Here is a 51,579-nt window from a genome sequence, read left to right on the forward strand (position 1 = left end):
CACCGGCCCGGTGGCCACCGGAGCGGCCCGGTGACCACCGACCCGCCCGCCGTCGTCGTCCCCTCCCTCCCGGCCCCCCGCGGCGCCACCGGCGAGGACCCGCCCGCCGAGCCCCACCCGGCCCCCCGGCGCGGCTTCCTCGCCAAGGCCTTCGGCATCACCGCCGTCCTCAGCGCCGCCGGCTCCGGCCTCGGCCTGCTGCGCGACCTCCTGCTGGCCCGCTACTTCGGCGCCAACCAGGGCACCGACGCCTTCCTGGTCGCCTGGACCGTCCCCGAGACCGCCGCACCGCTGCTGATCGAGGACGCCATGTCCTTCCTCATGGTGCCCGCCTTCGCCCTTGCCCTGGTGCTGCGCGAGGAGGACCCGGACGCCCCCGACCCGGTCCGCCAGCTGGTCCGCGCCACCCTGCCCTGGCTGCTGATCGCGCTCGGCGGCCTCGCCCTGGCCGTCGTCCTGGGCGCCCCGGAACTGGTCGACCTGCTCGCCCCCGGCCTCACCGACCCCGCCCTGGCCGTCACCTGCACCCGGATCACCGCGATCACCGTGCTGCCCTTCGGCGTGGCCGGCTACCTGGCCGCCGCGCTGCGCGCCCACCACCGCTTCCCCGCCCCGGCCGGCATCTACGTCGCCTACAACCTCGGCATCCTCGCCGTCCTGCTCTGCCTCCACGCCTACCTCGGGGTGCGCTCCGCCGCCCTCGGCGTCGCGGCCGGCAGCCTGCTGATGGCCGGTCTGCTGGTCGGCCCCTTCCTGCGCCGGCTGCGCCAGGGCCCGCCCGACACCGGCCGCGGCCGCCGCTCGCGCCGGGCCCTGGTGCTGATGCCGCTGGCCCTGCTGCCGGTGGCCGCCTTCACCCTCACCCGCCAGTCGCAGGTCTTCGTCGAGCGCTACCTCGGCTCGGCGCTGCCGCCCGGCACCATCTCGCACCTCAACTACGCGGCCAAGGTCTCCCAGCTCGCCATGACGGCGGGTCTCCTGATCTGCACCGTCACCTTCCCGCTGGTCGCCCGGGCGCTCGCCGCCGGGGACCTCACCGCCGCCCGCGACCGGGTGGAGAAGGACCTCGGCCAGGCGACGGCCGTCGTCCTGCTCGGCACCGCCTTCCTGATGGCGTGCGCCCCCTCGGTGGTCTCGCTGCTGTTCGAACGCGGCGCCTTCGGCCCGCACGACACCGCCGCCACCGCCGACGTCATCCGGGTGTACAGCTTCGGCCTGCCCGCCCAGGCACTGACCGGCGTGATGATCCGCCCCTACTTCTCGCTGCGCCCGGTGGTCCGCCGGGCCGACGACCCGGGCAGCGAGGACGGCCGCCGCCGGCTGCTGGACTGGTACCCGGCCGCCGCGATGGTGCTCGGCCTCGGCGTCACCGTCGCCACCGGCCTGCTCGCCACGCCCCGCTACGGCGCCCTGGGGCTGGCCGCCGGCAACGCGGCCGGCATCACCGCCGCCGCCGCCCTGCTGCTGCACGGCCTGGTGCTGCGGGGCATCCCGCTGCGGCTGCGCCGGGTGCTCGGCGGCCACGGCCGGCTGGTGGCCGCCGCCGCCGGGGCCGCCGTGCTCGGCGCCGCCGTCGCCGGACCGACCGCCGACCCCCTGCTCTCGACCCTCCTCGGGGGCCTCACCGTCGTGCTGGCCTTCGCGGCCCTCGGCACCGGGCTCGGCGCCCGCGAGGTGCGCGGCCCGGTCCTCGCCGTCGCCCGGGCGCTGGGGCCCGTCCGGAACCCGCCAACCGCCGCCGAAGAAGGGAAGCGTCCCGATGGACAATGAACGGGGCACCGTCCGTTCGGCCCGGGCGAGCGTCAGCAGCGCACCGCCGCACCGGGCACGACTGCCCAGGAGCCGCCACCCGGTCGGTGAACCGCCGATCCCCGGCTCCGCCTCGCCGTGGATCCTGATGTACCACTCGGTGGCGGTCGAGACGGAGGACCCCTACCGGCTCACCGTCAGCCCCGAGCGGTTCGCCGAACAGATCGCCTGGCTGCACCGGCGCGGCCGGCGCGGCGTCTCCGTCCGCGAGCTGATGCGGGCCCGCGCCCTCGGCCGGGACGACAGGCTGGTCGGCCTCACCTTCGACGACGGCTACGCCGACTTCGCCCGGTACGCGGTGCCGATCCTCCGGGCGTACGGCTTCACCGCCACCGCGTACGTGGTCGCCGACCTGCTCGGCCGGGACAACGACTGGGACACCGAGGGCCCGCGCAAGAAGCTGCTCACCGTCCAGGAGGTCACCGAACTCGCCGCCGCGGGCTGGGAGATCGGCTCGCACGGCCTCGGCCACCGGGCGCTGCCCGGCCTGCCCGCCGAGGCCCTCACCGTCCAGGCCCGGGAGAGCCGGCGCCTGCTGGAGGAGGCCGTCGGCGGCCCGGTCACCGGGTTCTGCTACCCGTACGGCGCCGTCGACCTGCCCGCCGCCCTGGCGGTGCGCGACGCCGGGTACGACCACGCCTGCGCCATCGCGCACTCCCCGCTCACCGGCCGCTTCGCCCTGCCCCGCTGCTACGTCGGCGACCGCGACGGCGCCTGGCGGCTGCGGGCCAAGCAGGGCCGGCACCGGCTGCGCGACGCCGTCACCGAGCTGCGCCACGCCCGCCGGGAGCCGCGGCCATGAGGGTGCTGCACATCGTCACCGGACTGGCCGCCGGCGGCGCCGAGCGCCAGCTCCACCTGCTGCTGCGACACCTGCCGGCGCACCAGCAGTGCGAGGTGCTCGCCCTGACCAACCCGGGCGCGGTCGCCGCCGCGCTGCGCTCCGACGGCGTCACCGTCCACCACCTCGACATGCGCGGCAACCGGGACCTCGGCGCGCTGCCCCGGCTGGTCCGGCTGGTCCGGGCCGGCCGCTACGACCTGGTGCACACCCACCTCTACCGGGCGCAGCTGTACGGCCGGCTGGCCGCCCGGCTGGCCGGGGTGCGCGCGGTGGTCTCCACCGAGCACTCGCTGCACGCCGGGGTGATCGAGGGCCGCCCCGTCACCCGGGGCGTCAAGGGCCTCTACCTGGCGGCCGAACGGCTCGGCAGCACCACTGTCGCGGTCTCCCGGCAGGTCGCCCAGACACTGCGTTCCTGGGGCGTCCCGCCGGCCCGGATCGAGCTGATCCCGAACGGCATCGACACCTCCCGCTACCGCCTCCCGCCCGCCGAACGGGCCGCCACCCGCGGTCGGGTGCGGGCAGAAATCGGCCTGCCGCAGGGGAGTTGGGCGGTCGGCGGGGTGGGCCGGCTGGTGCCCGGCAAGCGCTTCGAGGTGCTGGTCGAGGCGCTCCCCGGGCTCGACCCGGCCACCCGGCTGGTGCTGGTCGGCGAGGGCCCGGAACGCGCCGCGCTGGAGCGCCGGGCCGAGGAACTCGGCGTGCGGGAGCGACTGGTGCTCACCGGCGAGCGCGACGACGTGCCCGAACTGCTGGCCGCCCTGGACGTGCTGGCCGCCCCCTCCACCGCGGAGACCTTCGGCCTCGGCGTCCTGGAAGGCCTCGCGGCCGGACTGCCGGTGCGCCACAGCTCCTGTCCGGCGCTCGACGAACTACCGCCCAGCGCCGCCCCGCAGGCCCGCCGCATCCCCTCCGAGCCGGCCGCCTACACCGCCGCGCTGCGCGACCTGCGGCCGCTCAGCGGGCACATCGCCGACCCGCTGCCGCACCCCCCGGCCGTCGGCCACTACGACATCGCCCGGGTCGCCGCCGACCTGGGCGCCCTCTACGACCGGCTGGCCCGCGTCTGACCGCCCGCCACCGCCGGAACCGCCGTACCAGACCCAAGGAGCAAGACCCATGACCACACCGCGCCGAAGCGCCCGTCGCCTGGTCCGCCGCTGGTGGCCGGTGGTGCTGGCGGTACCGCTGGGCGCCGCGGCCGGCGCCGGGTACGCCGTCGTCTCGCCGCCGTCGTACGCCGCCAACGCCTACGTCCTCGTGGTCGCGCAGAACCCCGGGGAAGCCGCGATCGCGACCAACTTCGCCCAGGCGTACGGCCGGCTGGCCGGTCAGCCGCAGGTGCTCGCGGTCGCGGCCGCGGAGACCGGCCACACCCGGTCCGAGCTGGAGTCCCTGGTGCACGGGACGACCTCGCCGGACGCCCCGATGATCGAGCTCACCGGCACCGGTCGGCGCCCCCAGGAGGCCGCCCGGACCGCCGACGCGGTGGCCCGCTCGCTGGTCGCCTTCGCCAACACCAGCAGCAAGGACACCAACGTCCGGCTGGTGACGCTGTCCCCGGCCGCCGCGCCGGACAGGCCGACCACGCCCTCCGGGAAGCTGGACGTCGCGGTCGGCGGCGCGGCCGGGCTGCTGCTGGGCGCCCTGGTGATGATGAACCGCCGCCGGGGCGGCGCGGGGACGCCGGAGGCCGCCGGGAGTCCCGAGATGCCGCGGGTGCTGCGGGCCGCGCGGGCAACGCAGGCGGCGCAGGCCGCACAGGCCGCGCAGGCGGCGCAGCCCGCGCAGGAATCGGAGGCCCCCGCCGCCTCCGCGCCGGTGGCGGTCCCGACGACGCCGCGCCCGCGCCGAGAGGAGCCGGCCAAGGCCAGGACCGAGTCCGGTGGCGACTCCGCGCCCGGTGCCGAGGCCGGTGCCGAGGCCGAAGGGGCGAAGGCCGGGAGCGTGAAGGCCGAGAGCGTGACGGTCGGGAACGTGACGGTCGGGAACGTGAAGGCCGAGAGCGTGAAGAAGGGGAGTGCGAAGGCCGAGAAGAAGACCGTCGGGAAGCCCGGCAGGAAGCCCGGCGCCGGGGCCGCGGCGGCGGAGCAGCCCCCGGCCGAGGACCGGACCCCCGCGGTGGAGGAACAGCCCTCCGCCGTCGAGGAGCAGGCCCCCGCCGTCGAGGACCGGCCCGCCACCCAGGCCAAGGCGCCCGCCGGGAGCGCGCGATGAGCACCGAGACCCGCAGAAGCAGCCTGCCCGCCCAGGCGACGGCGCCGGCCTGGACCACCGAGCTCCACGGCGAGGACGACGCCCTGGACGTCCTCGCCGAGGAGTGGGACGACCTGGCCGGCCGCTGCCGGACCGCCACCTTCTTCCAGGCCGCCGACTGGCAGCGCTCCTGGTGGCGCCACTACGGCCGCCCGGGCAGCCTGCTCGTGGTACTGGTCCGCCGGGACGGCCGGCTGGTCGGCGCGGGCGCCTTCGTGCGCCGCGGCGGACCGTTCGGCGGCCTGACCGGCCTCGGCGGCGGACTGGTCGACTACACCGACGTCCTGCTCGACGACGAGTGCGCCGACCGGGCCGCCGCCGAGTTCGCCGCCGCGCTCCCGCTCACCCGCCCCTGGCACTGGCTGGAACTGCGCGAGGTGCACCCCGAGGCGGCGGTGCAGCGGGTGTACGCGCACTGGAGCGGCAGCCGCCGCCGCTACCGGGACTCGCTCTGCCAGTACCTGCCGGCCGTCCCGATGGACCGGCTGCTCAAGCGGGTGCCCGGCAAGACCGCCCAGCGCAGCCGGGTGAAGCTCCGCAAGATCGCCGAGGCCGGGGTGACGGTCCGCTCCACCCCGGCGGCCGAGGTCCCGCAGGCGCTGGACGGGCTGCTGCGGCTGCACTTCCTGCAGTGGCAGGCGCGCGGCGTCACGCCCGAGCACCGCACCGAGCGTTTCGCGAGCCACCTGACCGAGTCCACCACCGGACTGGTCGGCTCCGGCAGGGCCACCGTCCACCAGTTCCACCTGGACGGCCAGCTGGTCGCGGTGAACCTGCTGCTGCTCTGCCCGTCCTTCGGCGGCCTGTACATGTACGGGGCGCACCCGGTGCTGCGCGAGCGGCTGGACATCGCCGGGCTGCTGTTCAGCGCGGCGTTGGACGAGACGGTCGGCGCGGGCGTCCCGGTGCTCGGCCTGCTGCGCGGCCAGGAGCCGTACAAGCAGCGCTGGCGGCCGGACCAGCTGTCCAACCACCGGCTGCTGCTCGGTCCGGCGGGGGCGGCGCCGGCGGCGGCCGTCCGCGCCGGGGCGGTGCGGGCCCGGCAGGCGGCGGCGCACCAGCTGCGCACCCGCTTCCCCCGGCTCAAGGAAGCGCTGCTGGCCCGCCGCCGCAGCTGAGCGCTCAGTGCCGGGCGTGCGGCGCGCCCGTCGGCCGGCCCGTCGACTTGCCCTTCGCCGGACGGGCCGACGGGCTCGCCGTCCTGCTCGGCGCGGTGCTGCCCCCGGGCACGGCGGGCACGTCCGTCGCCGGGGTGGCCGTCGGCGCCGGTGCCTCCGTCGGTGCCGGCGTCGGCGCCCCCTTCGAACCGGACATCAGCTGCTTGAACATCGCCGCCGAGCGCGGATTGCGCTCGCACTGGAAGAAGCCGTGCGGACAGTAGTCGGTGACGGTCTGGTAGGCGGTGTCGTGGGTGCGGATCCAGTCGACCATCCGCTGCACGAACTCGGGGTTGTCGCCGTTGCGGAACAGCCCCCACTCCGGGTACGAGACCGGCTTGCCGCGCTTGGCGGCGAACTCCACCTGGTCCTGGAGGCCGTACGGCTCGCGCACGTAGTCGTCGAAGGTGCCGCCCGCCGGCTGGTCGTAGTTGTCCATGCCGATGATGTCGACCACGTCGTCACCGGGGTAGCACTTGGTCCACGGGACGGCGTCCAGGCCCCGGCTGGGGGCGAAGTCGAAGCGGAACCGCTGCCCGGGCACCGAGCGCATCACCCCGACGATCCGCCGCCAGTACGTCTTCCACGCGGCCGGGTCGGGCTTGCAGCGGTGGGTGTAGGTGGTGCCGTTCATCTCCCAGCCGAGCGTGAGCACGGTGTCCGCGCCGCCCAGCGCGACCAGCCGGCGCGCGAGCTTGAGGAAGTGCCCGTCGAAGTCCCCGCGCGCCCCCTGGGCCAGCAGGTCGGCGACCTCGCCGTCCGGCACCTTCGCCTCGCTGGGCACCAGCATGGGCACCCCGAGCACCAGCAGCCGGGACGGATCGGCCTGCCGCCACTGCGACCACAGGCCGAGCACCATCGGCTCGCCCTCGATGTCGCTCCAGCCGTTGCCCGCCAGATAGGTGTGGCCGACCTGCATGTTCGCGTCGCCCAGCCACTGCGCGTACCGGCCGATCTGCGGGATGTAGTCGTCCCAGGAACCGACGAAGGCACCGAACGGCGGCTCGTGGTTCGGCCGCTGGACCGGCGGGCGGGGGGCCGCGCCGCGGGGCTCGATGGCGTCCGAGGAGAGGGTGTGCCGTTCGGTCTGGCTGAACGGCGTCCCGGCCGGGACGCTGGCCGTGGCCATCAGCAGCAGGGTGGCGGCGGCCAGCGTCAGGCGGCCGATTCGCATGGTGCTCTCCTCCGGACGTCGCGTGGGCGGGGCGCACGGTCTCGGCGTGGACGGACCGTGGCGCCCCGCTCGCCGACAGTAGGCCCGAAGGGGGACGAAAAAGCCGAATGTCACCCTAAAGTGGGCGCCGATCGAACGCCGTCTGCCGCAAAGGCCGGCGACCCGCGGTCATGTATCAGCTTGGTAACGGTCCTGTCGGGCCCCCGTGGCCCGCTCCGCAACGCCCGGCGCGGCGGCCGGAACGCCGACGGCGCAGGTGGGCGGGTGGACGTGCGGGAAGGGCGCGCGGGGCTCGGCGGACGCCCGGCGGGACACGGCGACGGCGGAACCGGGCTGACTCGCGTGCCCGGTGAAAGGTACGCTCCGGCCGTGTCCTGGAAGCCGCTGCGTGTACTGACCCCCCGCTCGATCCTGCCTGCCTCGGCGGTGATGCTGGTCCTTGCGGCCGGAGCGGCGGCGCACGCGAACAAGCCGGTGCCGTTCGGCGACCGGGTCGCGGGACCGGGCGACGCCGGGGCGACACCGGTGAACTCCGAGTCGCTCAGCTCGGCCGACCTCGACCTGCGGGTCGGCCCCGGCCTGGAGGCCTTCCACAAGCGGACCGGCGAGCAGGCCTGGTCCTACCGCCGCGAGGGCGCCGAGGCGCTCTACCTCGCGATGGCCGGCGACAATGCGATCGTGGTCTGGGACGACGGCATGGTCACCTCGGTGCGCCCCGGCGACCACGAGGTGCGCTGGCACCGCGCGGTGCCGGGCCTGGCCGACTGGCTGCACGGCGACGGCGAGCCCGGCGCCGACAAGCGGACCGACGCCCAGCGCAAGGCGCTCGCCAAGCAGCGGGCCGCGGCCGCGCTGCACACCGTCCAGCGGGACGGCTCGCCCTGGCTGGCCCTGGTCACCCCGAACCTGACCATGGGCCTGCGCGACGCCGACGGCGACCTGCGCTACAACGACAAGCCCTCCGGCAGCTGCGTCTACGACCCGCTGCGCGCCGTCCACACCGACTACGCCGTGCTCATCCCGCGCACCTGCGGCAACAGCAGCGGGCAGGCCGTCTCCGGCGGCATCACCGGCTACCGGCTGGACAGCAACGGCTGGGCGATGAACACCGGTCCGACCGCCACGGTCAAGGTGCTGGACCGCAGCCGGGTGGAGATCACGGACGGCCCGATCGTCCCGCCCAAGGTGTTCGACACCAAGGCGGCCGCGCCCGAGACGGCCTGCGGCAGCGTGGACGCGCCGTTCGCGGCGGTCCGCCCGCAGGGCGGCTGCGCGGCGGACCCGTCGGTGAACCCGGCCGTGGGCGACCCGGCGGCCACCGGTACCGCGCCGGACGCCCCGGTGGGTACCGGCACCCTGCCGGACGCCCAGGCAGCCACCGGAGCGCCCGCGGGGGACCGGTCGGGCGCGCAGCCGCAGTAGCGGGGACGACCCGCGGACGACGGCCTTCGGCCCCGGAACCGGCGGGCGGCAGGCCGCCGGATACCCCGGGCCGGTACGCCTCCGAGGGTGACACGGGGCCCGGTAGACTTGCCGCCATGGCTATTTTCTCCGGGCAATAGCGGGCGGCGGCGCCAGGAGGGCCGCGCCGACCGCCGATGAAGTCCCCCTCACGCCAACCCGGCCCCGGGTCAGTCCTGCCCGGCCGCCCGCCCACGTCCCAGGAGCAGCTCCCAGCCATGATTTCCGCCAACGCCCTCGAACTGCGTGCCGGTGCCCGGATCCTGATCGAGTCCGCGAACTTCAAGGTCGCCGCCGGCGACCGGATCGGTCTGGTCGGCCGCAACGGCGCCGGCAAGACCACGCTCACCAAGGTGCTGGCGGGCGAGGGCCTGCCCGCCGCCGGTACCGTCACCCGTTCGGGCGAGGTCGGCTACCTCCCGCAGGACCCGCGCACCGGTGACCTGGAGGTCCTCGCCAAGGACCGCATCCTCTCCGCCCGCGGCCTCGACACCGTGCTGAAGAAGATGCGCGAGAACGAGGAGCGGATGGCCAACGGCAAGGGCGCCACCCGGGACAACGCGATGAAGAAGTACGCCCGGCTGGAGACCGAGTTCCTCACCAAGGGCGGGTACGCCGCCGAGGCCGAGGCCGCCACCATCGCCGCCGCGCTGGGCCTGCCGGACCGCATCCTCGGCCAGCCGCTGCACACCCTCTCCGGCGGTCAGCGCCGCCGGGTCGAGCTGGCCCGGATCCTCTTCTCGGACTCCGACGTGCTGCTCCTCGACGAGCCCACCAACCACCTGGACGCGGACTCGATCGTCTGGCTGCGGGACTTCCTGAAGACCTACAAGGGCGGCTTCATCGTCATCTCGCACGACGTCGACCTGGTCGAGACGGTCGTCAACAAGGTCTTCTACCTGGACGCCAACCGCTCCTGCATCGACGTCTACAACATGGGCTGGAAGCAGTACCAGCAGCAGCGCGAGGACGACGAGAAGCGCCGCAAGCGCGAGCGGGCCAACGCCGAGAAGAAGGCCGCGACCCTCAACGCCCAGGCCGACAAGATGCGGGCCAAGGCGACCAAGACGGTGGCCGCGCAGAACATGGCCCGCCGCGCCGACAAGCTGCTCTCCGGCCTGGAGCAGGTCCGGGTGAACGACAAGGTCGCCAAGCTGCGCTTCCCGGAGCCGGCCCCCTGCGGCAAGACCCCGCTGACCGCCAGCGGCCTGTCCAAGTCCTACGGCTCGCTGGAGATCTTCACCGACGTCGACCTGGCGATCGACCGCGGTTCGCGGGTCGTCGTGCTGGGCTTCAACGGCGCCGGCAAGACCACCCTGCTGCGGATGCTGGCCGGGGTGGAGCAGCCGGACACCGGCGAGGTGATCCCGGGCCACGGCCTGAAGATCGGCTACTACGCCCAGGAGCACGAGACGCTCGACCCGGACCGCAGCGTGCTGGAGAACATGCGCTCGGCCGCGCCCGACACCGACCTGGTGCAGATCCGCAAGATCCTCGGTTCCTTCCTGTTCTCCGGCGACGACGTCGACAAGCCGGCCGGGGTGCTCTCCGGTGGTGAGAAGACCCGTCTGGCGCTGGCCACCCTGGTGGTCTCCTCCGCCAACGTGCTGCTGCTCGACGAGCCCACCAACAACCTCGACCCGGCCAGCCGCGAGGAGATCCTGGGCGCGCTCCGCGAGTTCTCCGGCGCGGTCGTGCTGGTCACCCACGACGAGGGCGCGGTCGAGGCGCTCGACCCGGAGCGGATCATCCTTCTGCCGGACGGCGTGGAGGACCTCTGGAACCCGTCCTACGCCGATCTGGTCTCCTTGGCCTGACCGGAAGTAGACGCGAGATCCGCTTTTCGGATGAGAATATCTAGTCCTTTCGGCGTGTCCGGGAATGAAGTAGACCCGGATTCCGTTTAAGGACTTTCCGTCGGCCCGCCACTCGATCGTGGTCGGGCCGACGTTGCTGATCAGCCCTTTCTCGGCGAACGGCCGGATCCGCCAGGGGGCGTGCACTCTGCGTGAGCGCCCTGATGCGCTCGGATCACCACCGAAGGACCACGCATTTCCGACATCGACCTTGTCGAATGGGTGGCCAGGACGCGGTGGATGGGTGATCATGGGAATCTGACCGAGCAACGCTACGAGGAGGCACGGGTGGCCGAGACTCTGAAAAAGGGCAGCCGGGTGACCGGTGCCGCGCGTGAGAAGCTCGCGGCCGATCTCAAGAAGAAGTACGACTCCGGGGCGAGCATTCGCGCTCTCGCGGAGGAGACCGGTCGTTCGTACGGCTTTGTGCACCGGATGCTGAGCGAGTCCGGAGTGATTCTCCGGGGCCGCGGCGGTGCCACGCGGGGCAAGAACAAGGCGACTGCCGGGGCCGGTTCCTGACGGTTCGTCAGCCAGTGGCTGGATGACGCGGCGGCAGGGTGCCGGCCGAGGAGACGACAGCTGACCGTCAGCTGGGCGTCCGCCCTCGAGCCGTGCGGGCCGGCCGCCGATCGTCATGTCCGGGGTGAGGTCCTTCCCCCATTCTTCAATACCGTTCATTTCCCTTTCGCTCTTCGCCTCGCCGCGCATTCGCGCCTCGCGGGGCGTCGTGGAGTGCCGCAGGCCCCGTCGATCTCTCCGGGTCGGGAGCCCTGCCCAGGCGCGTCGAGTTTTGTTACTCTCCGGTAGCCAAGTCCCTCGCCACCGGAGGTCCCCGCATGACCGCTCCCGCCATCGACCCGCAGGCCCCGAGCTGGGAGCGGGACGGCGTCCGCCTGGAGATCGAGGGCGAACTCGCCGTCGTCACCCTGTGCCGACCCAAGCGGCGCAACGCCCAGTCGCCCGCGCTCTGGCGCGCCCTCACCGACGCCGGCCGCGAGCTGCCCGGCAGCGTCCGGGTGGTGCTGCTGCGCGCGGAGGGGGTCTCCTTCTCCGCCGGGCTGGACCGGGCCATGTTCACCCCCGAGGGCATCCCGGGCGAGCCCACCTTCCTCCAGCTGGCCGCCTCCACCGACCGGGAGCTGGACGACGCCATCGCCTCGTACCAGGAGGCCTTCACCTGGTGGCGCCGTCCGGACCTGATCTCCATCGCGGCGGTCCAGGGCCACGCCGTCGGCGCGGGCTTCCAGCTGGCCCTCGGCTGCGACCTGCGGGTGGTCGCCGAGGACGTCCAGTTCGCGATGAAGGAGACCTCGCTGGGCCTCGTTCCGGACCTGGCCGGCACCAAGCCGCTCACCGAGCTCGTCGGCTACGCGCGGGCACTGGAGATCTGCGCGACCGGCCGCTGGGTGGGTGCCGAGGAGGCCGCCGCGATCGGGCTGGCCAACCTCGCCGTGTCGGGCGAGGACCTGGAGGCGGCCGCCCGCGACCTCGCGGCGGCCCTGCTGGCCGCTCCGCGCGGGGCGGTGATCGAGACCAAGGCCCTGCTGCAGGGGGCCGCCGGGCGTTCCTTCGACGAGCAGCGTTCGGCCGAACGGGTGGCGCAGGCCCGCCGGCTGCGGGAGCTCGCCGGGATCGGCGACTGACCGCACGGCGACGACGCAGGGCCCGGCCCCGGGGGGACTTCCCCGGGGCCGGGCCCTTTTCTCCTGTGCGGGGTCTTTCGCGCGGGTCACCCGGGTGGGTCTCCCGGTGGGCCTCCCGCGTGGGGGACGGAATCTCTCGCGCAGGGGCGGGCGTCGGGGTGGGCTGCCGACGCTCGGGGGGCGGGGATCGTGGCGAAATGCCAGAGTTGGGGAGGTTTGCGATATAGCTGGTGCCGTACGACGGGAGAAGCGCCCATGCCTGACACTCCGACGCCCGCGACCATGCACAAGCACACCGGTGGTGGCAGCGCCCCGCCCTCCGGTCCGCCGGGTGCCGGCGGCGGTGCCAAGCCGGTGGGGGAGCGCGGCCGTACCGCGCTGGCCGTCGGCGTGGTGGAGAAGATCGCCGGCGTGGCGGCCCGCGAGGTCGCCGGAATCCACGCGCTCGGGTCCGGCCTCGCCCGTACCTTCGGCGCGATGCGGGACCGGGTGCCCGGCGGCAAGCCCAGCGTCGGGCGGGGCATCAAGGCCGAGGTCGGCGAGAAGCAGACCGCGATCGACATCGCCCTGGTGGTCGAGTACGGCGTGGTCATTCCCGAACTCGCCCGCCAGGTGCGGGAGAACATCGTCAACGCGGTCGAACGGATGACCGGCCTGGAGGTCGTCGAGGTCAACATCGCGGTCAACGACGTCCACCTCCCGGACGAACCGGAGTTCGAGGAGGAAGAGGAACCGGTGGCGCCGTCCGGGCAGCGGCCGAAGCTCAAGTAGCGCGTTCGGCGGCAGGTCGGGGCGTCAGGCCCGACGGAGTAGCGGGAAACGAGGGAGTAGCGGATGAACCTGGCCATCGTCGGCCTGGTGGTGGGCATGGCCCTCGGCTTCGCCGGGTACTTCGGCGGGTTCGCGGCCTTCCTGCTGGTGGCCGTGCTCGGGCTGGTCGGCTTCGTGATCGGACGCCTGCTGGAGGGCGACATCGAGCTGGGCGACCTCGGGGACCTGCTCCGCGGCCGCGACCGGCGCCGCTGATGACGGGCCCCGTGTCGGTTCCGGTCGTGGTCTCCCGTTCCGGGTCGGGTTCGGGGCCCGGTCACGGTTCGGGTTCGGGTTCGGGTTCTGTTTCGGGGTCGGGGTCGGGGTCGGGGTCGGCTTCGGGGGCCGGGTCCGTGCCGGGGCGTCGGGGGCGGCTTCGGATCGCCGACCGGGTGTACGCCGGGATCGCGGCTCGGGCCGCCCGGGAGGTGCTGGCCGAGGCCTGGCCCGCCGGGCGGGCGAAGGGCGCGCCGCCGCACGTCTCGGTGACCGTACCGGGGAGCACGGTGCGGGTCCGGGTGGCTCTTGAGCTGCCGTTCCCCTCGGACGTCGCGACGCTGGCCGGGGCGGTGCGGGCGCGGATCGCCGAGCGGGTGGCGGGGCTGACCGGGGTCAGGGTCTCGGAAGTGGTCGTCGTGGTCGAGAAGTTAATGACGGGGGGCGCTTCGTGAGCGCGCAGGCCCCTGAGGCGGAGGGGGCGCAGGGGCCGGAGGGGGCGCAGGGGTCGGCATCGGAGCTTCGGGCGGACAAGGTGCGACGGCCGCGGGCGCCCCGTACGGCTGCGGCGGCGTTGGTGGCGACGGCGGTGCTGGTGGTGGCGGGGGCGCTGCTGTACGACGTGATCGCCGTGCGGGTCGGGCAGCCGGCCCGGCGGTGGCGGGCGCAGATCGCGGACGAGCTGGCGACGCGGCACCTCGACGACCTGGCGGTCCTGGTGGGGGCCGGAGCGGCGACGCTGCTCGGCGGGTGGCTGCTGTGGCTGGCCGTCGCGCCCGGATTGCGGCGCTGGCTCGTGCTGCGGCCGTACGGGGGGACGAGCGCGGCCATCGACCGGGCCGGGGTCGGGCACCTGCTGACGGACCGGGCGGCCGGACTGGACGGGATCGACCACCTGCGGATCCGGGTCGGGCGGCGGCGGATCCGGATCTCGTTGGCGGGGACGGCGGAGCCGGCGTTGGTGCAGCGGCAGCTGCGGGACGAGCTGGGACGGGTGGGGCTGGGACGGCCGATGCGGCTGGACGTGCGGGCGGCGCGGGGGACCGCGCGTGTGGTGGGGGAGGAACCGGCGGGAGGGCCGGACCCGGGTGCCGGTGACCCGGGTGCCGGTACGGGGGCCGGGACGGCCGGCGGTGCGGGGGTGGCGGGGTGAGGCGGACGGTCGTCAACCGGGTGCTGCTGGGGGTGGTGGGGGCGGTGCTGCTGGGGGTCGGGGTGCTGGTGCTGGCGGGCGGGCTCGACCTGTACCGGAGGCTGGGCGTGCATCCACCGGACCGGTGGCCGCTCACCTCGCCCGATCAGCCGGTGGTCAGCGCGCGTTCGCGGGGGCAGTGGGTGGCGTCGGCGTGGTGGTGGCCGACGGTGATCGGCGGACTGACCGTGCTGGTGGCGGGGATGGTGTGGTGGCTGGTGGCGCAGCTGAGGCGCACCGGGCTGTCGAGCATCGAGGTGCCGACGCCGGGGGCGGGCGGGCTTCGACTGCGGGTCGGTGCGCGGGCGCTGGAGGAGGCGTTGGAGAACCGGACGGTGGTGCTGCCGCAGGTCGAGCGGGCCGGGGTGCGGTTGGTGCGGGCGCCGAGGCATCCGCAGCTGCGCGGTGCGGTGCGGTTGCGGCCGGGCGGGGATCCGGCCGCGCTGGTGGAGCACTTCGAGGACGGGCCTCGGGCGGATGCCTGCGGGAGCCTGCGGCTGGCGGCGCTGCCGGCCGATCTGCGGATCAGGGTCCTGCAGGCGGCCCCCGCCGAGCCGCGGCACGGACGGGGTCGGCGGGGGCGGCGGGGGCGGCGCCAGTCGCGGGTGGAGTAGTCCAGGAACGGTCAGGGTCGAGCAATCGAGAGTGGAGGCGGGAGTCAGAGGGTGCGGAGGGCGCCGCCGTCGACGGGGACCATGACGCCGGTCAGGTAGGACGCGGCGGGGGAGAGCAGGAACGCGGCGACCTTGCCGAACTCCTCGGGGGTGCCGTAGCGGCCCAGCGGGATGGCGGCGCTGGCCCGGGCGCGGGCGGCGTCGGGGTCGGCGGCGAGGCCGTCGAGCTCACGGACCCGGTCGGTGTCGATCCGGGCCGGGAGCAGACCGAGCACGCGGATGCCGCGGGGGCCGAGCTCGTCGGCGAGGGCCTTGGCGGCCATGGCGAGACCCGGACGCAGGCCGTTGGAGATGCCCAGACCGGGAATCGGCTGGCGGACCGAGCTGGAGAGCACGAAGGCGATCACACCGCCGTCGGTGAGCGCGGCGGCGGTGGCGCGGGCGAGCCGGAGGGCACCGAGGAAGACGGACTCGAAGGCGTCGCGCCACGCGTCCTCGGGGGTGGTCTCGACGGGGCCGGCCTGGGGGCCGCCGACGCTGATCAGGATGCCGTCGAGACGACCGAAGTGGTGCCGGGCCTCGGCGATGAGGCGCTCGGGGGTGTCGGGGGAGGCGTTGTCGGCGACGAGGCCCCGGGCGGTTCCGAGAGTCTCGAGTTCGGCGACGGCGTTGTCGACGGCTTGCCGGGTGCGGCCGCTGATGAGCACGCGGGCGCCGTCGGCGGCGAGTTCGCGGGCGCCGGCGAGGCCGAGGCCTCGGGTTGCGCCGGTGACGATGTAGGCCTTGTCTTTCAGTCCGAGATCCATGGGGGACATCTTGCCCGGTCGGGGAGTGGGGGCGGGTTGGGGCTGGCGTTGACGCCCGGGGGAAGGTTTACGGTCGTTGCCGGAAGTGCGGGAGGAGTGGTTCGGCGTGCGGATCGGGGAGTTGGCGGAGCGGGCGGGGACGACCACGCGGGCGTTGCGGTACTACGAGCAGTTGGGGTTGTTGCCGGCCCGGCGGGCGGGCAACGGGTACCGGGCGTACGACGAGGGGGATCTGCGGTTGCTGCGGGAGATCCGGATGTTGCAGGACTTCGGGTTCGGGCTGGAGGAGACCAGGCCGTTCGTGGAGTGCCTGCGGGCGGGGCACCCGGAGGGGGACTCCTGCCCGGCCTCTCTGGAGGTGTACCGGCGGAAGTTGGGGGAGCTGGACGAGTGCATCGCCCGGCTCCAGGACGTGCGGGCCCAGGTGGCGGGGCAGTTCGATCGGGCCGTGAGGGCGCGGGACGAGCTGGCCGCCGTTCAGGAGCCGCCTGTTTGCGAACTGGTGAAGGAGTAGACGGTGGAGATCACGGGTGTGCCGGCGGTGACGGACGAGACGTTCGCCGCTGAGGTGCTGGGGGCCGAGGGGCCGGTGCTGGTGGACTTCACGGCGGACTGGTGCCCGCCGTGCCGGATGATGGCGCCGGTGCTGGCGGACATCGCGCGGGAGGAGGGGCACCGGCTGCGGGTGGTGAGCGTGGACGTGGACCACAATCCGCGGACGCAGGCGGCGTACGGGGTGCTGTCGATGCCGACGCTGATGGTGTTCCGGGGCGGGCAGCCGGTGCGGTCGGTGGTGGGGGCGCGGGCGAAGGCGCGGCTGCTGCGGGAGCTGGACGACGTGCTCTAGGCGACGTGCTCTGGGCGATGTGCGCCAGGCGACGTGCTCTAGGCGGGGACGGCGTCGAGCGGGACCTCGGCTTCGGCGGCCTGCTTGGCGCGGTCCTTGGCCTCGCGGCGGGCGAGGACCCAGACGCCGACCGGGATCATCGCGGTGAACAGCCACCACTGGATGGCGTAGGCCATGTGCGGGCCGATGTCGGAGTGGTTGGGCTCGGGGATCAGCTGGGGCTGGTCGGCCGGGGCGGGGGCGGTACCGGTGAGTTCGAGGTAGCCGCCGAGGAGCGGGGCGCCGGTCCGCTTGGCCTGCTCGTCGGTGTTGATCAGGTTGAACTGGCGGTCGGGCAGGCCGGTGCGGTCCTTGATGCCGCTGGCGCCGTACGTCTCCTCGGCGCGCAGGCGGCCGGTGAGGGAGACCTCGCCGGCGGGGGCGGCCGGGACGGGCGGGTACTCGGTGGCGCCGTCGCCGGAGGCGACCCAGCCGCGGTTGACCAGGACGGTGCCCTTGCCGTCGGCGAGCCGGAACGGGGTCACCACGAAGTAGCCGATGCTGCCGTTGGAGTCGGTCCGCTTGCGGACCACGAACTCGTGTGCCGGGTCGTACTGTCCGGTGGCCGTCGCCGCGCGCCAGGTGAGGTCCTTGGGGACCGCGAAGCCGGGGGCCGGCGACAGGGTGTCGAAGGGGACCGGCGCGGCGGTGAGGGCCTGACCGATCAGCTCGTTCCGGGCCACCCGTGCCTCGTGGCGGTGCAGCTGCCAGAAGCCCAGCTTGATCGTCGCGGGGATCAGCAGCAGCGCGACCAGCATGGTGATCAGCCACTGTCGGGTCAGCAGAAAACGGTACACATGGGAACGGTACGCCGACCTCACAAACGGCTCACGCACCGGGGTGCGGGGCGACCTCGCGCAGCAGCTGGAGGAAGGCGTCCTCGCCGACGACGGGGGTGCCGAGCTCGCGGGCCCGGCGGGCCTTGCCGCTCCAGCTGTCCGGCTCGTTGGTGACCAGCAGGCTGGTGAGGCGGCTCACCGAGGTGGCGATGTGCAGGCCGGCCTCGACCGCGCGGTCCTCCAGGACCTCGCGGTCGGTGGCGGTGTCGCCGGTGACGGCCACCCGCATGCCCTGGACCAGGGGCTTGCCGTCCTCCCAGCGCCCCGGGTTGGGGTACGGGCAGGGCGGGCGCTTCTTGGCCTGGCGGTACGTGGCGCCGGTCCAGGTGCTGCGGCCCGGGGCGGCCGGCTCCTCCTCGCCGAGGTCGGTGACCGCGACGCAGTTCTGGAGCGGCAGCGGCACGCCGCCGTCGCGGGCGAGGCGCAGGCTGGGGCGGAAGGCCTCGGCGAGCACCCGGGCGTCGTCCAGGGCGTTGTGGGCGTGGCGCTGCTGGACGCCGAAGTGGGCGGCGAGCGAGGACAGCTTGCCGTTGGGCAGCGGCAGGCGCAGGTCGCGGGAGAGGACCATGGTGCACAGCCGCTGCTCGACCGGGGCGCGCAGGCCGGCCCGGGAGAACTCGCGGGAGATCATGTTCCAGTCGAAGAGCGCGTTGTGCGCGACCAGGACGCGGTCCTGCAGACGGGTGGCGAACTCGTCGGCGATCTGCGGGAAGGTCGGGGCGGTGGCGAGCAGCTCGGCGGTGAGGCCGTGGATCCAGACCGGGCCCGGGTCCCGCTGGGGGTTGACCAGGGTGTACCAGTGGTCGACGACGTCGCCGTCCGCGTCCAGCTGGTAGACGCCCGCCGAGATGACGCGGTCCGAGCGGCCGAGACCGGTGGTCTCGACGTCGACGACCGCGAAGCCCCCGGTGGGGACGGCGGAGCGCTGCGCGGGGACCTGCGCGGTCCGCGGCACTCCGTAGGTCTCGGGCTGGATCGGTTGCATGGTCCAACAGGATAAGGGGCGGGGCGGGGGGCTCCGGCCGGAATGTTGCGACCGACCGGCCGGAATAGAGTGGTCGACGGGGGTGTCGTACACCTGGTCGAGATCTTTCAGCTAAGGAACAGCGCATGCGTGCCACCGTGATTCACGGCCCCAACGACATCCGGATCGAAGAGGTCCCGGACCCGGTGATCCAGCATCCGACGGACGTGGTGCTCCGGGTGGTGAACGCCTGCATCTGCGGCAGCGACCTGTGGGCCTACCGCGGCGTGGCGCAGCGGGTGGCCGGGCAGCGGATCGGGCACGAGTTCCTGGGCGTGGTCGAGGAGGTCGGCGCCGAGGTGCGCGGCTTCGCCAGGGGCGACTTGGTGGTGGCGCCGTTCGTCTGGTCGGACGGGACGTGTGACTTCTGTCTCGAAGGGCTGCAGACCTCCTGTCCGCACGGCGGGTTCTGGGGGCAGGTCGGTTCGGACGGCGGCCAGGGCGAGGCGGTGCGGGTGCCGTTCGCGGACGGGACGCTGGTGAAGCTGCCGAAGGAGGCGGCGGGTGACGAGAAGCTGCTGCCCGGGCTGCTGGCGCTGTCCGACGTGATGTCGACCGGGCACCACGCGGCGGTCTCCGCGCGGGTGCGGCCGGGTGCGACGGTCGCGGTGGTCGGCGACGGCGCGGTGGGCCTGTGCGGGGTGCTGGCGGCGCACCGGCTGGGCGCGGGCCGGATCATCGCGCTGGGCCGGCACGCGGCCCGTACCGAGCTGGCCCGTCGCTTCGGTGCGACGGACGTGGTGGCGGAGCGCGGTGAGGCCGCGGTCGAGGCGGTGAAGGAGCTGACCGGCGGCCAGGGCGCGCACGCGGTGCTGGAGGCGGTCGGTACCGAGGAGTCGATGCGGACGGCCATCTCGATCACCCGGGACGGCGGCGCGGTGGGCTACGTCGGAGTGCCGCACGGCGGCAGCGCGGGCGTCGACATCGGTCAGATGTTCGGCCGAAACGTCTCGTTGAACGGCGGCGTCGCCCCGGCCCGCGCGTACATCCCCGAGCTGTTGCCGGACGTGCTCTCGGGCGCCATCGAGCCGGGCCTGGTCTTCGACCGCACCGTCGGCCTGGACGGCGTTCCGGACGGCTACCGCGCGATGGACGACCGCTCGGCCCTGAAGGTGCGGATCGCGTTCTGAGACCTCGGCCTCCCGGCATCCGGCCCGTGCCACCCCCTTCGGGGTGCGGCACGGGCCGGTGTCGTTCCCGGTGCCGTTCCCGAGGGAGGGCGCGGGCGGCGGCCGGGGGCCGGGAGTCGGCCCGGAGCGGCGGAGTCGCTGAGATGGACTGCTTTTCGGCCAATCGGATGGTGCGAGGGGGTGAACGCTCGACTGATCGCGGTCAACCCCTTCCGGGGCGGGCAGGACGCTCCTAGCATTGCGCGGCGCCAGACATGTGACGCCCCTCACGTTCGATCGTTCCCCCCGTGTGACAAATACGCCGAAGGAGTGAGGAGACAGCGTGGATTCGCCGCCGCTCACCACCGCCGCCACGGAAGCCCAACTCATCGACGACAGCGAGGAGTTCCGAACCCTGCGGCGCTCCTTCCGGAGCTTCGCCTTCCCGGTCACCATCGGTTTCGTGCTCTGGTACCTGCTCTACGTCCTGCTCTCCTGCTACGCGCCGGGACTGATGCGCACCAAGGTCCTCGGGCACGTCAACGTGGCCCTGGTGCTCGGGCTGCTGCAGTTCGTGACCACCTTCGCGATCGCCGCCTGGTACGCCCGCTACGCGGACCGGCGGATCGACCCGTCCGCCGCGGCGATCCGCGAGGCGCACGGCGCCGTCGTCCACGCACCCCGGGAGCCCGCCGAATGACTTCGCTCGCCAGCTCCGCCACCGAGCACCGCGGTCTGACGATGGCCCTGTTCGGCGTCTTCGTCCTGGCCACCCTCGGCATCACCGTCTGGGCCGGGCGGCAGACCAGGAGCGCCTCCGACTTCTACGCCGGCGGCCGCGGCTTCACCGGCTTCCAGAACGGCCTGGCCATCTCCGGCGACTACATGTCCGCCGCGTCCTTCCTCGGCATCGCCGGGACCATCGCGCTCACCGGCTACGACGGCTTCCTCTACTCGATCGGCTTCCTGGTCGCCTGGCTGGTCGCGCTGCTGCTGATCGCCGAACCGCTGCGCAACTCCGGCCGCTTCACGATGGCGGACGTCCTCGCGTTCCGGATGCGCCAGCGCCCGGTGCGCACCGCGGCGGGCGTCTCCACCATCGTGGTGTCGATCTTCTACCTGCTCGCCCAGATGGTCGGCGCCGGCACCCTGGTCGCGCTGCTGCTGGGCGCGGAGGGGAATGCCGCCAAGCGCTGGACCATCGTCGGGGTCGGCGCGCTGATGATCATCTATGTGGTGATCGGAGGGATGAAGGGCACCACCTGGGTGCAGATCGTCAAGGCGGTGCTGCTGATCGCCGGCGCCGCGCTGATGACCGTCCTGGTACTGGCCAAGTACCACTTCAACCCCTCGGAGCTGCTCGGCGCGGCGGCGAGCGCGAGCGGCAAGGGCGAGGCCTTCCTCCAACCCGGACAGAAGTACGGCAGCGGCACCGCCAAGCTCGACTTCATCAGCCTGGGCATCGCGCTGGTCCTCGGCACCGCCGGCCTGCCGCACATCCTGGTCCGCTTCTACACCGTGCCCACCGCCAAGGCGGCCCGGAAGTCGGTGCTCTGGGCGATCGGCATCATCGGCGTCTTCTACCTGATGACCCTGGCGCTCGGCTTCGGCGCCGCCGCGCTGGTCGGCTCCAAGGCGATCAAGGCGGCGAACGCGGCGGGCAACACCGCGGCGCCCCAACTGGCCGAGGCGCTCGGCGGAGGCGCCGGGACCACCGGCGGCGCGATCCTGCTCGCGGTGATCTCGGCGGTCGCCTTCGCCACCATCCTGGCCGTGGTCGCCGGGCTCACGCTCGCCTCCTCGGCCTCCTTCGCGCACGACCTCTACGCCAACGTGATCCGGCGCGGGAAGGCGAGCGAGAAGGAGGAGGTGCGCTCGGCGAAGTGGGCCGCGGTCGCGATCGGGGCCGTCGCGATCGTGCTCAGCCTCTTCGCGGACAAGCTCAACACCGCCGGCCTGGTCGCTCTGGCCTTCGCGGTCGCCGCCTCGGCGAACCTGCCCACCCTGCTCTACTCGCTGTTCTGGAAGCGCTTCACCACCGTCGGCGCGGTCAGCTCGGTCTACGCCGGACTGATCACCTCGGTGACGCTGGTGGTCTTCTCCCCGGTGGTCTCCGGCGCGAAGACCTCGCTCTTCCCGCACTCCGACTTCCACTGGTTCCCGCTGGAGAACCCCGGCCTGGTCTCCATCCCGGTCGGCTTCCTGGCCGGCTGGCTCGGCACGCTGCTGTCCAGGGAACAGCCCGACCCGGCGAAGTACGCTGAACTGGAGGTGCGCTCGCTGACCGGGCTGGGCGCCCACTGATCGTCCCACGATGACTATGCTGGCCCGGCCCGCCGTGACGGTGGCCGGGCCGGCCGCATCTCGGGGAAGGACGCACGTGCTGCTCGACACCTTCGGACGACAGGCCGTCGACCTGCGGGTCTCCCTCACGGACCGGTGCAACCTGCGCTGCACCTACTGCATGCCGGAGGAGGGCCTGCAGTGGCTCGCCAAGCCGGACCTGCTCACCGACGAGGAGATCGTGCGGCTCGTCACCGTCGCCGTGCGCGACCTGGGCGTGCGCGAGGTCCGCTTCACCGGCGGCGAGCCGCTGCTGCGCCCCGGACTGGTCGCCGTCGTCGCCGCCTGCTCGGAGCTGGAACCGCGCCCGGAACTCTCACTGACCACCAACGGCATCGGGCTGGCCCGCACCGCGACGGCGCTGCGCGAGGCCGGCCTCGACCGGGTCAACGTCTCGCTGGACACCCTCGACCCCGAGGTCTTCCACACCCTCACCCGCCGCCACCGCCACCAGGACGTGCTGGACGGGCTGGCCGCCGCCGAGGCCGCCGGGCTCGCGCCGGTGAAGCTGAACGCGGTACTGATGCGCGGGGTCAACGACCACGAGGCGGCCGACCTGCTGGCCTGGTGCCTGGAGCGGGGCTACGAGCTGCGCTTCATCGAGCAGATGCCGCTGGACGCCCAGCACGGCTGGGACCGCGCGTCGATGGTCACCGCGACGGAGATCCTCGACCTGCTGCGGGCCCGCTTCGCGCTCACCCCGGAGCCGTCCGAGCGCCGGGGCGCGGCACCCGCCGAGCGCTGGCTGGTGGACGGCGGCCCCGGCCGGGTGGGCGTGATCGCCTCGGTCACCCGTCCGTTCTGCCGGGCCTGCGACCGCACCCGGCTGACCGCCGACGGCCAGGTGCGCAACTGCCTGTTCGCGACCGGCGAGACCGACCTGCGCACCGCGCTGCGCTCGGGCGCGGACGACGCCGAACTGGCCGCGCTGTGGCGGGCGGCGATGTGGGGCAAGAAGGCCGGGGCCGGGATCGACGACCCGGAGTTCCTCCAGCCCGAGCGGCCGATGTCCGCGATCGGCGGCTAGGCGGTCCCTCGGCGGCCGACCGGTTCCCGGACCGGTCCGCCCTTCCGGGCCGACTCGCCGGAACCCCGGACGGGTTGCTAGGCAGCCCCGCCGGAACTCTCGACGGTCTCGGGGGTCCAGTCGGCGAAGGCGACGACCTCCTTGAGGAAGCCGCGCACCCCGAGGAACTGGGAGAGGTGCTCGCGGTGCTCGTCGCAGGCGAGCCAGGTCTTGCGGCGGTCCGGGGTGTGCAGCTTGGGGTTGTTCCACACCAGCACCCAGCCGGCGCCCGTCCGGCAGCCCTTGGCGGAGCAGATCGGCGTCTGCGGGGTGTCCATCGGGCCGTCCTCAACGATTGGCGGGTGACGTCTGCACCGCCAGTCTGTCACGCCCCGCTCGGGCCGACCGGATCCGGGCATGGCGACGCCGGGCAGCCACGGGGGGAGCCGCCCGGCGTCGGTCCGTCGCTCCGACGGGGGATGCGGAGCGCGTACGCAGTATGTCACGCCACCACCCTCGGATGGGGAGGTCTTGCATGATTAATCTGAGCTTCTTTTGAGCTTTCGACGAGCTGAACGAGGGCGAAGCGGCGTGAAACGGACGGTCAGTCCACGTCCTGTGAAGGATCGGTGGGAACGGCCTTTGCCTCACCTGTACCGGCCTTCGCACCAGCCCCACCCGTCCCACCGGGGCCGAGCATCAGCGGGGTGTCGAGCGGGAAGTCGAAGGTGCTCGGCAGTCCCGGGGCCCGCTCCCGGCCCGCGTTGGCGATCAGCACCGCGAAGTACGGCAGCAGGACGGCCCCCGCCAGGGCGGCGAACGCCAGCACCCGCTGGACGTCCCACAGCACCACGGCGAGCAGCACGCAGGCCGTGCGGACCAGCATCGAGATGACGTAGCGGCGCTGGCGTCCCCGGACGTCCTCGGTGAGGCTGCTGCGCGCCCCCGTGATCCGGAAGACCCGCCCGTCGTCGGCGCTCTTGCCCATGTGTCCTACCGCCCTCGTCGCGCACCCGCGCGCCTGGCCGCGCGGCCTCCTCACGGTACGCCCGGGCACGGGTGGCGACGAGACCGGGTGGGCCGGACCCACCCGGTCGGGTACGCGAAGGGCCTGTCCGGCGGAGCGGACAGGCCCAACGGTGGCGGGCGCCGGCGCGGGGCGCGGCCCGGCGGGCTACGAGCGCCGGGAGAGGTACTGCGGGGGCACGGCGTCGGTGAGCCAGACGCCGTTCTCGCTGAGCCGGAACTCGTGGCCGGCCGCCGTCATCGCCGCCGCGTTCACGGTCAGCACCACCGGACGGCCGTGCCGGGCGCCGACCCCGGTCGCCGTCCCGGTGTCCGCCGAGAGGTGGACGTCCTGGCGGGCCATCGGGCGCAGGCCCTCGCGGAAGATCGCCGCCAGGTGCCGGTCGGCGGTGCCGTGGTAGAGCACCGGCGGTGGTACGGCGGCGGCCAGACCGAGGTCGACCGCCACCGTGTGGCCCTGATTGGCGCGGATCGAGAGACCGTCCGGCGAGTAGCCGAAGCGGCGCTTGTTGTTGGTCGCCACGACGTGGTCCAGCTCGGCCCGCGTGAGCGGCCTGCCCCGGGCGGCGAGCGCGTCGAGCAGCTCGTCGACCCGGACCCAGCCGGCCCCGTCCAGCGTGACCCCCACCAGCCCGGGCTCGTGCCGCAGGATGCGCGACAGCATCTTGCTCGATCTGACCATGCGCTTCTCGTCCATCATGTCTCTCGTATCCCCCGTTGGTCGGCGGCTAGGAGGCCCGGCTGACCGAGCTCATGTTGAAGTCCGTGACACGCACGGGTGGCATCGCGGTGCGGGTGACGTTGTCGCTCCATTCGCGGGGCAGGCAGCGTTCGGTGCGGCCCACCTCGGTGATCCGGTTCAGCAGGTCCACCGGGGACTCGTTGAACCGGAAGTTGTTGACCTCGCCGACGACCTCGCCGTTCTCCACCAGGTAGACGCCGTCCCGGGTGAGCCCGGTGAGCAGCAGCGTCGCCGGGTCCACCTCGCGGATGTACCAGAGGCAGGTGAGCAGCAGGCCGCGCTCGGTGCGGGCGATCATCTCGTCCAGGGTCGGCGCCGACTCCTGGTCGGCCGTCTCCAGGACGAGGTTGTCGATCGCCGGGCGCAGCGGCAGGCCGGTGAGGGCCGCCGCGTGACGGCTGGTGATCAGGTCGTTCAGCACGCCGTCGCGGATCCACTCGGTGGCGGCGACCGGCTGGCCGTTGTCGAAGACCGAGTAGTCCCCGCCGGTGGAGTGGGTGAGCACGAACGGCGCGGCCTCCAGGTGGGGCTCGTGCGGGTCGGAGCGCAGCGTCAGCGGCAGGCCGCTGAGCTTGTCGCCGATCCGGGTGCCCCCGCCGGGCTTGGAGAAGACCGTCCGGCCCTCCTGGGCGTCCCGGCCGCCGGAGGACCAGTTGAGGACGATCAGCAGGTCGGCCACGGCCGAGGGCGGCAGCAGCGCCTCGTACCGCCCGGCCGGCAGGTCCACCTTGCGGGCGCCCCAGCCGAGCCGCCTGGTCAGCTCGGTGTGCAGGGCGGCGACGTCGATGTCGGCGAAGTCCCGGGTGGACGCGCCCACCCAGGCGGAGCTGGACAGGTCGGCGGTCTTGGCGTTGATCTCGACCATGCCGGTGGGCTGGTCGTGGCGCAGCCGCAGACCGGTGGAGCTGCCCAGGTAGCTGGAGGTCATCTCGTGCCGGGCGAAGCCGTACAGCAGTTCGCCCTGGGCGGCGGCGCGGGCGAAGGCCTCGCCGAGGGCCGGGCCGAAGGCGTCGAACACCTCGACGGAGGTCAGCGCGGGCGGCTCGGTGAAGTCCGGCGAGGACGGCCGGTCGGCGATCAGCGGCTGGGCGTCCTCGGCCGGTCCGGCCGCGCGGGCGGCCTCCTCGGCGGCCCGCACCAGCTCCTCCACCTCCTGCTCGGTGACGGCCTCGCGGGAGACCACGCCGGAGGCGGTGCCCTCGGCGCCGGCCACGGTGGCGATCACGGTGAGGCGGCGGCCGCGGGTGACGCCGTTGGTGGTCAGCGCGTTGCCCGCCCAGCGCAGATTGGCGGTGGACTCCTCGTCGGCGATCACCACGCAGCCGTCGGCGCGGGAGAAGCCGAGCGCCAGCTCGACGAGTTCGTGGGGCTGCTTCGCGGTCATCAGTGACCCGCCTCCTGCTGGGTGTTGAGCACGTTGACGTTGCGGAACAGCGCCGACGGGCAGCCGTGGCTGACCGCCGCGATCTGACCGGGCTGCGCCTTGCCGCAGTTGAAGGCGCCGCCGAGGAAGTAGGTCTGCGGGCCGCCGACCGCCGCCATCGAGCCCCAGAAGTCGGTGGTGGTGGCCTGGTAGGCGAAGTCCTTGACCTGGCCCGCGAGTTCGCCGTTCTTGATGGCGTAGGCGCGCTGCCCGGTGAACTGGAAGTTGTACCTCTGCTGGTCGATCGACCACGAGCGGTCGCCCACGATGTACAGGCCGTTCTCCACCCCGGCGAACAGGCCCTCGGTGTCCGGGCCGTCGGCGGCCGGCTGCAGCGAGACGTTGGCCATCCGCTGCACCGGGACGTGCGCCGGGGAATCGGCGAAGGCGCAGCCGTTGGAGCGCTCGAAGCCCTTCAGCTCGGCGATGCGGCGGTCGAGCTGGTAGCCGACCAGGATGCCGTCCTTGATGAGGTCCCAGGACTGGGTGGCCACGCCCTCGTCGTCGTAGCCGATGGTGGACAGCCCGTGCTCGGCGGTGCGGTCACCGGTGACGTGCATCAGCTCGGAGCCGTACTTGAGCGAGCCGAGCTGGTCGAAGGTGGCGAACGAGGTGCCGGCGTAGGCGGCCTCGTAGCCGAGCGCGCGGTCCAACTCGGTGGCGTGGCCGATCGACTCGTGGATGGTCAGCCAGAGGTTCGTCGGGTCGATGACCAGGTCGTAGCGGCCCGCCTCGACGCTCGGGGCCCGCATCTTCTCGGCCAGCAGGACGGGCAGTTCGGCGAGCTCGGCGTCCCAGTCCCAGCCGGCGCCGGTGAGGCCGCGCCCGTCGGGGGACGACCCCCGGGCCCCCACGATGAACTCGTAGCCGCGGCCGACCGGCGGGGCCAGGGTCGTCATCGAGTCGAAGGCGCCGGTGCGCTCGTCGACCGAGGTGGCCTCCAGGTCGGAGTACACCCGGATCCGCTGCTGGGTGGTCACCGTGCCCGCGGTGTCCGCGTAGAACTTGTTCTCCTGGACGGTCCGCAGGGCCGCCCGGACGTGCGAGACGCCCTCGGCGGCCAGCAGCCGGGAGCTGCGCTCGGCGAGCAGGGCGGTCTTCTCGGCGTCCGGCACCTCGAAGGGGTTGACCTCGTACCCGGAGACCCAGGTGACGTCCCGGTGGACCGGCTCGTCGGCCAGCTCGACCCGCTCGGTGGAGCCGGCCGCCCGGCTGATCCCGCCGGAGAGCCGGGCCACCGCGACGGCCTGCTCGGCGACCCGGGCCGCCGCGTCGGGGGTGAGGTCGACGCCGGCGGCGAAGCCCCAGGCGCCGTCCAGCACCACCCGGACGGCGAAACCGAGCTGCACGCTGTCGGAGGTGCCGGCCGGACGCGCGTCGCGCAGCCGCCAGGAGGCACTGCGGATCCGCTCCAGGCGGAAGTCGGCGTGGCTCGCGCCCAGTTCGCGGGCTCGGGCGAGGGCGGCGTCCGCGAGCGGCCGCAGCGGCAGGGCGAGGAACAGCGGGTCGACGGCGCGCCCGTGAGGGGCGCCGGAGCGATCGGCCGGAGGGATCGGAGGCAATCGTGCTCCCAGGTCGCGGAGGGTGGCGGTGCGGCGCCACAGGGGCGCCCGCACCGCATCATTTCCCGTCCACCGGGTTTCCGGCCAGCGCATTTCTACCGGTGCGCCGCGGTTTCGGCCGGGACGATCCGGCCGCCGGGGCCCGCCCTCCCGGCGCGCCCGTCCGCCCGCCCGGCGCGCCCGCGCGAGCCGTCAGCCGACGGTCTCCCACCAGCCGTCCAGCTCCGGCGGGTTGTCGACGTCGACCCGCTCGCCGGGGCGCGGCACGACCAGCGGGACGGCCTGCTCCTTGGCGGCCTTCACCAGTCGCTCGATCGGCTCCGCCCACGGGTGCAGGCCCAGGTTGAAGGTGCACCAGTGGACGGGCACCAGCAGGCCGGCGGCCAGGTCCCGGTGCGCGAGGACGGCGTCCTCGGGGGTCATGTGGATGTCCGCCCAGGCGGCGTCGTAGGCGCCGATCTGGACCAGCGCGGCGTCGAACGGGCCGTGCTGGCCGCCGATCCGGGCGTAGCCCTCGAAGTAGCCGGAGTCGCCGGTGTAGAAGACCTTGCGGTTCGGGCCGGCGACCACCCAGGACCCCCACAGGGTGGTGTTGCGGGTCAGCCCGCGGCCGGAGAAGTGGTGCGCCGCGGTGAGGGTGAGCACCAGGTCGCCCAGGGTGCAGGTCTCGTCCCAGTCCAGTTCGATGATCCGGTGCTCGGGGACGCCCCAGCGGCGCAGGTGGGCACCGATGCCGAGCGGCACCGCGAAGGGCGCGGACTGGCTGCGCACCAGGCGCTTGACCGTCGCCATGTCCAGGTGGTCGTAGTGGTCGTGCGAGATCAGCACCGCGTCGACCTGCGGCAGCTCCTCCAGCTCCACCGGCACCGGGTGCAGCCGCTTGGGGCCGACGTGCGCGGCGGGGGAGCAGCGGTCGCTCCAGATCGGGTCGAGCAGCACCCGGAAGCCCTCGATCTCCACCAGCGCGGAGGCGTGCCCGTACCAGGTGACCTCCACGCCCTCGGAGGCCGGCCCGGGCGGGGAGACGGGGCGGACGGTCGGCACCGGACGGGCGGGGACGCGGCCGGCCCGCTCGAACAGCATCCGGCGGGCGGCGGCGCCGTCGAAGCCGGGGGCGCCGGCCGTGCGGGTGAGGGTGGAGGGCGCGTTGTGGAAGACGCCGTCGCGGTACTGCGGGGAGTTGCGCACCCGTTCCTCGCGCTCGCCGTCCGGCCGTCGCCCGAACGCGGCCGGCAGGTCGCGCAGCGCCCAGGCGGCCGTGCCCAGGCCGGCCGCCAGGGCGGTGAGGGCCAGCAGTCGTCCGCGTCGGTGGGTGCTCCCGGGCCGTGCCATGGTCATCCGCTCTGCCTTCGTCGCTCGCCGGGATGGTCGGGGATCGGTACGGCCGCTCCCGGGCCGGACCGCACCACGGGGGCAACGGGTGCGCCCGTCCGTGTTGTTCCCGTACAGTCGCCCCGATCCGGGCAGCGCCGGGGCCTGGGAGATGTCCGCCGCCGAGACGGTACGAGCGGGCACGGATTGTCGGATTGCGACAGATCCGCCGGGGAGGCGCTGTGGGAGCCCGATGCGCCGCCGCCGCCGACCGCCCGATAGCGTCACACTGCGTACGCATTCCGACGTACGTGCTCACACACGGAGAGAGGTGGATCGTTGAGCCGCTCGGTTCTCGTCACCGGAGGAAACCGGGGCATCGGCCTCGCGATCGCCCAGGCCTTCGCCGAAGCGGGCGACAAGGTGGCCATCACCAGCCGCTCGGGCGAGGTGCCCGAAGCGCTGGCCAAGTACGACGTCCTCGCGGTCCGCTGCGACATCACGGACGCCGCGCAGGTCGACGCCGCCTTCACCGAGATCGAGCAGAAGCACGGCGCGGTCGAGGTGCTGGTCGCCAACGCGGGCATCACCAACGACACCCTGCTGCTGCGCATGTCCGAGGAGGACTTCACCTCCGTCGTCGACACCAACCTGACCGGCACCTTCCGGGTGGTCAAGCGCGCCTCCAAGCTGATGATGCGTGCCCGGAAGGGCCGTGTCGTGCTGATCTCGTCCGTGGTGGGCCTGTCCGGCTCCCCGGGCCAGGCCAACTACGCCGCCTCCAAGGCCGGCCTGGTCGGCTTCGCCCGGTCGCTGGCGCGCGAGCTCGGCCCGCGCAACATCACCGTCAACGTGGTCGCCCCCGGCTTCGTCGACACCGACATGACCGCCGTGCTCAGTGACGAGCGCCGCGCGGAGATCGTCTCGGGCGTGCCGCTGGGCCGCTACGCGGCGCCCGCCGAGGTCGCCTCCACCGTGCGGTTCCTCGGGTCGGACGAGGCCGCGTACATCACTGGAGCCGTCATTCCCGTCGACGGCGGATTGGGCATGGGTCACTGATCATGAGCGGAATCCTCGAAGGCAAGCGGATCCTGATCACCGGTGTGCTGATGGAGTCCTCCATCGCCTTCCACACCGCCAGGCTCGCGCAGGAGCAGGGCGCGGAGATCATCCTCACCGCCTTCCCGCGTCCGAGCCTGACCGAGCGGATCGCCAAGAAGCTGCCGCACCCGGTCAAGGTGCTGGAGCTGGACGTCTCCAACCCGGAGCAGCTGGCCGGCATCGCCGACCAGGTCCGCGAGCACCTGCCGACCCTGGACGGCATCGTCCACTCGATCGGCTTCGCGCCGCAGGACGCGCTGGGCGGCAGCTTCCTGGACACCCCGTGGGAGTCCGTGGCCACCGCGATGCACGTCTCCGCGTACTCGCTGAAGTCGCTGACCACGGCGCTGCTGCCGCTGATGCAGGACGGCGGCTCGGTGGTCGGCCTGACCTTCGACGCGCAGTTCGCCTGGCCGCAGTACGACTGGATGGGCCCGGCCAAGGCCGCCCTGGAGTCGACCAACCGCTACCTGGCGCGCTACCTGGGCGAGCGGGACATCCGCTGCAACCTGATCTCGGCCGGTCCGATCGGCTCGATGGCCGCCAAGTCCATCCCGGGCTTCGGCGACCTGGCCGACACCTGGAACCACCGCTCCCCGCTGAAGTGGGACCTGAGCGACCCGGAGCCGGCCGGCCGCGGCATCGTCGCACTGCTGTCGGACTGGTTCCCGAAGACCACCGGCGAGATCATCCACGTCGACGGCGGTCTGCACGCCATCGGCGCCTGACGCTCCGCCCGTACGCCGCTGCCCGGCCCTCCCTCGCGGGGGTGCCGGGCAGCGGCGTTTCGTGCTTCGTTCGACCGGGGTGCTTCGTTCGGCCGGGGTTCTTCGTCCGGCCGGGCTTCTCGGGAAGGGGGCTTTCGGACCTCTTGAGAGCGGCCTTCCGGGAGGGGCCTCCTGGGACGGGGCGGCCGGGGGTCGGGCCGGTGGGCGGTCAGGCCTCGGCGGGGGCGCAGCCACCGGGGGCGGCGCGGCCGGCCTCGACGGCGGCGCGCTCGGTGTCACCGGCCCGGATCGCCTCCAGGATGGCCTGGTGGCCGATGTAGCGCTCCGCGATCAGCTCGGGGCCGACGTCGTGCCGCAGGAGCTCGCGGGTGGCCTCGCCGAGGTCGGCGTAGACGGCGAGCAGGACGTCGTTGTGGGCGGCGGCCACCACGGCCTGGTGGAAGGCGGCGTCGGCCTGGACGAAGTCCTCGGCGCCGCCGGAGTGCCAGGCGGCCTCCCGGCGGGCCAGCGCGCCGTCCAGCAGCTCCAGGTCGTGCGCGGTGCGGCGGCGGGCGGCGAGGGCCGCCGCCGAGGTCTCCAGCGCCGAACGGAGCTCGGCGACCTGGCCCTGGTCGGCGTCGGCGAAGCGGCGGTGCATCACTCCGGCCAGCTCGCTGGTGGCCAGCACGTACGTGCCGGAGCCCTGCCTGATGTCGAGCAGTCCGTTGTGGGCGAGGGCGCGGACGGCCTCGCGGACGGTGTTGCGGGCGACGCCGAGCTGTTCGACCAGGGCGGCCTCGGTGGGGATGCGCGAGCCGACCGGCCACTCCCCGGACGTGATCTGGGCACGCAGCTGTGCGATCACCTGGTCGGACAGCGGGGTGCGCCTCGGCGAGGACAGCGCCACGGGGGACTCCTTGACGGCTACGGCTCGGATGGGGCCTGGGTGGGAAGTGGCCGGACGATGAACGGTCGGCACATCATGCCAATTCCAAGGTGCATCAATTCATCCCATCATTCTATGATGCTGTCCATGCCCGCAGCAGACACCACCGCTTCCGCCCGGACCGAGAGCCGGACACCGACCGCCGAGCGGCCCGCCGCCTCCGGCTCGGCCAAGTACCTGGGCTGGCTGTTCGCCGTCGCGATCGCCGCCGCCGCCTTCAACCTGCGCCCCGTGGTCACCAGCCTCGGGCCGCTGCTCAAGCAGGTCCGCGACGACCTCGGGATGAACCCGACGCTCGCCGGGCTGCTCACCGCCGTCCCGTCGCTGTGCTTCGGGCTGTTCGGCTTCGCCGCGCCCGCGGCGGCCCGTCGGATCGGTCCGATCGCGGTCGTCACGGCGGGCATGGGCGCCATCACGGCGGGCGTGCTGGCCCGCTCGTTCGCCGGGGGCACTGCCGTGTTCCTGCTGCTCACCGCCCTCGCCCTGGCCGGGGTGGCGGTCTCCAACGTGCTGCTGCCGGTGGTGATCAAGCGGTACTTCCCGGACAAGGTCGGGCCGATGATCGGCCTCTACTCGATGGCGCTGTCCGCCGGCACCGCGCTGGCCGCGGCCGTCACCGTGCCGCTGACCACGTCGCTCGGCGGCGACTGGCGCTACGGCCTGGGTGTCTGGGCCGTCCTGGGAGCGCTCGCCCTGGTGCTCTGGCTGCTGGTGCTGATCGCCAAGCGGGAGCGCGGCGAGCGGGCCGACGGCGCCGCCGCCCCCGTCCGGCTGCCGATCACCCGCAGCCGGACCGCCTGGGCGCTGGCCGGGTACTTCGGCCTCCAGGCCACCGGCGCGTACGTGGTCATGGGCTGGATGTCGCAGATCTTCCAGGACGCAGGCATCGGCGAGGGCACCACCGGGGTGCTGCTCGCGGTCACCATGGTGATCGGCGTGCCGGTCTCCTTCGTGCTGCCCAACCTGGCCGCACGGCGCGGCGACCAGCGGCTGTTCGTGGTCGTGCTGGCCTGCTGCGGCATCGCCGGGTACGCGGGGCTGGCACTCGCCCCGGCCGGGGGCGCCTGGCTCTGGGCGGTCCTGCTGGGCCTGTCCAACTGCGCCTTCCCGCTGGTGCTGACCATGATCGGACTGCGGGCCCGGTCGGCGGGCGGGGTCGCGCAACTCTCCGCCTTCGCCCAGGGCATCGGCTACCTGGTGTCCATCCCGGGCCCGATCCTGGTCGGCTGGCTCTACGGGGCCACCGGCGAGTGGTACTGGCCGCTGGGCTTCCTGTCGCTGCTGCTGGTGCCGCAGATGCTGTTCGGCCTGCGCGCCGCGCGGGCCCGGCACATCGAGGACGAGGCGGTGCGCCCGGCGGAGCGGGCCGAGGCCTGACAGCCTGACACCGAGCGGCCGGACGCGGGGGTGGGGCCCGGGGCCCGGGGCCCGGGCCCCGGGCCCCGGGCCCCGGGCCCGACGGTGAAGGTCAAGGCCCGGCCAAGGGGGTGGGGCCAGCGGACGGCGGGCGTGTTCGGGATGGGAGAATTCCGGACATGCCCGTTCTCGATCCCAATCCCACCGACGGCCGCAAGCAGCTCGGCCGCATCGCCCTCGCCTTCTCCGCCATCGTGGTGCTGGTGGCGCTCATCGCCACCGTCGCGGCCTCGATCGGCTGACGGACGCCTCTGCGCCCCTGCGCCCGTACTCCACCCGATGCTCCGGTGAACGGGACACGGTGACACTCGTCGTCCCTCGGAGTGGCGGCGTCCGGGAGCATCGCGCCGCCGGGCCGCTTTTCTGCCAAGCTTGCTGGGTATGAGCGCCGACACGCCCCGCAGGATCATCGTTCTCCGCCATGCCAAGGCCGACTGGCCGAACGGCGTGGACGACCACGACCGGCCGCTGGCCGACCGGGGCCGTCACCAGGCCCCGGACGCCGGCCGCTGGCTGGTCGACTCCGGCATCAACCCCGACTACGTGCTCTGCTCCACCGCGCTGCGCACCCGAGAGACCTGGAAGCTGGCGGTGCACGAGCTGCCGCAGCGGCCCCTCAAGACCGTCTACGAGGAACGGGTCTACGAGGCGAGCCCCGGCGAGATCATCGCCGTGCTCCAGGAGACCCCGGAGGAGTACTCGGACGTGGTGCTGGTCGGTCACAACCCGGGTGTGCTGGGTCTGACCCAGGTGCTGGCCGGGGACGCGGGCGACCGGGACGCGCTGGAGCGGCTGCGACTCGGTGGCTTCCCGACGGCGGCGATCGCGGTGCTCAGCTTCAGCGGCTCCTGGAAGGGCGTCGAGCCGGGCGTGGCCGAGCTGGTCTCGTACCACACGCCGCAGGACTGACCCCGGGAACGCAGGTGAGGGGCGCGCGGATGCGATCCGCGCGCCCCTCGTCTGTGTCCGCAGGCCGTACGGTCCGTGTCCGCGGGCCGCGCGCCTTCCTCGGGCTGTTCCTCGGGCCTCACTCCACCGGCCGTTGCCGGGCCGGCTCCTACTCGGTCTCGGTCGGGGTGCCGTGCAGCGCGTCGGCCGCCTCGACCTCCTCACGGGTGATGCCCAGCAGGTACAGCACGGTGTCCAGGAACGGTACGTTCACCGCGGTGTCGGCGGCCTCGCGCACCACCGGCTTGGCGTTGAACGCCACCCCGAGGCCGGCCGCGTTCAGCATGTCCAGGTCGTTGGCGCCGTCGCCGATCGCCACCGTCTGCTCCAGCGGCACCTTCGCCTGCTCGGCGAAGCGGGCCAGCCAGCGGGCCTTGCCCGCCCGGTCCACGATCTCGCCGACCACCCGGCCGGTGAACCTGCCGTCCACCACCTCCAGGGTGTTCGCGGCCGCGAAGTCCAGGCCCAACTGCTCCACCAGGTGGTCGGTGACCTGGGTGAAGCCGCCGGACACCACCGCGACCTGGTAGCCGAGGCGCTGAAGCGTACGGATCAGGGTGCGCGCGCCCGGCGTGAAACGGACCTCGGCGCGGACCTTCTCGGTCACCGAGGCGTCCAGCCCGGCCAGCAGCGCCACCCGGGCCCGCAGCGACTCGGCGAAATCCAGCTCGCCGCGCATCGCCGCCGCCGTCACCTCGGCGACCTCCTCCTCGCAGCCCGCGTGGGCGGCGAACAGCTCGATCACCTCGTCCTGGATGAGCGTGGAGTCGACGTCCATGACCACCAGGCGCTTGGCCCGGCGCTCCAGTCCGGCGGCGACCACCGCGACGTCCACCCGCTGGGTGGCCGCCTCCTGGGCCAGCGCGGCCCGCAGCTCGTCGGTGGCCACACCGGAGACGGCCAGCTCGACCGCCGTCACCGGGTACTTGGCGAGCCGGAAGACACGGTCGATGTTGCCCCCCGAGGCGGTGATCCGGGAGGTGAGCGCGGAGACGGCGGCGGCGGTCAGCGGATTGCCGAGCACCGTGACGTGCGAACGGCCCTCACGGCGCGGCCGGTTGTCACCGATGCCGGAGAGGATCTCGGCCTGGAGCTTCTGCTCGTCGGCCCAGCGGTGGACGGTGGCCCGCAGCCCACCCTCGGCGGCCGGTACGGGGGGCGGGGTGACCAGCGCGCAGAGCGTGATGCGGCCACGGGTCACGACCTGCTCGATGTCGATGACGTCGACGCCGAAGCCGGCCAGCGTCGCGAAGAGGCCGGCAGTGATGCCGGGGCGGTCCTTGCCGAACACCTTGACGAGCAGGGTGCGCTCGTCCGCGGTCCGGTGCTGGGCGGCGGGGAGGGGCTCAGCGGCCAGGGGCGATGCGTTCATGGTGCCTCCCACGCTACCGGGCGCCCGACGGCCCGGGGGCACCCGTCCCACCTCGCGGGACGGCGCGGTCCGGGGTCGGTAGCAGCCTGGTCACAGTCGCCCGGGCCGACTTTCACCGGCGGTCGGCGGGCTGGAATGATTCCCCCCGTCAGTCAGAGAAACATCGCAGCCCCGGCCGGGGGCCACAATTCGGGGGAACCGAGAGAGCGGGGCAGGCGAGCAGTGCCGCAACTCGTCATTGAGATCAACGGACAGCAGCGGACTCTGGAGCCCGGGCGGTCCTACACCATCGGGCGCAACCCTCAGTCGGACTTCCCGTTCGAGGACGCCAGGGTCTCCTGGCAGCACGGGACCATGAGCTTCAACGGCAGCGGTTGGCAGCTGGACGACCACGGCAGCACCAACGGAACGTACGTGGCCGGGGCCCGCACCCTGCAGGCCCAGCTGTTCCCCGGTGCCGTGGTCAACCTGGGCAACCCGGAGAACGGCCCCCGGCTCGGCTTCTCCGCACCCGTGCACGCCGCCGCTCCGCAGGCCGCGGCTCCACAGGCCACCCCGATGCACGAGGCCGCCACCAGCCGCGGCCCGGTGCCCACGCCCCAGCAGCCCGCCCCGCAGCAGGGCTGGCCGCAGCACGACCCGTACCAGCAGCCGCAGCAGCAGGCCTGGCCCGGGCAGCCGCAGGCCCAGCCGCCGTTCCCGCAGCAGCAGTACGCGCCGCCGCAGGCCCAGCCGGCCCCGCAGCAGCCCCAGCCCCAGCACGGTGGCTTCCCGCAGCAGCAGGATTTCCAGGCCCCGCCGCAGCACGGTGGCGGCGGGCCGCAGCCGACCATCATCCGCAACCTGACGTCGTCGATGCGCACCGCCCGGATCGGTCGTGCGCTCGACAACGACATCGTGGTGTCCGACCTCCAGGTCTCCCGCCACCACGCCGAGCTGCGTCAGCTCCCGGACGGCCGCTACGAGATCGTCGACCTCGGCAGCCACAACGGCATCTTCCTCAACGGCCAGCGGGTGCAGCGTCAGCTGATGGGCCCGCAGGACCGGCTGACCGTCGGCCACTCCAGCTTCGTCCTGGTCGGCGACCAGCTGCAGGAGTTCGTCGACACCGGTGCGGTCTCCTTCTCCGCCCGCCACCTGACCGTCGAGGTCGACCACAAGGGCGGCAAGAAGGTTCTGCTCGACGACGTCAGCTTCGGCGTCCCGGAGAAGTCCCTGGTCGCGGTCATCGGCCCGTCCGGCTCCGGCAAGTCCACGCTGCTGCGCGCCCTCACCGGCTACCGCCCGGCCGACCGCGGCGAGGTCCTGTACGACGGCCGCAACCTCTACAAGCAGTTCGCCGAGCTCCGCTCGCGCATCGGCCTGGTGCCGCAGTCCGAGATCCTGCACCGCGAGCTCACCGTCCGGAAGGGCCTCAAGTACGCCGCCCAGCTGCGTTTCCCCGGCGACACCGAGGCGCGCGAGCGCGAGGCCCGGATCGACGAGGTGCTGTACGAGCTGCGCCTGGACAAGCGTGCCGACAACAAGATCACCGCGCTCTCCGGCGGCCAGCAGAAGCGTGTCTCGGTCGCCCTGGAGCTGCTCACCAAGCCCTCGCTGATCTTCCTGGACGAGCCCACCTCGGGCCTCGACCCGGGCATGGACCGCGAGGTCATGCAGATGCTGCGCGGCCTCGCCGACGACGGCCGCACCATCCTTGTCGTCACCCACTCGGTGGCCGAACTCGCACTCTGCGACCGGCTGCTCGTGATGGCGCCGGGCGGCTCGGTGGCCTACTTCGGCCCGCCGGACGAGGCGCTGCACTTCTTCGGGTACGAGACCTGGGCGGACGTCTTCCAGGCCTTCGAGAACTACCCGGACCACGACTGGGCCGGCCGCTACCGCGGCTCGGTGCACTACCAGCAGTACTCCGCGCCCACCGTGGAGGCGGGCGAGGTGCAGCACGTCCAGGTCGCCCAGGAGGCGGTCAAGCCGCCGAAGCCGCAGAGCTGGGGCTCGCAGCTGTGGACGCTGATGCGCCGCTACATGTCGGTGCTCGCCTCGGACCGCGGCTTCCTCGCGCTGTCAGTGCTGCTGCCCGCCGTCATCGGCGCGGTCAGCGTGCTGATCCCCAACGAACCGGGGCTCGCGCCCAACCCCAAGACGCAGCTCCACCTCAACAGCGGCGCCGCGACGATCATGCTGATCCTGGCGATCGGCGCCTGCTTCTCCGGGGCGGCCAACTCGGTCCGCGAGTTGATCAAGGAACGGGCGATCTACGAGCGGGAACGAGCCACCGGGCTCTCCCGCTCGGCGTACATGATGTCCAAGATCATCGTGCTGGGCTTCTTCAGCGTGATCCAGGGCGCCATCATCTCCGCCGTCGGCTTCCTGCCGCGCAAGCTCCCCGAGCACGGCCTGATCGTCAAGAACCTGCCGATCATCGAGATGACCATCGGCATGATCCTGCTGAGCTTCGCCGCGATGATGTTCGGCCTGATGATCTCCGCGCTGGTGAAGACCGCCGAGAAGACCATGCCGCTGCTGGTCATGTTCGCCATCGTCCAGGTCGTCTTCACCGGCTGCCTCTTCCAGATCTTCAGCAAGCCCGGACTGGAGCAGGTCGCCTGGCTGATGCCGGCCCGTTGGGGCACCGGCATCGTGTCCACCACGCTCGACCTGTCCGTGCTCATGGGCCCCTGGAACAAGGACTTCCAGAACCCCAACTACGACCCGCTCTGGAAGCACAGCGTCGCCCAGTGGGCGATCGACGCGGGTGTGCTGATCGCCATCTCCGTCGCCATCGGCGTCCTCGTGACCCGGCTCCAGCGCCGGCACGAGCCCGAGGTCATGCAGAAGGGCTGACCCCTTCTCCGACTCTCCGGCGGCAGGCCGAGGGGCGGCTCTCCCAACAGGGAGGGCCGCCTCTCGGCCTTCCGGGCGCTCTCACGAGGCTCCGGGCGGGCCCTGCGGCCTAGGTCCCCGGACCTGGGCCCGGGGCGGCCGCGGACGGACGCGGCGGTCGCCGGGGCGGCGGTAGTTTGGCGGTATGTCCAGCACCACCGGAGACCACCGGACCCACCGGGGCCCGCTGCCCGCCTGCGAACCCTGCCTGTCCGGGATCGAGGCCGTCAGCCAGGCACTGCTCGCCATGAGCCGGCACCTGGAGGTCCGTGAGGTGCTGCGCCGCATCACCGCTTCCGCCAGGGGACTGCTCGGCGCCGAGTACGCGGCCCTGGGCGTGCCCGACGACCACGGGGGCTTCGCCCAGTTCGTGGTCGACGGTGTCACCGACGAGCAGTGGCGGGCGATCGGCCCGCTGCCCCGACAGCACGGTGTACTCGCCGCGATGCTGCACGAGACCGGCCCCACCCGGCTGGTGGACGTCCGCAAGGCACCCACCTTCGAAGGATGGCCCGCAGCCCACCCCGACATGGACGCCTTTCTGGGCATGCCGATCCTGGACACCGACGCGGCCGAGGACGAGTCGCAGGTGATGGGCGTCATCTTCCTCGCCAACAAGCGTGGCGGTGGCCTCTTCACCGATCACGACGAGGAGCTCCTGCGGATCCTCGCCGCGCACGCGGCCCTCGCACTGTCCAACGCCCGACTGTACGAGCGCAGCCGCGAGCTCACGCTGGCCGGCGAGCGTGCCCGGATCGCCCACGACCTGCACGACGCCGTCTCGCAGAAGCTCTTCTCGCTCCGGCTCACGGCCAAGGCGGCCGCCAAGCTCGTCGACCGCGACCCCGTCCGGGCACGTGCCGAGCTCGCCGAGGTCGCCCGTCTCGCCGCCGAGGCTGCCGACGAGCTGCGCGCGGTCGTCGTGGAGCTGCGTCCCGCAGCCCTGGAGGAGGACGGGCTCAGCGCCACTCTCGCCTCCCAGGTGCAGGTCCTGGACCGGGCGCACACCGCTGACGTCGCCTTCGTCGCCGACGGGGTCCGGGCGCTGCCGCCTGCCCAGGAGGCCGCACTGCTGAGAGTCGCCCAGGAGGCGCTGCACAACGCGCTGCGCCACTCCGGCGCCCGCAGGGTCACCGTCACCCTGGCAGGGACGCCTGCGCGCGGTGCGGTGCTGCGCGTGCACGACGACGGGCGCGGCTTCGATCCGGAGTCCGTCCGGCGAGCAGGCCGTCACCTCGGCCTGGCCTCGATGCGCGACCGCGCGGCCGCCGTCGGCGGCACACTCACCCTGGAATCGGCCCCCGGTCAGGGGACGCTCGTCGAGATGGAGGTCCCCGGTGCCTGAGAGCACACCGTCGATCCGTGTCCTGTTGGTCGACGACCACCAGGTGGTTCGGCGCGGGCTGCGCACTTTCCTGGAGGTCCAGGACGACATCGAGGTGGTCGGGGAGGCCGCCGATGGGGCGGAGGGTATTGACCGGGCCCGTGAGCTCGACCCCGATGTCGTCCTGATGGACCTCAAGATGCCCGGCGTCGACGGCATCGAGGCGCTGCGCACGCTCAAGGGCGAGGGCAGCCGCGCCCGGATCCTGATCGTCACAAGCTTCACCGAGCACCGCACGATGGTTCCCGCGCTGCGGGCCGGTGCGGCCGGGTACGTCTACAAGGACGTGGACCCGGAGGCGCTGGCCGGGGCGATTCGTTCGGTGCACGCCGGTCATGTTCTGCTCCAGCCCGAACTGGCCGAGGCCCTGCTCGCCGACGACGGCCCGCGCGTTCCGCAGGGTCGAGGTGGCACGCTCACCGAGCGCGAGCGCGAAGTGCTCGGACACATCGCCGATGGCCGCTCCAACCGGGAGATCGCCCGCAGTCTGCACCTCTCGGAGAAGACGGTGAAGACCCATGTGTCCAACATCCTCATGAAGTTGGACCTGGCCGACCGCACCCAGGCGGCACTCTGGGCCGTTCGTCACGGCGAGGCCCGCGACGGGTAGCGCGCCAGGGGCGCGACGTACTGGTGCGGGCGCCGTGCCGATCGGCAGGTTTTCGGCCAGGCAGGGCGTCAAACGGTGGTCCAGCATGTGCCGTTCGGCAGGGTTGGCCCGAATTCAGGTGATCCATCGCCATTCGGGTGTGCCAGGCTGATCGCCGACACCGATCCCGAGGGAGGGCCGGATGAACGCGATGCGCAATCAGTGCGGGCCTGTCGTGCTGGCCCGTGAGCTTGAGGTGACATGCCGCCTGTTCGACGAGCCTCCGATGTCCGGGCCTGGGTCGCAACCGACTGCCGAGGACGGAGACCGAGGGCGGGCGCCAGGACGCCCCTTGTCCGGATGTCAGGTGGCGAGGGCAGAGAATCGTGCAACAGAGGCCGTCGAGCGCACAGCGAGGTTGGCCCGGGAGACAGCCCGAGACCGGGAGGCCTACGGGCCGGAGCTGCTGAGACGCCGACTGCGGATGCGGCGTTGGCAGTTCAACCTGGCACGGGAACGTGAACTGATCCCCGAGCCGGACCTCGACAACGGCACCTGGTCGGCGCTCGTCGAGGTACAGCTGAAGGCCCGCACCGAGGAGATCATCCTTGCGCTCGGCGCCGTGCCGCCCGTGGGGGCGGCCAAGGCGGCCACGGTGTTGGGCCACACCACAGGTCTGCTGGTGATCGCCGAGGACATCAGGCGGCTCGCCGCCGCAGGAGAGCTACGCCCCTGCGGCGGATACCGGGGCTGGCCGACCTACAGCCGGGAGGCCTTGGCCGCCGTCCCGTATGCCGTGGTGCAGCAGACTGTCACGGAGCGCATGCACAAGGCTGCGGCCACGGCACGGGCCGCGGCCGAGGGGCTGGAACGGAGACTCGCGGAGAGCTACTCGGCGGAGGAGGCAGCCGAAGTCCTGGGGTGGCCCCGGTGCCGGCTGGTGGCCACGACGGCACAGGGAAGCCTGACCGCCGGGCCCGACGGCAGATACGAGCGCGCCGAGGTGATCGCGCTCGCCACCGTCGACTCCGGGGCCCAGCACCTCTCAGCGATCGTCTCGCTCGTCCACGAGGGCGTTGTAGGCGGCGACCTGGGCGCGCCGGGCGGTGCGCCGCAGCGGGGCCAGGGCGGATTGGCGGGCCGCCATCTCGGAGGCGCTGACGGCAGCGCCGTGGCCGCCGGAGGCGATGGAGAGCAGGGCGGACACCTGGCGGGCCGACTCCAGGACACGGACGGCCCGGGGCGGGTACCCGGGAGCGAGCAACTCGCTGTGGCCACGACGGCGGTAGGCATCCAGGGCGCGCAAGGCCTCAGGTCCGGCGCCGGCCACGTCGAGGCGGGCGAGCATGACGGTCGCCTCCCGCAGCCCGTCGGCCAGTTCACGTTCGGCCTCGTGGAGCGACGGCACGTCCGCCGGAGGTGTGTCGTTGACCTCGGAACAACGCCACAGCACGGTGGCCGAGCGGTCGCCGGCCGGGCCGTACACGTCCACCTCCGGCACCAACCCGAGAGGTGCGCCCACCGCCAGGACGGCCTCGCCCGCACTCATGGCCTGCTCGTTGAAGGCCTTCGGACCGGTCAGCCCGAGCGGATGCCCGGCTGAGGGCAGCGCGAGACGTAGACCCTTCACGCCGAGCACCCGCAGCCGCCCCAGCGCCCAGGTCAGCCCGTGCTGCTCGCCGGGCTCGTCGCCGGGCAGTCCGGTGACCCGGTGGATCTCGTCCCGGCCCAGGACGGCCGTGGCGGCGTCGTCCGGCGGCACCAGGCCTGCCAGCAAGGCGTTGCCCCATGCGGTGAGCCGCCCCGAACGGGGCTCTTCGTACGGATTGTCGGCAGGAGTCACGAGCATCCGGCCAGCCTACGGAATCGGCGGTCATCCGCGTGGCGTAGGTTTGCCCATGCGTGTGCGGCGCACCCACCCCGTGCCCACCGGCTGCCGGAGTAGGCTCGCCGCCCGCACCGACGGCCGAGAATCTTGTTTTTTGGGGAAGGCGTAGGCATGAGCGACGTGCTGGAGCTGGTGGACGTATCCGTGGTCCGGGAGGGGCGCGCGCTGGTCGACCAGGTCTCGTGGTCCATCTCCGAGGGCGAGCGTTGGGTCATCCTGGGCCCGAACGGCGCCGGCAAGACCACGCTGTTGCAGATCGCCTCCTCGTACCTGTTCCCGACCTCGGGCAAGGTCACGGTGCTGGGTGAGAAGCTCGCCGAGATCGACGTCTTCGAGCTGCGTTCCCGGATCGGCCTGGCCGGCGCCGCCATGTTCGACAAGCTGCCGGCCGAGCAGACCGTGCTCCAGACCGTCCTCACCGCCGCGTACGGCATGACGGTCAGCTGGCAGGAGACCTACGAGCAGTCGGACGAGGTCCGCGCCCTCGTCCTGCTCGACCGCCTCGGCATGGCCAATCTCACCGACCGCAAGTTCGGCACCCTCTCCGAGGGCGAGCGCAAGCGCACCCTGATCGCCCGCGCCCTGATGACCGACCCCGAGCTGCTGCTGCTCGACGAGCCTGCCGCCGGCCTCGACCTCGGTGGCCGCGAGGACCTGGTCCGCCGGCTCGGCGCGCTCGCCCAGGATGAGTTCGCCCCGGCAATGGCGATGGTCACCCACCACGTCGAGGAGATCGCGCCGGGCTTCACCCACGTCCTGATGATCCGACAGGGGAAGGTGCTCACGGCCGGCCCGATCGACACCGAGCTGACCGCCCGTAATCTCTCCAAGTGCTTCGGCCTGCCGCTCACCCTGGAGCGGCACGGAGACCGCTGGTCGGCCCAGGGTCTGCCGCTGGGCTGAGGCCCCTTCGTCCGCTCATCCGGAAGGCCGTCGGAAACCGGTCGCACGCGCGACCGGTTTCCGCCCCTCGACCTGCGGGAACTGTCCGCTTCGAAGGCCTTCGCTCCCTAGGATGGACGTGTGGACAGCTGGATCTGGTGGCTCCTGGCCGCCGCAGGGCTCGGCATACCGTTGGTGCTCACGGCGATGCCGGAGTTCGCCATGTTCGCGGTCGGGGCGCTGGCCGCCGCCGTCGTGGCCGCGCTGGGCGGGGGAGTGGTCGCCGAGACCCTGACCTTCGTCGTCGTCTCGGTCGCACTGGTGGTCTTCGTCCGCCCGATCGCCTACCGGCAGCTTCAGAAGGGCCCGCAGGTCAAGATGGGCATCGAGGCGCTCCAGGGCGCCACCGCGGTCGTCGCGGAAACCGTCGACGGGGAGGGCGGGCGGATCAAGTTGAACGGTGAGATCTGGTCGGCCCGTGCGCTCCACCCGGGCCAGGTGTACCAGCCTGGACAGCAGGTCGACGTCGTCGAAATCCAGGGCGCGACCGCCCTGGTCGTCTAGGGGAGAGTCCGTGGAACCCGTCCTTATCGTTTTGGTCGTCCTGGTCGTGGTGGCCTTCATCGCGCTGATCAAGACGATCCAGGTCATCCCGCAGGCCAGCGCCGCGATCGTGGAGCGCTTCGGCCGCTACACCCGGACGCTCAACGCAGGGCTGAACATCGTCGTCCCGTTCATCGACCGCGTCCGCAACCGGATCGACCTGCGCGAACAGGTCGTGCCGTTCCCGCCGCAGCCGGTGATCACCCAGGACAACCTGGTCGTCAACATCGACACCGTCATCTACTACCAGGTGACCGACCCCCGCGCCGCGACGTACGAGGTCGCCAGCTACATCCAGGCGATCGAGCAGCTGACTGTCACCACGCTGCGCAACATCATCGGCTCGATGGACCTGGAGTCCACGCTGACCTCGCGAGAGGTCATCAACGCCGGCCTGCGCGGTGTCCTGGACGAGGCCACCGGCAAGTGGGGCATCCGGGTCAACCGTGTCGAGCTGAAGGCGATCGAGCCGCCGACCTCCATCCAGGACTCGATGGAGAAGCAGATGCGCGCCGACCGGGACAAGCGCGCCGCGATCCTCACCGCCGAGGGCCAGCGCCAGGCCCAAATCCTCAAGGCCGAGGGTGAGAAGCAGGCCGAGGTGCTCAAGGCGGAGGGTGAGGCGCAGGCCGCGGTCCTGCGCGCGGACGGTGAGGCGGCCGCGATCCGGACGGTCTTCGAGGCCATCCACGACGGCGACGCCGACCAGAAGCTGCTCGCCTACCAGTACCTCCAGACCCTGCCCGAGCTGGCCAAGGGCGACTCCAACAAGCTCTGGATCATCCCCAGCGAGGTCGGCGACGCGCTCAAGGGCCTCGGCGGTGCCTTCACCGGCCTGACCGGCAACGGCGGGGTGAACGGCGGCGCGGTCGCGGCGCCCAGTGTCCCGCAGACGGTCCCGGCCGCCACCCAGGTGCCGTTGGACCCGGCGTCCGGCCCGCGGCCGGTGGACACCGAGAAGGGCGCCGCCCGTCCCCGGGTGGACCCGGCCCGGGAGTACCCGAAGATCGACCCGGAGTGATCGGCCGGACCGTGCTTCGCCGAGGGCCCGCTGCCGAGAGGTGGCGGGCCCTCGGCCTTTCACGGTGCCGAAGCGCACGTACTGGGCACTGTGGCGTGCGTCCCGAATCGTGGGCGGGTCTGGTCGGCCCGCAGGGCCGTCCGGCATGATCCCCTCGGACAGGACCGAGAGGAGAGGTGACCCATGACGCTCTGGGAGTCGATCGCTGTCCTGGTGGCCGGCGTCGGCGCCGGGATGATCAACGTGATCGTCGGCTCCGGCACGCTGATCACCTTCCCGGTCCTGCTCGCCGTGGGCATCCCACCGGTCACCGCCAATGTCTCCAACTCCTTCGGCCTGGTCCCCGGCTCGCTCAGCGGGGTGATCGGGTACCGCCGCGAACTGGCCGACCAGGGGCGCCGCGTGCTGCGGATGGGCACCGCCTCCCTGTTCGGTGGGCTGCTCGGTGCGCTGCTGTTGATCAAGCTGCCGAGCGGGGCCTTCGACGCGATCGTCCCGGCGCTGATCCTGCTGGCGCTCGTCCTGGTGGTGATCCAGCCCCGGGTGGCCAAGGCCGTCGCCGCCCGCCGCGGCCCCGGTGGCGATCCGGACGGCAGCCCGGTACTGCTGGTCGGGGTGTTCCTGACCGGCATCTACGGCGGCTACTTCGGTGCCGCGCAGGGCGTGCTGCTGATGGCGCTGATGGGCATGCTGCTCCAGGAGGAGCTCCAGCGGATCAACGCGGTGAAGAACGCCCTGGCGCTGATCGTGAACGCGGTCGCCGCGCTCTTCTTCCTCTTCACCTCGACCGTGAACTGGGCCGCCGCCGGTCTGATCGCGGCGGGTTCGCTGGTCGGCGGCCTGCTCGGGGCCAAGGTCGGCCGCCGTCTCCCGCCGACCGCGCTGCGCGTTGTCATCGTGGTGGTCGGCCTCGTGGCCGTCACCAAGCTGTTGTTGAGTTGAACGACCGTCAGACCGTATGCAGATCGGAGGAGTACGCCATGGCCCTTGAGATGCGTGAGAGCTGCGAGCGCTGCGCGGTGTCGCTGACCGCGGACGGCCGCGCCTCGATATGTTCCTACGAGTGCACCTTCTGCCCGGACTGCACCGAGGCCATGGCCGCCACCTGCCCCAACTGCGGCGGCGAGCTGGTGGCCCGTCCGCGCCGGAAGGCCGCCTGACACCGGTTCCCGGGCGCCTGAACGGCCCGGAACCCCGGCCCCGGAGCCCCGGCCCCGGAGCGACGACCGACCGGACGACCCACCAGGAGTGCGGCGATGAGCAGCAGGGCGCGGCTGAACGAGGACGAGATCACGGCAGCCCTGGCGGCGCTGCCCCAATGGAAGCGGGAGGGCGACAGCATTGCCCGTACCGCCGACGCGCCGGACTTCCCGGCGGCGATCCGGGTGGTCGGCTCCGTTGCCGAGCAGGCCGAGGCGCTTGACCACCACCCCGACATCGACATCCGCTGGCGATCGCTGCGCTTCGTCCTGTCCACCCACAGCGCCGGCGGCCTCACCGGGCTGGACTTCACCCTCGCAGCCCGGATCGACGAGGCCCTGCGCGTCGAGTCGGCGGCCTGACGCGGCACGACCGAGGAGCCCGGGCCCGTCCGACCGAGGGCCCGGGCCGCCTCTCCGGGTGGGCGTGAGATGCTGACTGCCGCATCGGCAGGCAGGTGGCTCGGGAGGGACGGAACGGATGGCGCAGGAGCCCTTCGGAGACGCCCACCCCCAACAGCCGTGGCCGTCCGAGGGCCACTCGGACTGGCAGAACGGCGGGCACAGCGGGCACGGCGGGTACTCCGAGCAGCAGCAGACGGCGGAGCAGCCGTCGCAGTGGCAGCCGCAGCAGCAGGCGGGTTACGGCTCGGCCGAGTACGGGCAGCAGCCGCAGCTCGGCCACGGCGTCTACGGGCACACCGGCTACGAGACCAGCTACGACACCGGCTACGGCCAGGCCGGTCATGACCAGGCCGGCTATGACCAGAGCGGTTACGACCACCGTGGATACGGTCGGACCGGCTATGTCGAGGGCGGCTACGTCCACGGCCAGGATCAGGGCCACTACGGCGTTCAGGAGCAGTACCAGCCGTATCCGCAGTACCCGGACCACGCACAGCCGCATCAGGCCGCCACACCGTACGCCGCCCCGCGGCAGCCCGCCGGGGAGGGCTTGTACGTCCCGGCCGGGGCGGAGTACTCGGCGGACGGCTATGTGCACCTCGAAGAGGCCGGGCAGGTGCCCGTGACCGTCCCGGAGCAGTCCGCGGAGACTTCTACGGAGCAGGCCCCCGAGTTGCAGGCCGAACCCGCGCCGTCGCGGGCCTCCGCGCGCCGAGGTGCCGGTCGTGGCTCCGGTGCCCGTGCCGGCGCGGGCGCTGACTCGGGCTCTTCGTTCTCCGCCAAGGCACGGAAGGCCGCCGACGCGGTGCTGGCAGGGGATCACGTGCCCAGCCGCAAGGCCCTGCTGGTGCGGACCGGTGCCGGGGTGGCCGCGCTGGGAGTACTGGTGGCGGCGGGGCTGATGGTCGGAACCGAGGGCGGTGGCAGCGCGGCGGCGAGCAGCGGCGGTGAGCCGGGCTTCGCGGTGGCGCACACCAGGACCTGGGCCGCGCAGCCCGCCGTGGCCGGTCCGGCCGGGGGCGACGACACGCTGATCGGCAGCTGGCTGCTGGCCGACGCGGTGGTCCGGGCCGACGGCTCCGGTGTCCGCGCGTACGACCGGGCGGGCGGCAAGCCGACCTGGTCGGTGGAGCCGCCGGCCGCCGGGGCCGTCCCGTGCGGGCTGTCGGCGGGAGTGAACCAGGCGGGCCTGGGCGCGGCGCTGTTCCGTCCGCAGGCCGATCCGAAGAGTCCCTGCACGCTGGTGTCCGCCGTGGACACCAAGACCGGCAGGACCACGTGGACCAAGACCCTCTCGGACACGAAGGGTGCCTACTCGGCGCGGGTCGGTGTCACCGAGGACAAGGTGGTGGCAGTCGGCGACGACCGGGCGCTGGCCTGGGAGTCGGCCGACGGGAAGGACGTCTGGCAGTACACCGGCCAGGGCAAGTTCTGCACCCTGTCCGGCGGCGTCAGCGGAAAGACCGTGCTCGTCGCCTCCTCCTGCGCCGATTCGACCCCCGCCGACCAGGCCGTCGCGCTGAACATTGCGGACGGCAAGGTCGGCTGGTGGCGGGGTCTGAACAACCAGCCGAAGACGGTGACGGTGCTGTCCGCCGAGCCGTCCGTGGTCCTCACGACCGGCGGGAAGCCCGAGGACGACCGGGTGTTCGCCTGGGGCGCGGGCGGCGACCCGGCCGCCGAGATCCCGGTGGCCGTCGACGGCGGCCGGCTGGACGTCGCCCACGGTACGTTTTCGGCCACTCCTGGCGTCTACTTCGAGGGCCGCACGATGGTCACCACCCTGGAACCGCCGAACGGCGGCGGGCCGGTGGCCGCGGTCGGCTACGACCTGGACAGCGGCAAGCAGCGCTGGAAGGTGCCGAGCGCCGCGAAGGGCGCCGTCCGGGCGGTCGGCATCGACGGCGGATCGCTGGTGCTCGCCGCCGACGAACGCCGTGACCAGCCCGCCCGTCTCAGCAGGTTCCCGCTGGCGGGCGGTCAGGAGGCGACCGGCGGCAACTTCCCGGTCGGCACCGGTTCACTGCTGATCTCCGGACGAGTGCTGATCGGTGGTGGACAGGTGGTCGTGGTGCCCGAGCACTCGACCAACTACGGCACGGCGGCGGGGTACCAGGCGAAGGACTGAGGCCTTCCGCCCTGCACCGCGCCGGCGCCGCCCCACCTGCCGCCGCCCCGGCGCTGAGAGTGTCCTCAGGTCGAGAACGTCGAGAGTGCTCCCGTTCCCCGGAACCGCCTCCCGCGAGCAGCCTCCCGCGAACCGTCTCCCGGCAATCGCCTCCCGGCAATCGCCTCACGCCGCGGAGATGGGCCGGCCCGGTACGGCCGGCAGCCAGTCGGCGAGGTCCCGGACCTCCGAGCTGCGCAGACCGAGCGCCAGCATCAGACTGGCCTGCGGCGTCGGCTCGAACGGCCGCCGCAGCAGCTTCATCCCGGCCTGCTCCGGTGTGCGGTCCGCCTTGTGCTGGTTGTCCTCCGCGCACGCGGCGACGGTGTTCATCCAGCTGTCGGCACCACCGCGCGACCTGGGCTGAAGGTGGTCCACCGTGGTGGCCCGCCGGCCGCAGTACGCGCACAGGTGCTGGTCCCGGGCCAGGACACCCCGCCGTGACCACGGAGCCTGTTGTCGGAACGGCACCCGTACGTACCGTTGCAGTCTGATCACCCGCGGCACCGGGACGGCCACGCCCGTCCCCCGGATCGAGCGCAGCGGATGCGCCTGCTCCACCACCGCCTTGTCCTGGAGCACCAGGACGACGGCGCGCTGGAGCGACACCGTCGTCAGGGGCTCGTAGCTCGCGTTCAGAACCAGCGTGTTGCGCACTCGGCACACCCTTCCCGCGGGCGTGCCACGGCGGCACGACCGTCTCCACACACGTCACTGCCGCCGCACGGCGGTGGAACCACTCTGAATGGGCCCACAGCCGTCGAACAACGGAATTTCCGGTATCGGGGGAGAGACCGGGAGAGCGGGCCGCCCAGCTTGATGGGGTGCCTCGGGGAAACTCGCTGGCCGGAACCGCGTAGGCTCTATCAGGCTGGAGTCGTACCGACCCGGGGCCCGACCGAACCGGGCCAGCACTGGGCGGACGCCCGATCGAAGGAGAAGCGTGACCGTGACGGACATCGTCGACGAGCTGCAGTGGCGTGGGCTGATCGCCCTGTCCACTGACGAGGACGCACTGCGCAAGGCGTTCGCGGACGGTCCGGTCACGTTCTATTGCGGCTTCGATCCGACGGCCCCCAGCCTGCACCTCGGCAACCTGGTGCAGATCCTCACCATGCGCCGCATCCAGCAGGCGGGGAACCTCCCGCTCGGCCTGGTCGGCGGTGCCACGGGCCTGATCGGCGACCCGAAGCCCACCGCCGAGCGCGTGCTCAACGACCCCGAGACGGTGGCCGGCTGGGTCGAGCGCCTGCGCGGCCAGATCTCGCGCTTCCTCGACTTCGAGGGCCCGTACGCGGCGCGCATGGTCAACAACCTGGACTGGACGTCCGGGATGTCGGCGATCAGCCTGCTGCGCGACGTGGGCAAGTACTTCCGGGTCAACAACATGATCGCCAAGGAGGCCGTCGCCCGGCGGCTCAACTCCGACGCAGGCATCAGCTACACCGAGTTCAGCTACCAGATCCTCCAGGGCATGGATTATCTGGAGCTGAACCGCCGCTACGGCTGCGCCCTGCAGACCGGCGGCAGCGACCAGTGGGGCAACCTGACCGCCGGCACGGATCTGATCCGCAAGGCCGACGGCAAGTCCGTCCACGCGCTGGCCACGCCGCTGATCGTCAAGGCCGACGGCACCAAGTTCGGCAAGACCGAGTCCGGTACGGTCTGGCTCGACCCCGAGCTGACCACCCCGTACGCCTTCTACCAGTTCTGGCTGAACGCGGACGACCGGGACGTCCCCAACTTCCTGCGGATCTTCAGCTTCCGCTCGAAGGAGGAGATCGAGGAACTGGAGCGCGAGACCACCGAGCGCCCCGCCGCCCGTCTCGCCCAGCGCGCCCTCGCGGAGGAGCTCACCACGCTGGTGCACGGCGCCGAGCAGTACGAGCGCGCGGTCGCCGCGTCCAAGGCGCTGTTCGGCCAGGGCGACCTCGCCGATCTGGAGGCCCCGACCCTGGCCGCCGCCCTGGCCGAGGTCCCGAAGGCCGAGGTGTCCGAGCTCCAGACGGTGGTCGACCTGCTGGTCGCCGTCGGTCTGTCGCCGAGTCGCTCGGCCGCCCGCCGGACGATCAAGGAAGGCGGTGCCTACCTCAACAACGTCAAGGTGACGGACGAGGAGGCCGTGCCGACCGAGGCCGACCTGCTGCACGGCCGCTGGCTCGTGCTGCGGCGCGGGAAGCGCAACCTGGCGGCGGCGGAGTTGGTCGCTGTCGGCTGACCGGCTGACCGGCTGACGGGCTGGTCGACGGACCGGCCGGTTGAAGCTTGACTGAAAGCACACCCGCTCTGAGCTGCGTCTTTGAGCCCCGAGGGCCGGATCTGGACAGATCCGGCCCTCGACGTTTGACGATGTCCTCCAGGTGGCCTAGTGTTGAACGAGTCGCTGGAGCGACCATCCCACTCAGCAAGACCCACTCTCACTCTGATCCCCATGAAAATGGGTTTCTTGGCATTCCCGCCGACCGAGTGAGCGTGAATTTCGGGTAGCACTCGGAATGAGCTAATGTGGGGGACGTTGCGAAAAGCGAACCCGGCCAGTTCGGGAAATTGGATGAATGAAACTCCGGAAAACGGAGCGGAAAACATCTGATAAGCTGGAAACACGAAAGAACGAAGCCCGGAGGGTCCGCTGGAAGGCGGTCCGAAGGAAGCGTCCGTTCCTTGAGAACTCAACAGCGTGCCAAAAGTCAACGCCAGATATGTTGACATCCCCGGCCTCGATCGTTCGATCGGGGTTGGAGATTCCTTTTGAAACAAACACTAGCGAGGACGCAGTGCGCGGGGCCGCCCTATTCCGGTGGTTGCCGTGCCGCTCAACGCGGGTGTGGACCGGCGCTTTTAATTAAGCACTGCCGGGTAAGCATTCACGGAGAGTTTGATCCTGGCTCAGGACGAACGCTGGCGGCGTGCTTAACACATGCAAGTCGAACGGTGAAGCCCTTCGGGGTGGATCAGT

The 51,579-nt window shown here is 72.7% G+C and carries 51 protein-coding genes and 1 rRNA gene (1 of these 52 cut by a window edge); 38 read left to right on the forward strand and 14 right to left on the reverse strand.

Annotation, left to right across the window (positions count from 1 at the left end; all coding sequences use genetic code 11):
• The 6 genes in view from ACZ6EM_RS16435 to ACZ6EM_RS16460 are tightly spaced (at most 49 nt apart) and all read left to right on the forward strand, a layout consistent with a single transcriptional unit that may run on beyond the window.
• Positions 1-34: the final stretch of an O-antigen ligase family protein gene (locus ACZ6EM_RS16435; RefSeq protein WP_465772599.1), read on the forward strand. 1,313 nt of this gene lie to the left of the window's left edge; the window shows 34 of its 1,347 coding nt (coding positions 1,314-1,347); the start codon falls outside the window, past its left edge; it ends in the stop codon at positions 32-34.
• Positions 31-1,770 carry a lipid II flippase MurJ gene (locus tag ACZ6EM_RS16440; RefSeq protein ID WP_452178511.1) on the forward strand — a complete coding sequence of 580 codons (1,740 nt, stop codon included), beginning with the start codon at positions 31-33 and terminating at the stop codon, positions 1,768-1,770. The genes ACZ6EM_RS16435 and ACZ6EM_RS16440 overlap by 4 nt, the downstream gene beginning before the upstream one ends.
• The gene (locus tag ACZ6EM_RS16445; protein ID WP_465772600.1) at positions 1,760-2,611 is read left to right on the forward strand and encodes a polysaccharide deacetylase family protein; all 852 of its coding nucleotides are present in this window, start codon (positions 1,760-1,762) and stop codon (positions 2,609-2,611) included. The genes ACZ6EM_RS16440 and ACZ6EM_RS16445 overlap by 11 nt, the downstream gene beginning before the upstream one ends.
• Positions 2,608-3,723: a glycosyltransferase gene (locus tag ACZ6EM_RS16450; RefSeq protein WP_465772601.1), complete on the forward strand. Its 1,116-nt coding sequence runs from the start codon at positions 2,608-2,610 to the stop codon at positions 3,721-3,723. The genes ACZ6EM_RS16445 and ACZ6EM_RS16450 overlap by 4 nt, the downstream gene beginning before the upstream one ends.
• A gap of 49 nt (positions 3,724-3,772) precedes the next feature.
• Positions 3,773-4,870 (forward strand): Wzz/FepE/Etk N-terminal domain-containing protein, encoded by a 1,098-nt coding sequence (locus ACZ6EM_RS16455; protein ID WP_465772602.1) that lies wholly within the window; start codon positions 3,773-3,775, stop codon positions 4,868-4,870.
• Complete coding sequence (locus tag ACZ6EM_RS16460; protein ID WP_401053916.1) at positions 4,867-6,027, forward strand: GNAT family N-acetyltransferase; 1,161 nt, start codon at positions 4,867-4,869, stop codon at positions 6,025-6,027. Before ACZ6EM_RS16455 ends, ACZ6EM_RS16460 begins: the two co-directional genes overlap by 4 nt.
• A gap of 4 nt (positions 6,028-6,031) precedes the next feature.
• Here ACZ6EM_RS16460 and ACZ6EM_RS16465 read toward each other — a convergent pair whose 3' ends face one another.
• Positions 6,032-7,240, reverse strand: a complete 1,209-nt coding sequence (locus ACZ6EM_RS16465) for a glycoside hydrolase family 26 protein (protein WP_465772603.1) — start codon at positions 7,238-7,240, stop codon at positions 6,032-6,034.
• Between the two features lie 369 nt (positions 7,241-7,609).
• On the opposite strand from ACZ6EM_RS16465, the gene ACZ6EM_RS16470 reads away from it, so the two are divergent.
• The 9 genes from ACZ6EM_RS16470 (at position 7,610) to ACZ6EM_RS16510 (ending at position 15,035) form a co-directional block, all read left to right on the forward strand.
• Positions 7,610-8,662, forward strand: a complete 1,053-nt coding sequence (locus ACZ6EM_RS16470) for a hypothetical protein (protein ID WP_465772604.1) — start codon at positions 7,610-7,612, stop codon at positions 8,660-8,662.
• 257 nt (positions 8,663-8,919) lie between these two features.
• Positions 8,920-10,518 carry an ABC-F family ATP-binding cassette domain-containing protein gene (locus ACZ6EM_RS16475; protein ID WP_359903323.1) on the forward strand — a complete coding sequence of 533 codons (1,599 nt, stop codon included), beginning with the start codon at positions 8,920-8,922 and terminating at the stop codon, positions 10,516-10,518.
• A 327-nt stretch (positions 10,519-10,845) separates the two neighbouring features.
• Positions 10,846-11,079 carry a helix-turn-helix domain-containing protein gene (locus ACZ6EM_RS16480; protein WP_030059940.1) on the forward strand — a complete coding sequence of 78 codons (234 nt, stop codon included), beginning with the start codon at positions 10,846-10,848 and terminating at the stop codon, positions 11,077-11,079.
• 317 nt (positions 11,080-11,396) lie between these two features.
• Positions 11,397-12,203, forward strand: coding sequence for an enoyl-CoA hydratase/isomerase family protein (locus ACZ6EM_RS16485; RefSeq protein ID WP_465772605.1), 807 nt, complete (start codon positions 11,397-11,399; stop codon positions 12,201-12,203).
• Positions 12,204-12,485: 282 nt separating this feature from the next.
• On the forward strand, positions 12,486-12,974 hold the full coding sequence (locus ACZ6EM_RS16490) for an Asp23/Gls24 family envelope stress response protein (RefSeq protein ID WP_401056407.1): 489 nt from the start codon (positions 12,486-12,488) through the stop codon (positions 12,972-12,974).
• A 63-nt stretch (positions 12,975-13,037) separates the two neighbouring features.
• Entirely contained in the window at positions 13,038-13,229 is a 192-nt protein-coding gene (locus ACZ6EM_RS16495; protein WP_359903317.1) for a hypothetical protein, read from the forward strand.
• A gap of 176 nt (positions 13,230-13,405) precedes the next feature.
• Complete coding sequence (locus tag ACZ6EM_RS16500) at positions 13,406-13,684, forward strand: hypothetical protein (RefSeq protein WP_401056405.1); 279 nt, start codon at positions 13,406-13,408, stop codon at positions 13,682-13,684.
• 122 nt (positions 13,685-13,806) lie between these two features.
• Entirely contained in the window at positions 13,807-14,382 is a 576-nt protein-coding gene (locus ACZ6EM_RS16505) for a DUF6286 domain-containing protein (protein ID WP_465772606.1), read from the forward strand.
• Positions 14,379-15,035 carry an alkaline shock response membrane anchor protein AmaP gene (locus tag ACZ6EM_RS16510; protein ID WP_465772607.1) on the forward strand — a complete coding sequence of 219 codons (657 nt, stop codon included), beginning with the start codon at positions 14,379-14,381 and terminating at the stop codon, positions 15,033-15,035. Before ACZ6EM_RS16505 ends, ACZ6EM_RS16510 begins: the two co-directional genes overlap by 4 nt.
• A 44-nt stretch (positions 15,036-15,079) precedes the next feature.
• Here ACZ6EM_RS16510 and ACZ6EM_RS16515 read toward each other — a convergent pair whose 3' ends face one another.
• On the reverse strand, positions 15,080-15,841 hold the full coding sequence (locus ACZ6EM_RS16515; protein WP_401055587.1) for an SDR family oxidoreductase: 762 nt from the start codon (positions 15,839-15,841) through the stop codon (positions 15,080-15,082).
• Positions 15,842-15,947: 106 nt separating this feature from the next.
• On the opposite strand from ACZ6EM_RS16515, the gene ACZ6EM_RS16520 reads away from it, so the two are divergent.
• Both ACZ6EM_RS16520 and trxA read left to right on the forward strand, forming a co-directional pair.
• A complete protein-coding gene (locus ACZ6EM_RS16520; RefSeq protein WP_359903456.1) occupies positions 15,948-16,355 on the forward strand; it encodes a MerR family transcriptional regulator in 408 nt (135 codons plus the stop codon).
• A gap of 3 nt (positions 16,356-16,358) precedes the next feature.
• Positions 16,359-16,688 carry a thioredoxin gene (trxA, locus tag ACZ6EM_RS16525; RefSeq protein WP_359903302.1) on the forward strand — a complete coding sequence of 110 codons (330 nt, stop codon included), beginning with the start codon at positions 16,359-16,361 and terminating at the stop codon, positions 16,686-16,688.
• A gap of 38 nt (positions 16,689-16,726) precedes the next feature.
• On the opposite strand, the gene ACZ6EM_RS16530 is transcribed toward trxA, so the two are convergent.
• Together ACZ6EM_RS16530 and ACZ6EM_RS16535 are read right to left on the reverse strand one after the other, a co-directional pair.
• Complete coding sequence (locus ACZ6EM_RS16530; protein WP_465772608.1) at positions 16,727-17,524, reverse strand: SURF1 family cytochrome oxidase biogenesis protein; 798 nt, start codon at positions 17,522-17,524, stop codon at positions 16,727-16,729.
• Between the two features lie 31 nt (positions 17,525-17,555).
• Positions 17,556-18,551, reverse strand: a complete 996-nt coding sequence (locus ACZ6EM_RS16535; RefSeq protein WP_401054335.1) for a DEDDh family exonuclease — start codon at positions 18,549-18,551, stop codon at positions 17,556-17,558.
• A gap of 125 nt (positions 18,552-18,676) precedes the next feature.
• On the opposite strand from ACZ6EM_RS16535, the gene ACZ6EM_RS16540 reads away from it, so the two are divergent.
• The 4 genes from ACZ6EM_RS16540 to moaA all read left to right on the forward strand — a co-directional run bounded on the left by ACZ6EM_RS16540 (position 18,677) and on the right by moaA (position 23,069).
• Entirely contained in the window at positions 18,677-19,720 is a 1,044-nt protein-coding gene (locus ACZ6EM_RS16540; RefSeq protein ID WP_401054334.1) for a zinc-dependent alcohol dehydrogenase family protein, read from the forward strand.
• Between the two features lie 322 nt (positions 19,721-20,042).
• A complete protein-coding gene (locus ACZ6EM_RS16545; RefSeq protein WP_359911500.1) occupies positions 20,043-20,399 on the forward strand; it encodes a DUF485 domain-containing protein in 357 nt (118 codons plus the stop codon).
• Positions 20,396-22,003: a solute symporter family protein gene (locus tag ACZ6EM_RS16550; protein ID WP_465772609.1), complete on the forward strand. Its 1,608-nt coding sequence runs from the start codon at positions 20,396-20,398 to the stop codon at positions 22,001-22,003. Before ACZ6EM_RS16545 ends, ACZ6EM_RS16550 begins: the two co-directional genes overlap by 4 nt.
• A gap of 76 nt (positions 22,004-22,079) precedes the next feature.
• Positions 22,080-23,069: a GTP 3',8-cyclase MoaA gene (moaA, locus tag ACZ6EM_RS16555; protein ID WP_359911515.1), complete on the forward strand. Its 990-nt coding sequence runs from the start codon at positions 22,080-22,082 to the stop codon at positions 23,067-23,069.
• Between the two features lie 77 nt (positions 23,070-23,146).
• Here moaA and ACZ6EM_RS16560 read toward each other — a convergent pair whose 3' ends face one another.
• From ACZ6EM_RS16560 to ACZ6EM_RS16585, 6 genes are all read right to left on the reverse strand, one after another.
• Complete coding sequence (locus ACZ6EM_RS16560; protein WP_465772610.1) at positions 23,147-23,386, reverse strand: hypothetical protein; 240 nt, start codon at positions 23,384-23,386, stop codon at positions 23,147-23,149.
• A gap of 266 nt (positions 23,387-23,652) precedes the next feature.
• Complete coding sequence (locus ACZ6EM_RS16565; RefSeq protein WP_387685862.1) at positions 23,653-24,036, reverse strand: DUF3099 domain-containing protein; 384 nt, start codon at positions 24,034-24,036, stop codon at positions 23,653-23,655.
• A gap of 186 nt (positions 24,037-24,222) precedes the next feature.
• Complete coding sequence (locus tag ACZ6EM_RS16570; RefSeq protein ID WP_452178524.1) at positions 24,223-24,771, reverse strand: RNA 2'-phosphotransferase; 549 nt, start codon at positions 24,769-24,771, stop codon at positions 24,223-24,225.
• Positions 24,772-24,802: 31 nt separating this feature from the next.
• Positions 24,803-26,200, reverse strand: a complete 1,398-nt coding sequence (locus ACZ6EM_RS16575; RefSeq protein ID WP_387685864.1) for a metallopeptidase TldD-related protein — start codon at positions 26,198-26,200, stop codon at positions 24,803-24,805.
• Positions 26,200-27,792 carry a TldD/PmbA family protein gene (locus tag ACZ6EM_RS16580; protein WP_401046268.1) on the reverse strand — a complete coding sequence of 531 codons (1,593 nt, stop codon included), beginning with the start codon at positions 27,790-27,792 and terminating at the stop codon, positions 26,200-26,202. Before ACZ6EM_RS16580 ends, ACZ6EM_RS16575 begins: the two co-directional genes overlap by 1 nt.
• Before the next feature lie 201 nt (positions 27,793-27,993).
• Positions 27,994-29,139, reverse strand: coding sequence for an MBL fold metallo-hydrolase (locus ACZ6EM_RS16585; RefSeq protein WP_401046258.1), 1,146 nt, complete (start codon positions 29,137-29,139; stop codon positions 27,994-27,996).
• 312 nt (positions 29,140-29,451) lie between these two features.
• On the opposite strand from ACZ6EM_RS16585, the gene fabG reads away from it, so the two are divergent.
• The gene (gene fabG, locus ACZ6EM_RS16590; protein ID WP_359911485.1) at positions 29,452-30,171 is read left to right on the forward strand and encodes a 3-oxoacyl-[acyl-carrier-protein] reductase; all 720 of its coding nucleotides are present in this window, start codon (positions 29,452-29,454) and stop codon (positions 30,169-30,171) included.
• 2 nt (positions 30,172-30,173) lie between these two features.
• Positions 30,174-30,941, forward strand: a complete 768-nt coding sequence (gene fabI, locus ACZ6EM_RS16595; protein ID WP_359911482.1) for an enoyl-ACP reductase FabI — start codon at positions 30,174-30,176, stop codon at positions 30,939-30,941.
• A gap of 208 nt (positions 30,942-31,149) precedes the next feature.
• Here fabI and ACZ6EM_RS16600 read toward each other — a convergent pair whose 3' ends face one another.
• Positions 31,150-31,827 (reverse strand): FadR/GntR family transcriptional regulator, encoded by a 678-nt coding sequence (locus ACZ6EM_RS16600; RefSeq protein WP_401046255.1) that lies wholly within the window; start codon positions 31,825-31,827, stop codon positions 31,150-31,152.
• Between the two features lie 126 nt (positions 31,828-31,953).
• Between ACZ6EM_RS16600 and ACZ6EM_RS16605 the strand changes: the two genes are divergently transcribed.
• From ACZ6EM_RS16605 to ACZ6EM_RS16615, 3 genes are all read left to right on the forward strand, one after another.
• A complete protein-coding gene (locus ACZ6EM_RS16605) occupies positions 31,954-33,243 on the forward strand; it encodes a CynX/NimT family MFS transporter (RefSeq protein ID WP_401046252.1) in 1,290 nt (429 codons plus the stop codon).
• Between the two features lie 158 nt (positions 33,244-33,401).
• Entirely contained in the window at positions 33,402-33,524 is a 123-nt protein-coding gene (locus tag ACZ6EM_RS16610) for an SGM_5486 family transporter-associated protein (RefSeq protein ID WP_359911473.1), read from the forward strand.
• A gap of 139 nt (positions 33,525-33,663) precedes the next feature.
• Positions 33,664-34,191 (forward strand): SixA phosphatase family protein, encoded by a 528-nt coding sequence (locus tag ACZ6EM_RS16615; RefSeq protein ID WP_465772611.1) that lies wholly within the window; start codon positions 33,664-33,666, stop codon positions 34,189-34,191.
• A 148-nt stretch (positions 34,192-34,339) separates the two neighbouring features.
• Here ACZ6EM_RS16615 and serB read toward each other — a convergent pair whose 3' ends face one another.
• Entirely contained in the window at positions 34,340-35,602 is a 1,263-nt protein-coding gene (gene serB, locus ACZ6EM_RS16620) for a phosphoserine phosphatase SerB (RefSeq protein ID WP_359911467.1), read from the reverse strand.
• A gap of 222 nt (positions 35,603-35,824) precedes the next feature.
• Here serB and ACZ6EM_RS16625 point away from each other — a divergent pair, with 222 nt between their 5' ends.
• The 3 genes from ACZ6EM_RS16625 to ACZ6EM_RS16635 all read left to right on the forward strand — a co-directional run bounded on the left by ACZ6EM_RS16625 (position 35,825) and on the right by ACZ6EM_RS16635 (position 40,479).
• A complete protein-coding gene (locus ACZ6EM_RS16625) occupies positions 35,825-38,446 on the forward strand; it encodes an FHA domain-containing protein (RefSeq protein ID WP_465772612.1) in 2,622 nt (873 codons plus the stop codon).
• Between the two features lie 286 nt (positions 38,447-38,732).
• On the forward strand, positions 38,733-39,830 hold the full coding sequence (locus ACZ6EM_RS16630) for a GAF domain-containing sensor histidine kinase (protein ID WP_465772619.1): 1,098 nt from the start codon (positions 38,733-38,735) through the stop codon (positions 39,828-39,830).
• Entirely contained in the window at positions 39,823-40,479 is a 657-nt protein-coding gene (locus ACZ6EM_RS16635; protein WP_401050968.1) for a response regulator, read from the forward strand. The genes ACZ6EM_RS16630 and ACZ6EM_RS16635 overlap by 8 nt, the downstream gene beginning before the upstream one ends.
• Before the next feature lie 1,024 nt (positions 40,480-41,503).
• Here ACZ6EM_RS16635 and ACZ6EM_RS16640 read toward each other — a convergent pair.
• Positions 41,504-42,307, reverse strand: coding sequence for a hypothetical protein (locus ACZ6EM_RS16640; protein WP_401050970.1), 804 nt, complete (start codon positions 42,305-42,307; stop codon positions 41,504-41,506).
• Between the two features lie 150 nt (positions 42,308-42,457).
• Here ACZ6EM_RS16640 and ACZ6EM_RS16645 point away from each other — a divergent pair, with 150 nt between their 5' ends.
• The 7 genes from ACZ6EM_RS16645 (at position 42,458) to ACZ6EM_RS16675 (ending at position 48,584) form a co-directional block, all read left to right on the forward strand.
• Entirely contained in the window at positions 42,458-43,249 is a 792-nt protein-coding gene (locus ACZ6EM_RS16645; protein ID WP_465772613.1) for an ABC transporter ATP-binding protein, read from the forward strand.
• A gap of 120 nt (positions 43,250-43,369) precedes the next feature.
• Positions 43,370-43,792: an NfeD family protein gene (locus ACZ6EM_RS16650; protein ID WP_359911452.1), complete on the forward strand. Its 423-nt coding sequence runs from the start codon at positions 43,370-43,372 to the stop codon at positions 43,790-43,792.
• 10 nt (positions 43,793-43,802) lie between these two features.
• Positions 43,803-44,852, forward strand: a complete 1,050-nt coding sequence (locus ACZ6EM_RS16655) for an SPFH domain-containing protein (RefSeq protein WP_452180399.1) — start codon at positions 43,803-43,805, stop codon at positions 44,850-44,852.
• 183 nt (positions 44,853-45,035) lie between these two features.
• Positions 45,036-45,794: a sulfite exporter TauE/SafE family protein gene (locus ACZ6EM_RS16660; RefSeq protein ID WP_465772614.1), complete on the forward strand. Its 759-nt coding sequence runs from the start codon at positions 45,036-45,038 to the stop codon at positions 45,792-45,794.
• Between the two features lie 38 nt (positions 45,795-45,832).
• Entirely contained in the window at positions 45,833-46,012 is a 180-nt protein-coding gene (locus tag ACZ6EM_RS16665; protein ID WP_360354225.1) for a DUF1272 domain-containing protein, read from the forward strand.
• Between the two features lie 96 nt (positions 46,013-46,108).
• Positions 46,109-46,414 carry a 4a-hydroxytetrahydrobiopterin dehydratase gene (locus tag ACZ6EM_RS16670; protein ID WP_401050753.1) on the forward strand — a complete coding sequence of 102 codons (306 nt, stop codon included), beginning with the start codon at positions 46,109-46,111 and terminating at the stop codon, positions 46,412-46,414.
• 118 nt (positions 46,415-46,532) lie between these two features.
• A complete protein-coding gene (locus ACZ6EM_RS16675) occupies positions 46,533-48,584 on the forward strand; it encodes an outer membrane protein assembly factor BamB family protein (RefSeq protein ID WP_465772615.1) in 2,052 nt (683 codons plus the stop codon).
• A 165-nt stretch (positions 48,585-48,749) separates the two neighbouring features.
• Here ACZ6EM_RS16675 and ACZ6EM_RS16680 read toward each other — a convergent pair whose 3' ends face one another.
• Positions 48,750-49,280, reverse strand: a complete 531-nt coding sequence (locus ACZ6EM_RS16680; protein ID WP_465772616.1) for an HNH endonuclease — start codon at positions 49,278-49,280, stop codon at positions 48,750-48,752.
• Positions 49,281-49,572: 292 nt separating this feature from the next.
• On the opposite strand from ACZ6EM_RS16680, the gene tyrS reads away from it, so the two are divergent.
• Both tyrS and ACZ6EM_RS16690 read left to right on the forward strand, forming a co-directional pair.
• Positions 49,573-50,841, forward strand: coding sequence for a tyrosine--tRNA ligase (gene tyrS, locus ACZ6EM_RS16685; RefSeq protein ID WP_452180403.1), 1,269 nt, complete (start codon positions 49,573-49,575; stop codon positions 50,839-50,841).
• Between the two features lie 645 nt (positions 50,842-51,486).
• Positions 51,487-51,579: ribosomal RNA gene (locus ACZ6EM_RS16690) — 16S ribosomal RNA — on the forward strand; the annotation flags it as partial.

Source organism: Kitasatospora sp. NPDC041917, assembly GCF_055589745.1.

Coding starts and splice junctions, on each gene's coding strand:
- ACZ6EM_RS16445 (WP_465772600.1), top strand. CDS start 1,760: ATGGACAATGAACGGGGCACCGTCCGTTCGGCCCGGGCGAGCGTCAGC.
- ACZ6EM_RS16475 (WP_359903323.1), top strand. CDS start 8,920: ATGATTTCCGCCAACGCCCTCGAACTGCGTGCCGGTGCCCGGATCCTG.
- ACZ6EM_RS16575 (WP_387685864.1), bottom strand. CDS start 26,200: ATGACCGCGAAGCAGCCCCACGAACTCGTCGAGCTGGCGCTCGGCTTC.
- fabI (WP_359911482.1), top strand. CDS start 30,174: ATGAGCGGAATCCTCGAAGGCAAGCGGATCCTGATCACCGGTGTGCTG.
- ACZ6EM_RS16640 (WP_401050970.1), bottom strand. CDS start 42,307: ATGCTCGTGACTCCTGCCGACAATCCGTACGAAGAGCCCCGTTCGGGG.
- ACZ6EM_RS16550 (WP_465772609.1), top strand. CDS start 20,396: ATGACTTCGCTCGCCAGCTCCGCCACCGAGCACCGCGGTCTGACGATG.
- ACZ6EM_RS16665 (WP_360354225.1), top strand. CDS start 45,833: ATGGCCCTTGAGATGCGTGAGAGCTGCGAGCGCTGCGCGGTGTCGCTG.
- ACZ6EM_RS16645 (WP_465772613.1), top strand. CDS start 42,458: ATGAGCGACGTGCTGGAGCTGGTGGACGTATCCGTGGTCCGGGAGGGG.
- ACZ6EM_RS16660 (WP_465772614.1), top strand. CDS start 45,036: ATGACGCTCTGGGAGTCGATCGCTGTCCTGGTGGCCGGCGTCGGCGCC.
- ACZ6EM_RS16540 (WP_401054334.1), top strand. CDS start 18,677: ATGCGTGCCACCGTGATTCACGGCCCCAACGACATCCGGATCGAAGAG.
- ACZ6EM_RS16630 (WP_465772619.1), top strand. CDS start 38,733: ATGAGCCGGCACCTGGAGGTCCGTGAGGTGCTGCGCCGCATCACCGCT.
- ACZ6EM_RS16455 (WP_465772602.1), top strand. CDS start 3,773: ATGACCACACCGCGCCGAAGCGCCCGTCGCCTGGTCCGCCGCTGGTGG.
- ACZ6EM_RS16535 (WP_401054335.1), bottom strand. CDS start 18,551: ATGCAACCGATCCAGCCCGAGACCTACGGAGTGCCGCGGACCGCGCAG.
- ACZ6EM_RS16515 (WP_401055587.1), bottom strand. CDS start 15,841: ATGGATCTCGGACTGAAAGACAAGGCCTACATCGTCACCGGCGCAACC.
- ACZ6EM_RS16675 (WP_465772615.1), top strand. CDS start 46,533: ATGGCGCAGGAGCCCTTCGGAGACGCCCACCCCCAACAGCCGTGGCCG.
- ACZ6EM_RS16465 (WP_465772603.1), bottom strand. CDS start 7,240: ATGCGAATCGGCCGCCTGACGCTGGCCGCCGCCACCCTGCTGCTGATG.
- ACZ6EM_RS16495 (WP_359903317.1), top strand. CDS start 13,038: ATGAACCTGGCCATCGTCGGCCTGGTGGTGGGCATGGCCCTCGGCTTC.
- ACZ6EM_RS16450 (WP_465772601.1), top strand. CDS start 2,608: ATGAGGGTGCTGCACATCGTCACCGGACTGGCCGCCGGCGGCGCCGAG.
- ACZ6EM_RS16585 (WP_401046258.1), bottom strand. CDS start 29,139: ATGACCATGGCACGGCCCGGGAGCACCCACCGACGCGGACGACTGCTG.
- ACZ6EM_RS16460 (WP_401053916.1), top strand. CDS start 4,867: ATGAGCACCGAGACCCGCAGAAGCAGCCTGCCCGCCCAGGCGACGGCG.
- serB (WP_359911467.1), bottom strand. CDS start 35,602: ATGAACGCATCGCCCCTGGCCGCTGAGCCCCTCCCCGCCGCCCAGCAC.
- ACZ6EM_RS16565 (WP_387685862.1), bottom strand. CDS start 24,036: ATGGGCAAGAGCGCCGACGACGGGCGGGTCTTCCGGATCACGGGGGCG.
- ACZ6EM_RS16485 (WP_465772605.1), top strand. CDS start 11,397: ATGACCGCTCCCGCCATCGACCCGCAGGCCCCGAGCTGGGAGCGGGAC.
- ACZ6EM_RS16570 (WP_452178524.1), bottom strand. CDS start 24,771: ATGGACGAGAAGCGCATGGTCAGATCGAGCAAGATGCTGTCGCGCATC.
- ACZ6EM_RS16605 (WP_401046252.1), top strand. CDS start 31,954: ATGCCCGCAGCAGACACCACCGCTTCCGCCCGGACCGAGAGCCGGACA.
- ACZ6EM_RS16670 (WP_401050753.1), top strand. CDS start 46,109: ATGAGCAGCAGGGCGCGGCTGAACGAGGACGAGATCACGGCAGCCCTG.
- ACZ6EM_RS16560 (WP_465772610.1), bottom strand. CDS start 23,386: ATGGACACCCCGCAGACGCCGATCTGCTCCGCCAAGGGCTGCCGGACG.
- ACZ6EM_RS16490 (WP_401056407.1), top strand. CDS start 12,486: ATGCACAAGCACACCGGTGGTGGCAGCGCCCCGCCCTCCGGTCCGCCG.
- ACZ6EM_RS16615 (WP_465772611.1), top strand. CDS start 33,664: ATGAGCGCCGACACGCCCCGCAGGATCATCGTTCTCCGCCATGCCAAG.
- ACZ6EM_RS16610 (WP_359911473.1), top strand. CDS start 33,402: ATGCCCGTTCTCGATCCCAATCCCACCGACGGCCGCAAGCAGCTCGGC.